Source organism: Mesorhizobium qingshengii (assembly GCF_027563465.1).
Classification (GTDB): Bacteria; Pseudomonadota; Alphaproteobacteria; order Rhizobiales; family Rhizobiaceae; genus Mesorhizobium; species Mesorhizobium qingshengii_A.
The window spans coordinates 283,665-339,914 of the sequence record NZ_JAPFQA010000007.1; the positions used below are offsets into that span (position 1 = coordinate 283,665).

General features: G+C 63.6%; 52 protein-coding genes (2 of these 52 running past the window's edge). 17 read left to right on the plus strand and 35 right to left on the minus strand.

The window, feature by feature from the left end:
• A protein-coding gene (locus OOJ09_RS18240; RefSeq protein WP_269906508.1) for an SDR family oxidoreductase crosses the window boundary here: on the plus strand, positions 1–316 show its end. Its footprint begins 524 nt before the window's first position; only the last 316 of its 840 coding nucleotides appear in the window; its start codon lies beyond the left edge, outside the window; the stop codon is at positions 314–316.
• Between the two features lie 89 nt (positions 317–405).
• Here OOJ09_RS18240 and OOJ09_RS18245 read toward each other — a convergent pair whose 3' ends face one another.
• Both OOJ09_RS18245 and OOJ09_RS18250 read right to left on the minus strand, forming a co-directional pair.
• Positions 406–1,017, minus strand: a complete 612-nt coding sequence (locus OOJ09_RS18245) for an MOSC domain-containing protein (RefSeq protein WP_269906509.1) — start codon at positions 1,015–1,017, stop codon at positions 406–408.
• Positions 992–1,663, minus strand: a complete 672-nt coding sequence (locus tag OOJ09_RS18250) for a TetR/AcrR family transcriptional regulator (RefSeq protein WP_269906510.1) — start codon at positions 1,661–1,663, stop codon at positions 992–994. The genes OOJ09_RS18245 and OOJ09_RS18250 overlap by 26 nt, the downstream gene beginning before the upstream one ends.
• 124 nt (positions 1,664–1,787) lie before the next feature.
• Between OOJ09_RS18250 and OOJ09_RS18255 the strand changes: the two genes are divergently transcribed.
• The 4 genes from OOJ09_RS18255 (at position 1,788) to OOJ09_RS18270 (ending at position 3,946) form a co-directional block, all read left to right on the plus strand.
• Positions 1,788–2,210: a hypothetical protein gene (locus tag OOJ09_RS18255; RefSeq protein WP_269906511.1), complete on the plus strand. Its 423-nt coding sequence runs from the start codon at positions 1,788–1,790 to the stop codon at positions 2,208–2,210.
• Positions 2,211–2,235: 25 nt separating this feature from the next.
• Complete coding sequence (locus OOJ09_RS18260; RefSeq protein WP_269906564.1) at positions 2,236–2,634, plus strand: glyoxalase/bleomycin resistance/extradiol dioxygenase family protein; 399 nt, start codon at positions 2,236–2,238, stop codon at positions 2,632–2,634.
• Positions 2,635–2,726: 92 nt separating this feature from the next.
• Positions 2,727–3,236 (plus strand): hypothetical protein, encoded by a 510-nt coding sequence (locus OOJ09_RS18265; protein ID WP_269906512.1) that lies wholly within the window; start codon positions 2,727–2,729, stop codon positions 3,234–3,236.
• 143 nt (positions 3,237–3,379) lie between these two features.
• Positions 3,380–3,946 carry a methyltransferase family protein gene (locus OOJ09_RS18270; RefSeq protein ID WP_269906513.1) on the plus strand — a complete coding sequence of 189 codons (567 nt, stop codon included), beginning with the start codon at positions 3,380–3,382 and terminating at the stop codon, positions 3,944–3,946.
• Between the two features lie 19 nt (positions 3,947–3,965).
• On the opposite strand, the gene OOJ09_RS18275 is transcribed toward OOJ09_RS18270, so the two are convergent.
• From OOJ09_RS18275 to ettA, 4 genes are all read right to left on the minus strand, one after another.
• Positions 3,966–5,087: a beta-ketoacyl-ACP synthase III gene (locus OOJ09_RS18275; protein WP_269906514.1), complete on the minus strand. Its 1,122-nt coding sequence runs from the start codon at positions 5,085–5,087 to the stop codon at positions 3,966–3,968.
• Positions 5,088–5,193: 106 nt separating this feature from the next.
• The gene (locus OOJ09_RS18280) at positions 5,194–5,529 is read right to left on the minus strand and encodes a hypothetical protein (protein WP_269906515.1); all 336 of its coding nucleotides are present in this window, start codon (positions 5,527–5,529) and stop codon (positions 5,194–5,196) included.
• A gap of 114 nt (positions 5,530–5,643) precedes the next feature.
• Positions 5,644–6,414 carry a trans-aconitate 2-methyltransferase gene (gene tam, locus OOJ09_RS18285; RefSeq protein WP_269906516.1) on the minus strand — a complete coding sequence of 257 codons (771 nt, stop codon included), beginning with the start codon at positions 6,412–6,414 and terminating at the stop codon, positions 5,644–5,646.
• A 65-nt stretch (positions 6,415–6,479) separates the two neighbouring features.
• Positions 6,480–8,129: an energy-dependent translational throttle protein EttA gene (ettA, locus tag OOJ09_RS18290; protein WP_256751071.1), complete on the minus strand. Its 1,650-nt coding sequence runs from the start codon at positions 8,127–8,129 to the stop codon at positions 6,480–6,482.
• 205 nt (positions 8,130–8,334) lie between these two features.
• Between ettA and OOJ09_RS18295 the strand changes: the two genes are divergently transcribed.
• A complete protein-coding gene (locus tag OOJ09_RS18295; protein ID WP_269906517.1) occupies positions 8,335–9,672 on the plus strand; it encodes a sensor domain-containing diguanylate cyclase in 1,338 nt (445 codons plus the stop codon).
• A 135-nt stretch (positions 9,673–9,807) separates the two neighbouring features.
• Here the strand turns inward: OOJ09_RS18295 and OOJ09_RS18300 are convergent, their stop codons facing one another.
• Entirely contained in the window at positions 9,808–10,821 is a 1,014-nt protein-coding gene (locus OOJ09_RS18300; protein WP_269906518.1) for a ribonuclease T2 family protein, read from the minus strand.
• A gap of 189 nt (positions 10,822–11,010) precedes the next feature.
• Here OOJ09_RS18300 and OOJ09_RS18305 point away from each other — a divergent pair, with 189 nt between their 5' ends.
• The 3 genes from OOJ09_RS18305 (at position 11,011) to OOJ09_RS18315 (ending at position 14,898) form a co-directional block, all read left to right on the plus strand.
• Positions 11,011–11,943, plus strand: coding sequence for an alpha/beta fold hydrolase (locus OOJ09_RS18305; RefSeq protein ID WP_269906519.1), 933 nt, complete (start codon positions 11,011–11,013; stop codon positions 11,941–11,943).
• A 133-nt stretch (positions 11,944–12,076) separates the two neighbouring features.
• Entirely contained in the window at positions 12,077–13,252 is a 1,176-nt protein-coding gene (locus OOJ09_RS18310) for a CaiB/BaiF CoA transferase family protein (protein ID WP_269906520.1), read from the plus strand.
• Entirely contained in the window at positions 13,249–14,898 is a 1,650-nt protein-coding gene (locus OOJ09_RS18315) for a thiamine pyrophosphate-binding protein (protein WP_269906521.1), read from the plus strand. Before OOJ09_RS18310 ends, OOJ09_RS18315 begins: the two co-directional genes overlap by 4 nt.
• Before the next feature lie 40 nt (positions 14,899–14,938).
• On the opposite strand, the gene OOJ09_RS18320 is transcribed toward OOJ09_RS18315, so the two are convergent.
• Together OOJ09_RS18320 and OOJ09_RS18325 are read right to left on the minus strand one after the other, a co-directional pair.
• Positions 14,939–15,379, minus strand: coding sequence for a CHRD domain-containing protein (locus OOJ09_RS18320; protein ID WP_269906522.1), 441 nt, complete (start codon positions 15,377–15,379; stop codon positions 14,939–14,941).
• 191 nt (positions 15,380–15,570) lie between these two features.
• Positions 15,571–16,854 carry a cystathionine gamma-synthase family protein gene (locus OOJ09_RS18325; protein WP_269906523.1) on the minus strand — a complete coding sequence of 428 codons (1,284 nt, stop codon included), beginning with the start codon at positions 16,852–16,854 and terminating at the stop codon, positions 15,571–15,573.
• Between the two features lie 121 nt (positions 16,855–16,975).
• On the opposite strand from OOJ09_RS18325, the gene OOJ09_RS18330 reads away from it, so the two are divergent.
• The gene (locus OOJ09_RS18330; protein WP_256751313.1) at positions 16,976–17,434 is read left to right on the plus strand and encodes an Lrp/AsnC family transcriptional regulator; all 459 of its coding nucleotides are present in this window, start codon (positions 16,976–16,978) and stop codon (positions 17,432–17,434) included.
• Positions 17,435–17,483: 49 nt separating this feature from the next.
• Here OOJ09_RS18330 and OOJ09_RS18335 read toward each other — a convergent pair whose 3' ends face one another.
• The 5 genes from OOJ09_RS18335 to OOJ09_RS18355 are packed head-to-tail and all read right to left on the minus strand — an operon-like array spanning position 17,484 to position 21,843.
• Positions 17,484–18,455, minus strand: a complete 972-nt coding sequence (locus OOJ09_RS18335; protein ID WP_269906524.1) for an ABC transporter substrate-binding protein — start codon at positions 18,453–18,455, stop codon at positions 17,484–17,486.
• Positions 18,456–18,496: 41 nt separating this feature from the next.
• On the minus strand, positions 18,497–19,651 hold the full coding sequence (locus tag OOJ09_RS18340) for an ABC transporter permease (RefSeq protein ID WP_269906525.1): 1,155 nt from the start codon (positions 19,649–19,651) through the stop codon (positions 18,497–18,499).
• Entirely contained in the window at positions 19,648–20,526 is an 879-nt protein-coding gene (locus tag OOJ09_RS18345; RefSeq protein WP_269906526.1) for an ABC transporter permease, read from the minus strand. Before OOJ09_RS18345 ends, OOJ09_RS18340 begins: the two co-directional genes overlap by 4 nt.
• Positions 20,526–21,086: an endonuclease domain-containing protein gene (locus OOJ09_RS18350; RefSeq protein ID WP_333474474.1), complete on the minus strand. Its 561-nt coding sequence runs from the start codon at positions 21,084–21,086 to the stop codon at positions 20,526–20,528. Before OOJ09_RS18350 ends, OOJ09_RS18345 begins: the two co-directional genes overlap by 1 nt.
• A complete protein-coding gene (locus tag OOJ09_RS18355) occupies positions 21,052–21,843 on the minus strand; it encodes an ABC transporter ATP-binding protein (RefSeq protein WP_269906528.1) in 792 nt (263 codons plus the stop codon). The genes OOJ09_RS18350 and OOJ09_RS18355 overlap by 35 nt, the downstream gene beginning before the upstream one ends.
• Before the next feature lie 130 nt (positions 21,844–21,973).
• Here OOJ09_RS18355 and OOJ09_RS18360 point away from each other — a divergent pair, with 130 nt between their 5' ends.
• A complete protein-coding gene (locus OOJ09_RS18360) occupies positions 21,974–22,378 on the plus strand; it encodes a cupin domain-containing protein (protein WP_015317160.1) in 405 nt (134 codons plus the stop codon).
• A 23-nt stretch (positions 22,379–22,401) separates the two neighbouring features.
• Here OOJ09_RS18360 and OOJ09_RS18365 read toward each other — a convergent pair whose 3' ends face one another.
• From OOJ09_RS18365 to OOJ09_RS18380, 4 genes are all read right to left on the minus strand, one after another.
• Entirely contained in the window at positions 22,402–22,782 is a 381-nt protein-coding gene (locus OOJ09_RS18365) for a hypothetical protein (protein WP_269906529.1), read from the minus strand.
• Positions 22,782–24,233, minus strand: coding sequence for a dihydropyrimidinase (hydA, locus tag OOJ09_RS18370; protein WP_269906530.1), 1,452 nt, complete (start codon positions 24,231–24,233; stop codon positions 22,782–22,784). Before hydA ends, OOJ09_RS18365 begins: the two co-directional genes overlap by 1 nt.
• A gap of 66 nt (positions 24,234–24,299) precedes the next feature.
• Positions 24,300–25,550: a Zn-dependent hydrolase gene (locus OOJ09_RS18375; protein WP_269906531.1), complete on the minus strand. Its 1,251-nt coding sequence runs from the start codon at positions 25,548–25,550 to the stop codon at positions 24,300–24,302.
• A gap of 70 nt (positions 25,551–25,620) precedes the next feature.
• Positions 25,621–26,949: an aspartate aminotransferase family protein gene (locus OOJ09_RS18380; protein WP_256751060.1), complete on the minus strand. Its 1,329-nt coding sequence runs from the start codon at positions 26,947–26,949 to the stop codon at positions 25,621–25,623.
• A gap of 238 nt (positions 26,950–27,187) precedes the next feature.
• Here OOJ09_RS18380 and OOJ09_RS18385 point away from each other — a divergent pair, with 238 nt between their 5' ends.
• Entirely contained in the window at positions 27,188–27,811 is a 624-nt protein-coding gene (locus OOJ09_RS18385) for a TetR family transcriptional regulator C-terminal domain-containing protein (RefSeq protein WP_091580580.1), read from the plus strand.
• A gap of 15 nt (positions 27,812–27,826) precedes the next feature.
• Here OOJ09_RS18385 and OOJ09_RS18390 read toward each other — a convergent pair whose 3' ends face one another.
• Positions 27,827–28,705, minus strand: coding sequence for a helix-turn-helix transcriptional regulator (locus OOJ09_RS18390; protein ID WP_269906532.1), 879 nt, complete (start codon positions 28,703–28,705; stop codon positions 27,827–27,829).
• Between the two features lie 104 nt (positions 28,706–28,809).
• Here OOJ09_RS18390 and OOJ09_RS18395 point away from each other — a divergent pair, with 104 nt between their 5' ends.
• Entirely contained in the window at positions 28,810–29,655 is an 846-nt protein-coding gene (locus tag OOJ09_RS18395; protein ID WP_269906533.1) for an SDR family oxidoreductase, read from the plus strand.
• The gene (locus OOJ09_RS18400; protein ID WP_269906534.1) at positions 29,652–30,374 is read left to right on the plus strand and encodes an SDR family oxidoreductase; all 723 of its coding nucleotides are present in this window, start codon (positions 29,652–29,654) and stop codon (positions 30,372–30,374) included. The genes OOJ09_RS18395 and OOJ09_RS18400 overlap by 4 nt, the downstream gene beginning before the upstream one ends.
• A 30-nt stretch (positions 30,375–30,404) precedes the next feature.
• On the opposite strand, the gene OOJ09_RS18405 is transcribed toward OOJ09_RS18400, so the two are convergent.
• The 8 genes from OOJ09_RS18405 to OOJ09_RS18440 all read right to left on the minus strand — a co-directional run bounded on the left by OOJ09_RS18405 (position 30,405) and on the right by OOJ09_RS18440 (position 37,562).
• Positions 30,405–31,307 (minus strand): GNAT family N-acetyltransferase, encoded by a 903-nt coding sequence (locus OOJ09_RS18405; protein ID WP_269906535.1) that lies wholly within the window; start codon positions 31,305–31,307, stop codon positions 30,405–30,407.
• Positions 31,308–31,390: 83 nt separating this feature from the next.
• On the minus strand, positions 31,391–31,768 hold the full coding sequence (locus OOJ09_RS18410; RefSeq protein WP_269906536.1) for a DoxX family protein: 378 nt from the start codon (positions 31,766–31,768) through the stop codon (positions 31,391–31,393).
• Between the two features lie 67 nt (positions 31,769–31,835).
• Positions 31,836–32,294, minus strand: a complete 459-nt coding sequence (locus OOJ09_RS18415) for a carboxymuconolactone decarboxylase family protein (RefSeq protein WP_269906537.1) — start codon at positions 32,292–32,294, stop codon at positions 31,836–31,838.
• A gap of 12 nt (positions 32,295–32,306) precedes the next feature.
• On the minus strand, positions 32,307–32,834 hold the full coding sequence (locus OOJ09_RS18420; protein WP_269906538.1) for an RrF2 family transcriptional regulator: 528 nt from the start codon (positions 32,832–32,834) through the stop codon (positions 32,307–32,309).
• 339 nt (positions 32,835–33,173) lie between these two features.
• A complete protein-coding gene (preA, locus tag OOJ09_RS18425; RefSeq protein ID WP_269906539.1) occupies positions 33,174–34,487 on the minus strand; it encodes an NAD-dependent dihydropyrimidine dehydrogenase subunit PreA in 1,314 nt (437 codons plus the stop codon).
• A gap of 12 nt (positions 34,488–34,499) precedes the next feature.
• Complete coding sequence (locus tag OOJ09_RS18430) at positions 34,500–35,342, minus strand: class I SAM-dependent methyltransferase (protein WP_269906540.1); 843 nt, start codon at positions 35,340–35,342, stop codon at positions 34,500–34,502.
• A 5-nt stretch (positions 35,343–35,347) separates the two neighbouring features.
• Entirely contained in the window at positions 35,348–36,703 is a 1,356-nt protein-coding gene (locus OOJ09_RS18435) for an NAD(P)-dependent oxidoreductase (RefSeq protein WP_269906541.1), read from the minus strand.
• Between the two features lie 142 nt (positions 36,704–36,845).
• Positions 36,846–37,562 (minus strand): gamma-glutamylcyclotransferase, encoded by a 717-nt coding sequence (locus tag OOJ09_RS18440; RefSeq protein ID WP_269906542.1) that lies wholly within the window; start codon positions 37,560–37,562, stop codon positions 36,846–36,848.
• A gap of 180 nt (positions 37,563–37,742) precedes the next feature.
• Between OOJ09_RS18440 and OOJ09_RS18445 the strand changes: the two genes are divergently transcribed.
• Entirely contained in the window at positions 37,743–38,519 is a 777-nt protein-coding gene (locus OOJ09_RS18445) for a VOC family protein (protein WP_269906543.1), read from the plus strand.
• An 81-nt stretch (positions 38,520–38,600) separates the two neighbouring features.
• Here OOJ09_RS18445 and OOJ09_RS18450 read toward each other — a convergent pair whose 3' ends face one another.
• Positions 38,601–39,089 (minus strand): hypothetical protein, encoded by a 489-nt coding sequence (locus tag OOJ09_RS18450; protein ID WP_269906565.1) that lies wholly within the window; start codon positions 39,087–39,089, stop codon positions 38,601–38,603.
• A gap of 198 nt (positions 39,090–39,287) precedes the next feature.
• Here OOJ09_RS18450 and OOJ09_RS18455 point away from each other — a divergent pair, with 198 nt between their 5' ends.
• Positions 39,288–39,680, plus strand: coding sequence for a DoxX family protein (locus tag OOJ09_RS18455; RefSeq protein WP_269906544.1), 393 nt, complete (start codon positions 39,288–39,290; stop codon positions 39,678–39,680).
• Between the two features lie 22 nt (positions 39,681–39,702).
• Here the strand turns inward: OOJ09_RS18455 and OOJ09_RS18460 are convergent, their stop codons facing one another.
• Together OOJ09_RS18460 and OOJ09_RS18465 are read right to left on the minus strand one after the other, a co-directional pair.
• On the minus strand, positions 39,703–42,129 hold the full coding sequence (locus OOJ09_RS18460) for a GcvT family protein (protein ID WP_269906545.1): 2,427 nt from the start codon (positions 42,127–42,129) through the stop codon (positions 39,703–39,705).
• A 64-nt stretch (positions 42,130–42,193) separates the two neighbouring features.
• Positions 42,194–43,732, minus strand: a complete 1,539-nt coding sequence (locus OOJ09_RS18465) for a trimethylamine methyltransferase family protein (RefSeq protein WP_269906546.1) — start codon at positions 43,730–43,732, stop codon at positions 42,194–42,196.
• A 217-nt stretch (positions 43,733–43,949) separates the two neighbouring features.
• On the opposite strand from OOJ09_RS18465, the gene OOJ09_RS18470 reads away from it, so the two are divergent.
• Complete coding sequence (locus OOJ09_RS18470; RefSeq protein WP_269906547.1) at positions 43,950–44,540, plus strand: transglycosylase SLT domain-containing protein; 591 nt, start codon at positions 43,950–43,952, stop codon at positions 44,538–44,540.
• A gap of 27 nt (positions 44,541–44,567) precedes the next feature.
• Here the strand turns inward: OOJ09_RS18470 and OOJ09_RS18475 are convergent, their stop codons facing one another.
• From OOJ09_RS18475 to OOJ09_RS18495, 5 genes are all read right to left on the minus strand, one after another.
• The gene (locus OOJ09_RS18475; protein WP_269906548.1) at positions 44,568–46,784 is read right to left on the minus strand and encodes an ABC transporter ATP-binding protein; all 2,217 of its coding nucleotides are present in this window, start codon (positions 46,782–46,784) and stop codon (positions 44,568–44,570) included.
• A 63-nt stretch (positions 46,785–46,847) separates the two neighbouring features.
• Positions 46,848–48,005 (minus strand): ABC transporter permease, encoded by a 1,158-nt coding sequence (locus tag OOJ09_RS18480; RefSeq protein ID WP_269906549.1) that lies wholly within the window; start codon positions 48,003–48,005, stop codon positions 46,848–46,850.
• A 12-nt stretch (positions 48,006–48,017) separates the two neighbouring features.
• Positions 48,018–49,052: an ABC transporter permease gene (locus OOJ09_RS18485; protein WP_269906550.1), complete on the minus strand. Its 1,035-nt coding sequence runs from the start codon at positions 49,050–49,052 to the stop codon at positions 48,018–48,020.
• A gap of 227 nt (positions 49,053–49,279) precedes the next feature.
• Positions 49,280–50,932 (minus strand): ABC transporter substrate-binding protein, encoded by a 1,653-nt coding sequence (locus tag OOJ09_RS18490; RefSeq protein WP_269906551.1) that lies wholly within the window; start codon positions 50,930–50,932, stop codon positions 49,280–49,282.
• A gap of 266 nt (positions 50,933–51,198) precedes the next feature.
• Positions 51,199–56,250, minus strand: partial view of a translocation/assembly module TamB domain-containing protein gene (locus OOJ09_RS18495; protein ID WP_269906552.1) — the 3' portion only. The gene runs 1,002 nt beyond the window's last position; the window shows 5,052 of its 6,054 coding nt (coding positions 1,003–6,054); its start codon lies off the right edge, out of view; its stop codon occupies positions 51,199–51,201.

The window sequence follows — 56,250 nt, forward strand, 5'->3', positions numbered from 1 at the left end:
GCTGGTCGAGCCCGGCGGCTTCTCCACCGACTGGGCCGGCCCGTCGGCCAAGGTCTCCCAACCGATCGAAGCCTACGCCCCCGCGCGCGCCAAGATGGCCGAGCGCCGCGCCAATTCGGTCGCCGGCGATCCCGAGGCCACTGGCCCGGCGATGCTGGCCATTGTCGATGCGGCCGAGCCGCCGCTCAGGGTCTTCTTCGGCGATGGCGGCCTGCCGATGATCAAACAGGAATACGCCAACCGTCTCGCCACCTGGGAAAAATGGGACCACGTGTCCATCATGGCGCAAGGCGCCAGGAAGAACCGCAAGGGTTGAGACGATTCGGGAATATCGCTACGCCGCCCTGGCGGCGTAGCCTCCGCCCAATGCGGCAATGTTCATTCCGCTGAGGGCGGGCGTCTGGATCAGTAGATCCACTGCTCCGGCACGCGCACCGAGATTTCTTCGCCTGCCCTGATTGTACCCGGCTTCTCGACCCAGGCGACGAGGCCGCGAAGCCGCTTGGCGGCCTTCGGGAACAACAGCGCGCCGGCTTCAACGTCGGCCATGCCTGCATTTTCAGCGATCGAACGGCCGGAGATGCGGCAAGGTCCGTTCTGCGCGTCGACCTTGATGGTCACACCGCCCTTGAAGAACAGCAGCGTCCCGGCCGGCAGCATGGACAAATGCGGCACGCCTTCGATCACCAGATTGGCGCCGATCCACTCCGGCTTGATTTCGGCGAGACCCATCCGCTCGGCGACGATGGCCAGTTCATCCGCCGCCACGACAGACAACTGCCGTTCGTTGCGCATTTCCGTGCCGCGCGGATACCAGGGCTCGCGCCCGCCCGAACGCCGCGTCGATCCGGCATGGAAATCGCCTGATATGCCGTCGAAGCCCAGGCGCAACTCGTCCACCGGGCATGTCTCGAAATGATCCGACGGCGCGAGGTAAAGCGCTGCCGCCTTGGCGGCAAGCTTTCGCGCCGGGATGATTTCGACCGGCTTTTCAGCCTCGGGGAAGAGATCCAGCATGGCTTCGTTCCTTGGATGATGCCACCTGGTTTTGCCCCTCGGCCGGCAAGGCCGCAAGGGCGGTTTGGGCCAAAACGCGCAACTCTTCGACCGAAGCGCCATCCCGCGCCTGGATCGACATGCCGTTCATGACACCTGCCAGGTATTTGGCGAAGCCCTCGACCGAGAGGTTTTCCGGCAGGTCGCCCACCGCCTTGCCCTTGGCCAGCCGGCCCGCGATCGCCGCCTCACTTGCCTTGCGATAGGCCTTGAGCTCATCGGCAATGGCCTGCGCCTGCGGCGAGGTTGCCAGCGCACCGCTGACGAACAGGCATCCGCCGGGCTTGCCGGGCCGGGAATAGGCCTCCGCCGCGCCCAGCAGCAACCGCCGGATCGCCTCCCGCGTCGGCACCGGCGCGCTCAATGCATCGAGCGCAAACCCTATCTCGGTCTGGTGGTAGCGCGTCAGCGCCTTGCGAAACAAAGTCTCCTTGTCGGTGAAGGCGTTGTAGATCTGTGGCGGCGTCAGCCCCATCGCCTCGCGCAGCATGGCCAGCGACGTTGCCTCGTAGCCATGCTCCCAGAACAGATGCATCGCCGCGTCCAGCGCCCGATCGGGGTCGAATGCGCGCGGCCGGCCGCCGCGCGGCTTTTCCAATTTATTCATAGCGATCGATACGAAACCCGTTGACTCGCCTTCCCCGCATAACGTAACAATTGCTACGAAACATGGCAAGCAGAATGAAAACCCTGCTGGCGAGGCCGTGCAACCAAAGGCAAAGGAGAGTCAAATGCCAATCACCGTGACCGCGCCGGAAGGCGTACTGACCCCAGCGGGAGAGCGCGAAATCCTGCCGCGTCTTAGCGCCGCCCTCATCGAAGCCTCTGGCGCCACCGGCAATCCGTTCTTCACCGCGATTGTCGGCGGCACGGTCCACGTCCTGCCGCCTCACCACATCTATGCCGGCGGCGCCAATCGGCCGGTCGTCATGGTGGAACTGAAATTGCCCAACATCGGCCTTGGCTCGATCGAAGCCCGCAAGGACTTCATCACCGCTGCTTCCGGTATTGTCGCAGGGCTCTGCGTGCCCGGCCACCGCCCCGAAAACACCTGGATCAACATCGTCAACGCGCCCGACGGCGGCTGGGGTATCGGCAACAGGCAATATACCGGTGACGCGCTTGTCGCTGCCGCCACCGCAGCCTCGCACTGATCTGGCGATGAACGGAAGCGAACCGATGCGGCTCTCCCCTTCGCTGTTCTTCACCACCAATTGCGAGCCGGCGCTGGCCTTCTATGAACAGTGCGGCCTTGGCCGGGGAACGATCCTGCTGCGCTGGGGCGACAACAACATGCCGGTGCGGACCGAAGCCATGCGTGGAAAGGTGTTGCATGCGCGGTTCGAAGGTCCGGGGGTGCTGTTTCATGCTTCCGACAATGATGACGCCGAGCCGATGAAAGGCTCGGCATTGATGCTGGACTTCGACGACCTCACCGCCATGCAGGCTCTTTTCGATCGTATGGCGGCGGGTGGCCGGATCACCGTGCCGTTGGCGCCGCAAAACTGGGGAACCAGCTTCGGCATGATCGTGGACGCATTTGGCGTGCAATGGATGTTCAGCTGTTCTGGCGGCTGATATTGCCAGCCAGTTCCATCAGGAGGGCTTCAGCCATCCAAGTTCCAGTGCGTCGGTTTCGGTGCTAGCTTTCGAAACAGCAGGAGGCGGCAATGGAACAAAGTGAAGTCATAAAACGATCAGCCGGCAACTTCTTGATCTTTGCGGCTTGCGCGTTCCTGCTATGGATATGGGCCGCGCTCATTGATCGGATTGCGCAGATTGTGCGCCTTTCCACTCCCGATCACCTTACCGGCGTTGCCGCCTCGATAGCGAGTTCCGCCACGCTTCAGGCGATCATCAGCATCTGGCTTCTGACAGCTGCCGTCGCGATTGCATTTCCCGTGATCTGGCGACCGCTCTCCATGACCACGACGCTGATGTTCGACGTTGGCTATGGCATTCTTGGCGCCTTGACGGGCTTCGGCTTGGCCATCGGCCTTTTTGGTGGGGGGTGGCACATATTCCTGTGGGCGTTGATCTACAGCATGGCCATCGCCGTCGGCTATGCGCTGGTACGCTGGTGGCTGCCGCTTTCGGAGGTGCAATCTTACGGCAGCAGCAGGTGGATCCTTGCCGGCATTCTGTTCCTGGCCTCCCCGGTGATCCTTATCTGGGGATAGGCGGGCTAATGCCCCGGCCGCGCGAACGCCTCGGGATTCGATCACGACCTTCTTACCCCAAACTGACCTGTTTCCGGACCGCGCCGCATTGCCGCCGCGCCACGCCGGTTTGATGATGCCGCCCAGACAGGAGGGAGCTCATCATGCGTCCGGTGACGGCAATCACACTGCTTTGGCTGTTCTGGGCCGCGTCATGGGCCGCAGCGGCCTTCTGGGCGGATCGGGTCGAGAAGCGCGCCGGCTTTCAGGCCGAGGCGCCTTACCGGGTGGTCCTGGTGCTTGGCACCATCCTGTTCTTCATTCCGGCGCACGGCTATGCCGGACGGCTCAGGCTGTGGTTTCCCAACCTGGCCGAGGCCTGGATCTGCGTCGCGTTGATTGCCGTCGGGCTGGCCTTCTGCTGGTGGGCACGCCTGCATCTTGGCCGATTGTGGTCAGGCACGGTCACCGCCAAGGCCGAGCACCATGTCGTCGACACCGGCCCATACGGCCTCGTCCGCCACCCGATCTACACCGGACTGCTGCTGGCGATTCTCGCCACCATGGCGGCGAAAGGCACTGTCTGGGGTGTTGCCGGCGCCATTCTGCTGACCATCGGCATCGTCATGAAGGCAAGACTGGAAGAGCGCTTCCTGCGCGGCGAGCTGGGCAGCGCCTATGACGACTACGCCAGGCGCGTGCCGATGCTGGTGCCGTTCGCGCCGGCCTGACGCGGCAAGGCGTGCAAGCTCATAGCATTCTCAACAAAGCGCCGCCAATCGAATACCCTGCCCCAAAGGCGCAGATCAGGCCGTGGTCACCTGGCTTCATGTCGGCATGGTTCTGCGACAGCGCGACGATGGCGCCGGCGCCCGCCGTGTTGCCAAGCTTTTCCAGCACCATCGGCGCGCGGTCATGGTCGACCTCGTGGCCGAACGACAGCTTCAGGATCATGGCATTCATGCGGGCATTGGCCTGATGCAACCAGAAGCGCCTGACCGCCTGCGGCGTCAGCCCGTGCTCGGCGAGGAATTCGACAATGAATTTGTGCCCGGCGACGGTGACTTCCTTGAACACCTTGTTGCCGACCTGCTTGATCAGGTTGCCTTCCAGGTTGATCATATAGGGATCATCCTGGGCGGTGCGGGTGTAGTAGCCAAGATTGGTGCGGATGTTGTTCGACATCTGGGTCCAGATCCGCGTGTCGAGCACCTCGAAGCGTCCCGGTCGCCTCTCGCCCAGGGCGAGCCCCTCGACCACCATCGACACCGAGGCATCCCCAAAGATGAAATGCGTCTGCCGGTCGCGGAAATTGAGATGGCCGGTGATGATTTCCGGCGTCGTCACCAGAATGCGCTTGTGCGCGCCCGAGCGCACCAGGTTGACCGCCATGTGAAGTGCTGCCGCCGCTGACGAACAACCAAGCCCCATGTCGAAGCCGGCGCCCTTTGTGCCCAGCGCCTCCTGCATTTCGATGGCGATCGCCGGATAGGGGCGCTGGTGGTGCGAGGCCGAGCAGATGATCAGATCGATGTCGGATGGCTGCAGCCCGGCATGGTCGAGCGCTTTCCTGGCCGAGGCGATGCCGAACTCGGCTTCGAGCGACAGCGCATCGTCGGGACGCGCTGGAATGCGCGGCGTCATGCGGGTCGGATCGAGAATGCCTTCGCGCTCGATCACATGGCGGGTGCGCACGCCCGAGGCGTGGACGATGAAATCGCTGTCCGATTTCTGCAGCGGCGGCTCGTCGGTGCCCTGGCGGCGCGCATTCTCCATGTCGACCCAGGCATTGAAGCTGGCGACCAGTTCTTCATTGGTGATCGAAGGTTCAGGAATTTCAACGCCGATGCCGCTGATGATGACGCGATGCATTTTCCAGTCTGTCCCATCCGCAGCGTTGCGGCTTCATGTGGGCGCCGTAACGCTCCGGCGCAACACTTTTCTCACTGAGGCGGTTTACGCCAACTTAAACGTGACTTCACCAGGTGCAGAGCTTGGTGTTGGTCTGCGGGTTGTTCCAGCAGGCGCCATCGTCGCGGCTGCGCACGAACTGTCCCGGCAGCGGCACGTTGCGGCGGCCGAGATTGACATAGCCGTAGGCGAAGCCTGGCCCGTCGACCTCCAGCACATAGGTCGGATAGCCCGGCGCCGAGATGCGGAAGCTGCCGGCACCGTCGATCGCGCGATAGCTGCACGGAAAATAACCGTCATCGCTGGTGAAGCAGCGCGCCCGCTTGGCCTCGGCCGACACCGACAGGGCCAGAAATGTCGCCGCGCACACGCTGCCGCCGAAAAGCAATTTTCCCAGTGTCATCATCCACCCCTGCCCCGCAAGCTTGACCGAATTCCCACGGCAATGAAATGCGCACGGTGGCGAAACCGGGTCAAGCAGCCGCGATTGGCTGCTGGCGATGTAGATAATTCTTTCCTAGCCGGCCCGCTTGGCGACGATGAAGATACGAGGGAAGCGCAGCAGCACCTTGCCATTCGCCGTCCTCGGGTAGGCCCTGGCGATCTTGGCCGTGTAGCTGTCGAGGAACATCTTGCGCTCGTCGGCTTCCAGCGGATCCAGGAAAGGCTTCAGGCCGGTCGATTTCACCCATTCGACGATCGCCTCGGCACTGGCCAGAGGATGATTGTAGATGGTGTGCCATATGTCCAGCCGACCGCTGAGCGGCGACAGGAGGTCATAGTAGAACGACACTGGCGGCAACGGCGCGCGCGCCGACCCATTCATCTTTGCGGCAAACGGCATTTCGGCGGCGGTCTCCCGCATCAGGCGGTGGGAGTCCTCGCCCATATTGTCGGGCATCTGGATGGCAAGCGCGCCGCCTTGCGCCAGAAAGCCCATCAGCCGCTGGAACACCGCCGGGTGCTCGGGCAGCCACTGGAACACCGCATTGGCGAAGATCACGTTGACCGGCTCCGCCGGCTGCCATCTGGACGCATCGGCGAGGTCGAAGGTGACGCCCGGCAGCCGCGCCCTCGCCTTTTCGATCATGTCGGGAGAGGTGTCGAAGCCGCTCACCTCGGCGTCCGGCCAGCGCTCGACCAGGAGTTCGGTCGAGTTGCCCGGCCCGCAGCCGATGTCGACGACCCTGCGCGGAAAGTCCACCGGCACTTGCGCGACGAGATCACGCGCAGGCCGCGTGCGCTCGTCCTCGAATTTCAGATATTGGGCGGCGGACCAATCAGGCATTTGAACTCCTCATGACGTTGTGAGAATTCGCCGCCCCAATGCCCTTACCGCTTCAGAGTGATCCCCTACCGCGTCAGCCTCTTGTAGGTCATGCGGTGCGGGTTGACGGCATCGGGGCCGAGCCGGCGGATCTTGTCCTGCTCATAGTCCTCGAAATTGCCCTCGAACCATTCGACATGGCTGTCGCCCTCGAAGGCGAGGATGTGCGTCGCCAGACGGTCGAGGAACATGCGATCGTGCGAGATGATGACGGCGCAGCCACCGAAGTTCTCCAGCGCGTCTTCAAGCGCCGCCAGCGTTTCCGTGTCGAGATCGTTGGTCGGCTCGTCGAGCAGCAGCACATTGCCGCCGGTCTTCAGCATCTTGGCCAGATGCACGCGGTTGCGCTGGCCGCCGGAGAGATTGCCGACCTTCTGCTGCTGGTCGCCGCCGCGGAAGTTGAACGACGCGCAATAGGCGCGCGTGTTGGCCTCGAACTTGCCAAGCTTGACCACTTCGGCGCCGCCCGAAATCTCTTCCCACACTGTCTTTGACGGATCGAGCTGGTCGCGGCTCTGGTCGACATAGCCGAGCTTGACCGTTTCGCCGACGCGAATCGTGCCGGCGTCCGGCTTTTCCTGACCGGTGATCATGCGGAACAGCGTCGTCTTGCCGGCGCCGTTCGGGCCGATGACGCCGACGATGCCGCCGGGCGGCAGCTTGAAGGACAGATTGTCGATCAGCAGCGTGTCGCCAAAGCCCTTCGACAGGCCTTCCGCCTCGATCACCACATTGCCGAGCCGCTCGCCATGCGGAATGACGATCTGCGTGTCGCTCGGACGCCGCTTGTCGGCGGCATCGAGCAGATCCTGGAATGCCTGGATACGTGCCTTGGACTTGGTCTGGCGGGCCTTGGGGCTGGACTGGATCCACTCGCGCTCGCGGCCGATCGCGCGCTGGCGGGCGTCGTCCTCGCGGCCTTCCTGCTTGAGGCGCTTGGCCTTGGCTTCGAGGTACTTGGTGTAGTTGCCCTCGTAAGGAATGCCGCGGCCACGGTCGAGCTCGAGGATCCAGCCGGTGACATTGTCGAGGAAGTAGCGATCGTGGGTGATGATCATCACAGCACCCGGATAGGCGCGCAGATGCTTTTCCAGCCACGCGGTCGTCTCGGCGTCGAGATGGTTGGTCGGTTCGTCGAGTAGCAGAAGGTCGGGCTGGCGCAGCAGAAGCTGGCAGAGCGCGACGCGGCGGCGCTCGCCGCCCGACAGCTTGGTCACGTCGGCATCCTTGGGCGGGCAGCCCAGTGCTTCCATCGCCATCTCGACCTGCTGTTCGAGGTCCCACAGGTTCAGCCGGTCCATCTCGTCCTGGAGCTTGGCCGACTCGTCGGCCGTCTCGTCGGAATAGTTCATCATCAATTCATTGTAGCGCTCGATGATGGCGGTCTTGGCGGCGACGCCTTCCATGATGTTCTCGAACACCGTCTTTTTCGGGTCGAGCGCCGGCTCCTGCGCCAGGTAGCCAACGGTGGCGCCTTCCGCCAGCCATGCCTCGCCGTTCCACTCCTTGTCGAGCCCGGCCATGATCTTGAGGATCGTCGACTTGCCCGAGCCGTTGGGGCCGAGAATGCCGATCTTGGCATCTGGATAGAAGGACAGATGGATGTTCTCGAGCACCTTCTTGGTGCCATAGGCCTTGTTCAGGCCGGCCATGTGATAGATGAACTGGCGTGCCACGCGCGCTTTCCCTGAAAAACTGACTGGATTGTCAAATTGAATGGAGGTTGGCCGCTATGTAGGCGATGCAGCGGCGAACGGCAATCGCTTTCGCCGCTTCGGTCCGGTCACACGAGGAAGTGTCCGCCGAACCCAGCAGTTTTCGACCGGTCACCGAACGCGCTGAAAGCTCCGGTTAACCCTTCCGCGTCAAAACAGGGATGGGATGGAATCGCTGGCTGGCCGCGATTTCGAGAGCGAGATCGGATCGACGGCATTGCTGAACAGTTTCCTGCTCCTTGCCGAAGCGGTCGTCTACTTCAGCGTCATGGTGACGCTCTTCCGCTTCAGAAATCGCATCGGCCTCGGCGTGTTCGTCTGCGCACTCGGCGTCATGCACTTCCTCGAGTCCTATCTCGCCAGCGTCTTCTATGTCGCCTTGCCGTTCGGCATGGTGTCACCGGGCTCGGCGGTGCTGTTTTCCGGCAAGCTGGTCATGCTCTTGCTACTCTATATTAAGGAAGACGCCGCGACAGTGCGTCAGCCGATCTATGGCCTGCTGCTCGGCAACGCGCTGATGATCGGGCTGGTGCTGCTGCTACGCCTGCACGCCATCGCCGCGCTTCCCGATGGCAGGCTCCCCGACATCGGCTTCATCGACGAGATGGGCTGGCTGATGGTGTGGGGCACGACGCTGCTCTTCGTCGACGCCATCCTGATCATCCTGCTCTATGAAAAGCTTGGGCGCTACCTGCGCAGGGCACGGTTCGCGCGCATCCTGATTTCGGTCGCTTGCGTGCTCACCTTCGATCAGGTCGGGTTCTTCACCGCGCTGCATTTCGTTGCCGGCGCGCCGATCGCGGTCTTTTTCGGTGGCTGGTTTGCCAAGATGGCGGCGGCGCTGGCCTTCAGCGGCATGCTCGTGGCCTATCTCAGATGGTTCGAAGCCCGGGAGATTTCGGTGCCGCGCGGGCTGACCGACATCTTCGACACGCTGACCTATCGCGAGCGCTACGAAGCCCTGGTCGAACATGTCGGCCGTGACGGCCTCACCGGCCTGCTGCATCGGGGGCGCTTCGACAGCGACGGTGAAGCCGCGGTTCAGGCCAGCCTGCGCACGGCCAGGCCACTCAGCCTGCTGATCATCGATGTCGACCACTTCAAGTCGATCAACGACCGTTTCGGCCATGCCGAAGGCGACAAGGTGCTGAAAGCCGTTGCGGCATTGCTTGGCGAAATGGCTGGTGCCGAGGACCAGGTGTTCCGGATCGGCGGCGAGGAATTCGCCATCCTCTGCTCGCGTCCGCACTCGGTCGCCAGGCTGTTTGGCGAAAGCATCCGCAACGCGATCAAGACGTCAGCCACCACCAGCCGCTTCGAGCTGACCGTCAGTGCCGGCGTTTCCAGCGTCAGCGAAACGACCCGTAGCCTTGCCGATATCTTCGCGCTCGCCGACCAGCGCCTCTACAAGGCCAAGTCGACCGGACGCGATCGCGTGGTCGGCGAACCCGTTGGCCATGAGGCCGATACTGCTGTTGCATGGGCGAAGCCCGCGCGACTGTAAGTGTTGTTCTTGCTACGACTTCATTTGCCGCCGAATGCCTGGCGCCCTCGCCGAATGATGCGCGACGCAGGATAGCACCCCCCTCGCAAGCGAGACGACAGTCCCTGCCGGCTTGCTGGACTCCACGCCCCGTACCTACTGGAACCCGATCGCGTCGACGGTGCCTGTCGGGCAACCGGCCTTGTTGGTCGGCACCGAAGCCAGCAACAGGTCCTTGAGCGAACTGTCGGGGCCGATCGGGCCGGCAAGGCCGAGCGTCAGTTCGCCGATCAGCCGCCGGCCGCTCGACGGATCGATGACGCAGGACACGCGCACGCGGTCGCCTGCCCCAGCGCCGAAGGCAGCGTCAAAGGCACCGCGGATCTGGTCCGCCGTCAGCTTGCCGCCGATGTTCTTGGCAAAGAGGTCACGCACCGGCGAGCTGTTCACCGCACGCATCAGGTTGAGCGCGTCGGAGAAGTATTCCTGCTGGCTCTTGCCGTAGCAGGTGCCGTGCTTGATCCATTCATGCCGCTCGAGCTGGGAAGCCGTACCCGGCATCACCTGGTCGAGTTCCTTGCGGGTGTTGGCATCCAGGTTGACCGGCGGCAGATCCTTCCAGTGGGCGGGATTGTCGTTGGCCTTGTCGCCTGCCGTCACCTGGCAATAGAAATTGCCGCTCGGTTGCGGCCACAGGCCGTGCAGGGTGAAATGCGTCGCGTCGAAATCGTTCGCGCTCTGCGCCCTGCATTCTGTCTTGCTCGACTTGGTCTCGCAAAAGGCCGGTTGCCAGCTCAGGGCGAAGACATAGTCGGGCTTGCCCGAGGCGGATGTCGCCGGCTTGCCCTGCCCGCCCGGCGCGGCCGGCACTGTCGCGGCGCTGCTGCCGGACACATGGCCGCAACTGACCTTCACCCAGCGGCGCTCCGGATTGGCGCCCGGCACCAGGATGAGATAGTGCGTCGGCGCATCCTTGTTGCCGGCGAGCAGCTGATAGCCCTGCCCGGCATCGGTCGAGACATTGCCTGGATTCTTGCCGTTCTTGATGGCTTGCGTTGCCGGACAGGCAGCGTCGGCAACGAAGGTGCCGCTCAGCTTGACGTCGGCATGCGCAGCACTGGCCAGCGATGCCGCCAGCATGGCCAATCCGAAAACAAAACCAATGCGCATATGGAATCCCCGGCTGAAGAAGTGGGCGACAGACTGAAGCTGTCTCCGTGTCAGAATTGCGATATTTCGCCGGTCAAACGCAAGAAACATCGTCGCGCAAAAGCAACCGTGGCGGATTGACGCAAAACCGGCGCCGGCGCAAACAATGCCTGCGCCGCGAAGGTCGGCGGAACCTGGAGACCGAGCGGCATGTCATTCAGCCAGCAGCGCGTGGTTCGCTCGCCGACCGGTGCCGATCTCAATCTTTTCGTCAAGCTGGCCGATGGCCGCCCACGCGCGGTCATCCAGATCAATCACGGATTGGCCGAACACGCCGCGCGCTACGCCCGCTTTGCTGATTTCCTTGGGGAACGCGGCTTCCATGTCTATGCGCACGACCACCGTGGCCATGGCGCTACAAAGGCTCCCGACGCACCGCTCGGCAGGTTCGCCGACAAGGACGGCCCTGCCAAGGTGATCGCCGATGTCGATGCCATTCATGATCTGATCGCCAACGAACAGCCAAACCTGCCGGTCATCCTTTTCGGCCATTCGATGGGTGCGTCCGTGGCGCTGAACTTCCTGTTGCGCCACTCTGCTCGCGTCCACGCCGCCGCCATCTGGAACGGCAATTTCTCGGCCGGCCTGCTCGGACAGGTAGCGCTCGGCATCCTCGCCTGGGAGCGGTTCCGGCTCGGCTCCGACGTCCCGTCGCGCATACTGCCCAGGCTGACCTTTCAGGCCTGGGGCAAGGCGGTGCCCAACCACCGCACATTGTTCGACTGGCTGTCGCGCGACGAGGCCGAAGTGGCGAAATACATCGCCGATCCGCTGTGCGGCTGGGATGCCTCGGTATCGATGTGGCGCGATGTCGTCGGTATGGCGCTCAACGGCGGCAAGGATGCCGGCTTTGCCGGGATGCGGCGCGATCTGCCTGTCGGCATCGTCGGCGGCGAGAAGGACCCCGCTTCGGATTACGGCAAGGCGATCGGCCACCTCGCGAAACGCATGCGCGCGATGGGCTTTTCGAATCTCGTTTCAAAGGTTTACGCCGACACCCGCCACGAAAGCCTGAACGAGGTGAATCGCGACGTCATCATGGCCGATTTCGCCGCCTGGGCCGACGGTGTGCTGAAATCGTGACCCGGTCACGCGGCGCGTCTCTTCTTCGAGCCGGTACGTTGGCCTATCGCAAGGGCCGTGACAGCCACTGCCGGGCTTGATAGAGGCTCTGCTTTCGCAGCAATCACGGTGATTGCGGCAACCACGGTGATTTATGGCCGAACCCCCGCTGAAAGGCGTCCGCGTCGTCGAACTCGCCCGCATCCTTGCCGGGCCGTGGGCCGGGCAATTGCTTGCCGATCTCGGCGCCGACGTCATCAAGGTCGAAAGTCCCGATGGCGGCGACGACACCCGCAAATGGGGGCCACCCTTCGTCATCGGCAAGGACGGCGAGAACCTGTCGGCCGCCTATTACCATTCCTGCAACCGCGGCAAGCGCTCCATCGCCATCGATTTCTCGACGCCGGAGGGCGCCGAGACGGTGCGCCGGCTGGTCGCCACGTCGGATGTGCTGATCGAGAACTTCAAGCTCGGCGGTCTGAAGAAATACGGGCTCGACTACGACAGCCTGCGCAAGATCAACCCGCGCCTCGTCTATTGCTCGATCACCGGCTTCGGCCAGGATGGGCCCTACGCGCCGCGCGCCGGCTACGACTTCATCATCCAGGCCATGGCCGGCATGATGTCGATCACCGGCGAGGTCGGCCGCGAGCCGCAAAAGGCCGGCGTCGCCATTTCGGATATCTTCACCGGTCTTTATTCCGTCATCGCCATCCAGGCCGCGTTGCGCCATGCCGAACGGACCGGCGAGGGTCAGCACATCGACATGGCGCTGTTCGACACCCAGATCTCGGCGCTCGGCAACCAGAACCTGAATTATCTCGTCTCCGGCAAGTCGCCGGTCCAGATGGGCAACGCGCACATGAACATCGCGCCTTACGAGGTGGTGCCGGTCAGGGATGGCCACATCATCCTGGCGGTCGGCAATGACGGCCAGTTCGCCAAATTCTGCGCTGCCGTCGGGTTGGACGATTTGCCGGCCAATCCCGATTTCGCCACCAATCCGGCCCGGGTCGCCAACCGGGTAAAGCTGCGCGAACACGTGATCGAGGCGCTGAAGACTATCGATCGTGATCCGCTGCTGGCAAGACTGGAGGCGGCAGGCGTGCCGGCGAGCCCGATCAACACGATCGGCCAGATGTTCGCCGACCCGCAGACGATCGCGCGCGGCATGCGGCTCGACCTCGACGACGGCCACGGCAATCTCCTGCCTTCGGTGCGCGCGCCGATGGTCATGTCGGGCACGCCGCTGGTCTATGAGCGCCCCTCGCCGCGCCTGGGCGAACACACCGAAGAAATCCTTGCCGAACTGGAGAGGTCCAAGAAATGAAGACCGGCGGACAGCTGATCGTCGACGCACTCGAAGCCAATGGCAGCGACCGTATCTATTGCGTGCCCGGAGAATCCTACCTCGCGGTGCTCGACGCGCTGCACGACTCACCGATCCGCACCATCGTCTGCCGCCAGGAAGGCGGTGCGGCGATGATGGCCGACTGTCATGGCCGCCTGACCGGCAAGCCCGGCATCTGCTTCGTCACGCGCGGCCCCGGCGCGACCAACGCGTCGGCCGGCATCCACATCGCCATGCAGGATTCGATTCCGGTCATCCTGTTCATCGGCCAGGTTGCCAGCCACGCCAAGGAGCGCGAAGCCTTCCAGGAGGTCGACTACAAGCGCTTTTTCGGCGACATCGCGAAATGGGTGGTCGAGATCGACGACGCCTCGCGTATCCCTGAATTCGTCACCCGCGCCTTCGCGGTGGCGACATCGGGCCGTCCCGGTCCCGTGGTCATCTCGCTGCCAGAAGACATGCTGACCAGTGTCGTCGAAGCGCCCGCTGCCCTGCCGCACACGCCGGTCGAAACACGGCCGGGCGAAGCTGAACTCGATGCGCTGGAAAAGCTGCTCGGCAAGGCCAAGCGGCCTTTCGTCATCCTTGGCGGCACGCGCTGGGACGCCGAGGCCGTGGCACGGATGCGAACGATTGCCGAGGCGTGGTCCCTGCCCGTCGGCTGTTCCTTCCGCCGCCAGATGCTGTTCGACCATCTGCATCCGAATTATGCCGGCGATGTCGGCATCGGCATCAATCCGAAACTGGCGACGGCGATCAAGCAGGCCGATCTCGTGCTGCTCATCGGTGGCCGCATGGGCGAGATGCCGTCCTCCGACTACACGCTCCTGAAGAGCCCCTACCCCGACCAGGCGCTGGTCCATATCCATGCCGACGCCGGCGAGCTCGGCCGTGTCTATCGGCCGGCACTGGCGATCAACGCCTCGCCCGCCGCTTTCGTCGAAGCCTTCGCCAGGCGCAAGCCGGCCTCGGCACCCGTCTGGGCGGCCGAGACGCCAAGGCTGCATGCCGCCTATCTCGACTGGTCGACGCCGCCGGAAAGCGGTCCAGGTTCAGTCCAGATGGGGCCGATCATGAACTATCTGGAAAAGATGCTGCCCGACGACGCCATCCTCACCAATGGCGCCGGCAACTACGCCACCTGGGTCCATCGTTTCCATCGCTTCCGCCGCTTCGCCACCCAAGGAGCGCCGACCTCGGGCTCGATGGGCTATGGCACCCCTGCCGCGGTCGCCGCGAAAGGACTGTTTCCGGACCGGACCGTGGTCGCCTTCGCCGGCGACGGTTGCTTCCTGATGAACGGGCAGGAATTCGCCACCGCCGTGCAATATGACCTGCCGATCATCGTTGTCGTCGTCAACAACGGCATCTACGGCACTATCCGCATGCACCAGGAGCGCGAGTATCCCGGCCGCGTCGTCGCCACCGATCTCAAGAACCCCGACTTCGCGGCCTTGGCCCGCGCCTATGGCGGCCATGGCGAAACGGTCGAGAAGACGGCGGACTTCGCTCCGGCCTTCGAGCGCGCCCGCGCCAGTGGCAAGCCTGCGATCGTCGAGATCAGGCTCGACCCGGAGGCGATCACGCCAACCCGGACGATGACGCAGATTCGCGACAAAGCGTAAGAAAAAGGGGCGGTTGCCCGCCCCTTGCGTTGTGGCTTCCCTACATCGCCTTTTCGATCTGGCCGCGGATCTCGCCGTCCTTGTTGGCGGCGGTGTGAACGTTGACGTAATATTTGCCGGCCTCCAGGTCAGCCGCCTGCGCATCGGTCAAGACAGCCGAACCCTTGATCGGGCTCTTGATCTTCTTGAACGGGATTACCGGTCCGGCGTTCTCACCCACCGCCGCCGGGCCGTGAATGTGCCCAGCCACCGCCGGCCCGCTTAGACCGGAATATTTGACGTTCCAGCTGAGCTTCTTCTTGGCGGTGTCGAACGTGAATGTGGCTGTTCCCTTGCCTTTCGTGGTGACGGGCGGGTTTTGCTGGCTCCCGTCGAGCGTCGCCTTGAATTTTTCCATGTCGGCCAAGGCCGGCGAGGCAAGGAAGATGGCAGCAGAGACGGCAAGTGCCGAAACGATCGGCGAAAAGGAATGCATGCGCATTTTAGAAACCTCCGTTGGATGTGACACCCTTGCGGCCCCCCAGCCGCAAGGATGTATCAGCACAACGGGCGGCTGGCCAAAAGTATCCGTGGGCGCACGCATATGTGATGACCAATGGAATAAAGAGACGGTCGCCCGCCTCTCCCGAGATCATCCATCAACGCCTCGACTTGACTAGCGAAAGGCCGTGGTCAGACGGCGGCCAGCGCCTGCGTGAGATCAGCGATCAGGTCGTCGGGGTGTTCGACGCCGATGGACAGCCTGACCGTGGTCTCAAGCACGCCGATGCGCTGGCGCACGTCGAAGGGAATGCCCGAATGGGTCATGGCCGCCGGGTGACTGGCCAGCGATTCCGTTCCGCCGAGGCTCACCGCCAGCTTGAAGATCTGCAATCCGTTGAGAAAGGCGAAAGCCGCCTTCTGCCCGCCCCTGATATCGAAAGAGAATGTCGAGCCGGCGCCGCTGCATTGCATCCGGTAAACGCGACCCGCCGGTGTATCCGCGCCCAGGAACGGCAGATAATGCACCTTCTCGACCTTGGCATGATCGCGCAGGAATTCGGCGACGAGGCGCGCATTGTCGTTGGCCCGCTCCATGCGGATCGACAACGTCTCCAGCGAGCGGCCGAGCATCCAGCAGGAATGCGGGTCGAGTTGCGTCCCGATCGCGCCGCGCAGCGCCTTGATCGGCTTGGTGACCGCCTTGCTTCCCATGGCGGCGCCGGCGATCAGGTCGGAATGACCGCCGACATATTTGGTCAGCGAATAGACGGAGACATCGGCGCCGTGCTCGATGGGCCGCTGGAATACCGGGCCGAGCAGCGTGTTGTCGCAGACGACAATCGGCGTCGAACCTTGGCCCGCGCCGATCTCGTCGGCGATCCTGCGCATCAGCGCGATATCGACCAGGCTGTTGGTCGGATTTGACGGCGTCTCGATCAGGATGACCGAAACGCGGCCCTTCGCGATGGCGGCGTCGGCGGCCGCGCGCACCGCCGTCTCATCGACACCGTCCGCGAAGCCGGCAGCGCCGATGCCGAAGCCGGAAAGCGTGCGCGTCAAAAGCGTCTCGGTGCCGCCATAAAGCGGCTGCGAATGCAGGATGACGTCGCCCGGGCGAGCATAGGCGAGCAGCGTCGTCGCGATCGCCGACATGCCGGATGAAAACAGGATGCAGGCATCCGTCCCCTCGTAGATCGCCAGCCGGTCCTCGACGATCTCGCTGTTGGGATGGTTGAAGCGCGAATAGACCAGACCGGAGGCGGTGCCAGTTGGAGGCTCCTTGCGGCCGGACGTGTAGTCGAAGAAGTCGCGTCCCTCTTCGGCCGATTTGAACACGAAGGTCGAGGTCAGGAACACCGGCGGCTTGACCGCGCCCTCCGAAAGCTGCGGATCGAAGCCATAGCTCAGCATCAGCGTCTCCGGATGGAGCTTGTGGTTGCCGATATGGGTTTTCGACGGGCGTGGCGCGGTCATGGTTTTCCTGCCTTTCGAGGAGTGTCGCGTGGCAATTTATGCGATCCCGATCAGCCAGTCCTTGCTATTCTTGGGCTCGCATGGCTGCATTCTCGCAACAAATTGCCTGGAGAGACCGAAAGTGCAGCAGAAGATAGCCGACGATTTCGACCGCAAGATCCTGCGTGAACTGCAGGCCGACGCCCGCATCACCAACAACGAGCTTGCCGAGCGCATCGGCCTGTCGCCGTCGCCCTGCCTGAGGCGCGTGCGGCGGCTGGAGGAGACGGGCGTGATCAGGGGCTACACCACGCTGGTCGATCCGGCCGCCTTCGGCTGGAGCATGGTCGCCATCGCCACCATCCGGCTCGGTCGCCAGAACGAGGACGAGATCGTCATGTTCGAGGACGCGATCCGCGGCTGGGAAGAAGTGCTGGAATGCCACCTCGTCACCGGTTCGCGCGACTATGTGCTGAAAGTGGTGACAGGCAGCCTCGAACAATACGAGCGCTTCATCAAGGAAAAGATCGCGCGCCTGAAATGCGTCGCCTCGATCGAAACCAGCTTCGTCATGAACACCATAAAGGAACGGCGCCTCTGACACTTGGCCAGAGGCGCCGTTCTCAAGATCGAGATGTTGCCTGTCAGGCTTACTTGACTGCCTTGTCGGTGATGGCGGTGGTATAAGCGCCCTTCGGCTCCTTGGTGATGATCTTCTGGTCGAGCAACGCCTTGGCGGTGCGCTCGTAGGTCACCGGGTCGAGCTTGCCGTCGGCATTGTCGATCAGCTTGGCGACTTCGCTCATCATGCGCTTCTGATGGTTCTCGTCCTGGCCGCCACCGTCCATGACGATGCCTGCTGCCTCGTCATTGTTGTCGATGGCGTATTTCCAGCCCTTCATCGAGGCACGTACGAAACGCACCATCTTGTCCTCGAAGGCCGGATCCTTGAGCTTGTCTTCCGACGCATAGAGCCCGTCCTCGAGCAGGTCGTTGCCCATCGCCGAATAGTTGAACACGGTCAGCTGTTCCGGCTTGTAGCCGGCATCGATCAGCTGCCAGTACTCGTTGTAGGTCATGACCGAGATGCAATCCGCCTGCTTCTGGATCAGCGGCTGCACGTCGAAGCTCTGCTTGAGAACGGTGACGCCATCCGGGCCGCCATCGGTCTTGAGGCCAAGCTTGTTCATCCAGGCGTAGAACGGATATTCGTTGCCGAAGAACCAGACACCGAGTGTGTGGCCCTTGAAGTCGGCTTCGGTCTTGATCGGGCCGTCCTTCGGGCAGACCAGCTCCATGCCGGCCTTCTTGAACGGCTGGGCGATGTTGACCAGCGGCACGCCCTTTTCGCGCGCGGCCAGCGCGCCGCCCATCCAGTCGACGATGACATCGGCGCCGCCGCCGGCGATCACCTGCTCGGGCGCGATATCGGGGCCGCCCGGCTTGATGTCGACGTCGAGACCCTCGGCCTCATAGAAACCCTTGGCCTTGGCGACGTAGTAGCCGGCAAACTGGGCCTGCGTGACCCATTTCAGCTGCAACGTCACCTTGTCGGCGGCCATCGCCTGGAACGCGGCAAGCGACATCGCGCCGGCCAGAACAGGAATAACAAGTCTTTTCATGTTTTTACCCTCTGAAGTTAGCACCCTTAAACCCACCGCCCCTATCCACCACGGACAGAGGGATGCCAAAACGTGACGGCTCTTTCGACGAGAGCGACCACGCCATAAAAGACCGAACCCGCAAGTGCTGCAACTGCGATTTCGGCCCAGACCATGTCGATGTTCATCCGCCCGACCTCGGTCGAGATGCGGAAGCCCATGCCGACGACAGGCGTGCCGAAGAACTCGGCGACGATGGCGCCGATCAGCGCCAGCGTCGAGTTGATCTTCAGCGCGTTGAAGATGAAAGGGGCGGCGGCCGGCAGCCTGAGCTTCAGCAGCGTCTGCCAGTAGCCCGACGCATAGGTGCGCATCAGGTCGCGCTCCATATGGCCGGAAGCGGCAAGCCCGGCGACCGTGTTCACCAGCATCGGGAAGAAGGTCATGATGATGACCACCGCCGCCTTGGACTGCCAGTCGAAGCCGAACCACATGACCATGATGGGCGCCACGCCGATGATCGGCAGCGCCGAGACCATGTTGCCGATCGGCAAAAGCCCCCGCCGCAGGAACGGCACGCGGTCGGCGAGCACGGCTGTGATGAAGCCGGCGCCGCTGCCGACGATGTAGCCGAAGATCACAGCCTTGAAGATGGTCTGCCGGACATCGGCGCCGAGCACCGGCAGCGAACTGGCGATGCGCGCGCCGATGGCGCTTGGCGGCGGCAACAGGATGAAGGGGATGCCAGCGCCGCGCGTCATCGCTTCCCAGAGGATCAGGATCCAGGCGCCGAAGATGGTCGGGATGACCAGGCGCAGCGCGCTCCGGGCCCAGCTCGCCATCGGCCGAAGCCCCGACAGCACGGCCACGCAGCGCCAGCCAAGCAGCCAGGCAGCCGTAAGCAGCAGGAAATACGGTGCCCGCGCCAGACCTTCGAAGCCGGTGATGCCACCAATCAGCAGCCAGGCTACCAGATGCGCGCCGATGAAAAGCACGACAGCTTCGACGACGGACGGTATTCTGGCCATCGAGATCAAGGCCGCGAGAAGCAGTGCGCCGAAGATCAGCCAGTTCGTCGCCGCATAAGGATATATCAACGTCCCCGCGGGCTGCGCCAGCGGATCCACCTTTGGCGCCGCGATCGCGCCAAGCGCTAGTCCGGCCACGCACAGCACGATTGCCAACACCGCTTGCCAGGAGGGTTTCAACCAGCTCATGCCGGCCTCCCGCCCATGGCGCGATCGACGATGCGGCCGGCAATGCCGACCACCATGACCAGAAGTGCCGCCACCACCGAGCCTGCAACCAGAGCCGACCAGATGTCGATGGACTGGCTGTAATAGGCGCCGGCCAGCAGCTTGGCGCCGATGCCGGCGACCGCGCCGGTCGGCAGTTCGCCGACAATGGCGCCGACGAGGCTCGCCGCCACCGCCACCTTCATCGAGGTGAACAGGAATGGCACCGAGGCCGGCACGCGCAACTTCCAGAAGGTCTGCGCGCCGCTGGCATTGTAGGTATGCATCAGGTCGAGATGCATGATCTCGGGCGAGCGCAGGCCCTTCACCATGCCCACCGTCACCGGGAAGAACGACAGATAGGTCGAGATCATCGCTTTCGGGATCAGGCCGGTGATGCCGATCGCCGCCAGCACGACGATGATCATCGGCGCCACCGCCAGGATGGGAATGGTCTGCGAGGCGATGATCCACGGCATCAGGCTGCGGTCGAGCGTCGCAACATGCACGATGCCCACTGCAATGATGATGCCCAGCGCCGTGCCGAAAGCAAAGCCGAGCAGCGTCGACGACAGCGTCACCCAGGCGTTGTAGACGAGGCTGCGGTTCGAGGTGACGCTGCGCAGGAAGGTGTTTTCGAAGAAGTTCACCGCCACCTGGTGAGGCGCCGGCAGCGTCGGCTTCGGCTGCGACAGCGTCTTGCCGATGAATTCGCTCAAGGCAGGCGTTTCATTGGCGCGACGGTCGAGATCGCGTTGGAACGGCGTGTTGAGAATGACGGCGAAAACGTACCAGAGGACGACCACGCCAGCGAGAATCGAGGTAACGGGAATGAGCTTGTCGCGGAAGGAGTCCATCAGCAGGCCTCGCCGGCGAGGCGCCCTCCTCTCCCCAACGGGGAGAGGGTGGCCGGAGCGAAGCGGAGGTCGGGTGAGGGGGTAGAAATCTTTCCGTCGAGGCAAGCCAACATCGTATCCAGGACCGCTCGACGTTCGGCCAAAACCTCATGGTTCCAGAACTGGAGAACCGAATAACCTTGTCCGTTCAGCCAAGCTGTCCTGGCAGGGTCGGTAGGAGAATCTGTGTGCTGACTGCCATCAAGTTCGACAATCAGGCCCTTCTCGCGACAAACGAAATCCGCGATGAAAGATCCGAGCGGCACTTGCCTCACAAATTTGTAGCCGTTGAGATGACGTCCTCTCAGTTCCCCCCAAAGCCGATACTCAGCTTCGGTCTCGTCAAACCCCAGTTTTCGGGCGCGAGCGGTTGCCCCGACATTTCTTTTGGTCGGATCTGTCGGCGCCGCCCCCTCACCCGACCTCCGCTTCGCTCCGGCCACCCTCTCCCCGTTGGGGAGAGGAGGAACTTCGTCCTTCCATCCCTCAATCATCGTAGCTGTGCCCTGCCCTGAGGCCATCACGCACCCGCGCCGCGATCGCCAGGAACTCCGGCGTCTCGCGGATGTCGAGCGGCCGCTCCTTCGGCAGCGTCGATTCGATGATGTCGCTGACCCGGCCCGGCCGCGGTGACATGACGACGATCCGCGTCGAGAGATAGACGGCTTCGGGAATGGAGTGGGTAACGAAGCAGATCGTCTTGTTCGTTCGTCCCCACAGTTCCAGCAATTGCTCGTTGAGATGGTCGCGCACGATCTCGTCCAAGGCGCCGAACGGCTCGTCCATCAGCAGGAGGTCGGCGTCGAAGGCCAGCGCGCGGGCGATCGAGGCGCGCTGCTGCATGCCGCCCGACAGCTGCCAGGGATATTTCTTCTCGAAGCCGGACAGGTTCACGAGGTCGAGCGTGCGTTTGATGCGCTCCGCCCGCTCGGCCTTGGACAGGCCCATGATCTCGAGCGGCAGCCCGACATTGCGTTCGATGGTGCGCCAGGGAAACAGGGCCGCGGCCTGGAAGACATAGCCATAGGCGCGCTTCTCGCGCGCCTGTTCGGGTGTCATGCCGTTGACCGAAATCGTCCCCGAGGTCGGCTTCTCCAGATCCGCGATGACGCGCAGCAAGGTGGTCTTGCCGCAGCCCGAAGGCCCGATGAAGGAGACGAACTCACCCTTGCCGATGGTCAGATCGACATTGGACAGCGCCTGTACCGGCCCGTCATTGGTCTGGAAGGTGAGGCCAAGTCTGCTTGCCGCGACGACGGCTGGCGAAATTCCAGTCATCGGCTGCCGCCTGCCCGTTCCCGCCCCTGCGGCGCCGTCCGGATTCCGATTGCTTTTATAGCGATGTTGTTTTCCACTCGCCCAGTCCCATTGGTCTTGTCCCACTCGAATCGACGCCCGGAGTTCCCCGATGTCGCCCAAACCCACTTGTCATCTTATCCGCCCTGAAAGCACTTATGAAGGCAAACAGGGTTTGACCTATTTCGCCGGCATCGCCACGGAATCGGTCGGCTCCTCCGGCATCTGCATGCACGTGCTCACCATGCCGCCCGGCGCCCGCGCCAAGGCGCATCTGCACGAGAACCATGAAACGGCGATCTATGTGCTCTCCGGCGAGGTCCATACCTGGTATGGCGACCGGCTCGAGCACCACATCGTCGTCAAGGCCGGTGACCTCTTCTACATTCCTGCCGGCGTCCCGCATTTGCCGGCCAATCTGAGCAACGCCCCGTCTTCGGCCGTCATTGCCCGCACCGATCCCAACGAACAGGAAAGCGTCGTCCTGCTGCCGGAACTGGATGCGCTGGTCGCCTGAGGTCGACGCAAAGGCTCGAGCCGTCATTTGCACCGAGAGACTTCGCCCATGACGTTGCCGTCCTCATCGGCGATCACCAATCTCTTGGCGTTCTTGGCGCTCTTCCTGATGGTGAACTGGCCGGGCGTCTCACCCTCCTCGCCCTCCGCCTGGCAACTGGCCTTCACCACCAGCGACCCGTCGGCCTGGACCTTCTTTTCGGTGAAGGTGCAAGCGCTCGCCACCGTGACGAATGCCTCGCTGGTCAGAAGCAGCATGTCCTCGGCATAGACCTGCTGGCCGTTCTTGTTGATGCAGCCGGACTTGTTGCCATAGGGCTTGGACAGATCGATGCCGGCAGCCGACGCATGGCCGGCGGCCAGGACAAGAAGAGCTGTTGATAAGAGCCCCGCGCGCCTCATCATCAAACCCCGGTCGCCGGAATGCCGGTGCGTTCCACCTTGCGCGGCGCGGTGATGTCCTTCCACGTCGACAGCGCCCGGTTGACCGCCGCATTGGGTTCGCGGCCGACGAATTCGCCATGACCGGGCTTGGCCTTGACCTCGGCTTCCTGGATCGACAGTTCGCCGCGCGAGAAGACGAAGCGCGGCAGGCCGGTGACCTCGAACCCTTCGAAGACATTGTAGTCGATCACCGACTGCTGCTTCTTGGCCGAGATCTTCTTCTTGCGCTTCGGATCCCAGACGATGATGTCGGCATCGGCACCTTCGACGATGGCGCCCTTCTTCGGATACATGTTGAGGATCTTGGCGATGTTGGTCGAGGTCACCGCGACGAACTCGTTCATCGTCAGCCGGCCGGTGTTGACGCCCGTGGTCCACAGCACCGGCAAACGGTCTTCCAGGCCGCCTGTGCCGTTGGGGATCTTGGTGAAATCGCCGACACCGTTGCGCTTCTGGCTGGTGGTGAAGGCGCAATGGTCGGTCGCCACCACTTGCAGCGACCCCGCCTGCAGGCCCGCCCACAGCGAATCCTGATGCAATTTGTTGCGGAAGGGCGGGCTCATCACGCGGCGCGCCGCATGGTCCCAATCCTTGTTGAAATATTCGCTCTCATCCAGCGTCAGGTGCTGGATCAGCGGTTCGCCGAACACCCGCATGCCCTTCTGGCGCGCCCGGCGGATGGCCTCATGGCTCTGCTCGCACGAAACATGCACGACATAGAGCGGCACGCCGGCCATGTCGGCGATCATGATGGCGCGATTGGTCGCCTCGCCTTCCACCTCCGGCGGACGCGAATAGGCGTGCCCCTCCGGACCGTTGTTGCCGGCGGCGAGCAGTTTCTGCGACAGGGCTGCGACCACGTCGCCATTCTCGGCATGCACCAAGGGAAGCGCGCCAAGGTCGGCGCAGCGCTGGAACGACGCATACATCTCGTCGTCGTCGACCATCAGCGCACCCTTGTAGGCCATGAAGTGCTTGAACGAGGTGATGCCCTTGTCGACGACGGTGGCCATCTCGTCGAACACCTGCTTGCCCCACCAGGTGATCGCCATGTGGAAGGAGTAGTCACAGGACGCCTTCGAGGTCTTGTTGTCCCACATCTGCAAGGCCTCTAACAGCGATTGCTGCGGCGCCGGCAGGCAGAAATCGACGACCATCGTCGTGCCGCCGGCAAGCGCCGCACGCGTGCCGGATTCGAAATCATCGGCCGAATAGGTGCCCATGAACGGCATTTCGAGATGGGTGTGCGGGTCGATGCCGCCCGGCATGATGTAACAGCCAGTGGCATCGAACTCGTGGTCACCGTGCAGATCCGAACCGATGGCGACGATCTTGCCGTGGCTGAACAGCACGTCGGCCTTCCAGGTGCGATCGGCGGTGACGATGGTGCCGTTCTTGATGACTTTGGTCATTTTTCTTGTTCCCTTGTTCTCTTCGCGCTTCTTTGTGAGCGGCGTTTGGAATGCAGATTTCTAGGCTCACTCCACGATGACAGCTGTCTCCACCACCGCGTGGAACAGCACGTCGGCACCCGCCGAGGCCCACTCCTTGGAGATCTCCTCGGCCTCGTTGTGAGACAGGCCGTCGACGCAGGGGCACATCACCATCGCGGTCGGCGCGACGCGGCTGATCCAGCAGGCATCATGGCCGGCGCCGGAGACGATGTTGCGGTGCGTGTAACCGAGCCGTTCGGCGGCATCGCGAATGGCCTTGACGCAGCCCTTGTCGAAGGTCACCGGATCGAAATGGCCGACCTGCTCGATCTTGTACTGGATGTCCAGCGCCTCGCAGATCGTGTCGATGCCTTCGCGGATGCGGCCATCCATCGCATCCAGCACTTCCTTCTCTGGCGAGCGGATGTCGATGGTAAAGACGGTGCGGCCGGCGATGATGTTGCGCGAGTTCGGATAGACCTCCATGTGGCCAACCGCGCCGACGGCGTCGGGCTGGTAGTCCATGGCGATCTCGTGCACCAGCTCGATCACCCGCGCCATGCCAAGCCCGGCATTGCGGCGCTTGGGCATCGGTGTCGAACCTGTGTGCGCCTCCTTGCCGGTCAGCGTCACCTGCAGCCATTTCAGCCCCTGGCCATGGGTGACGACGCCGATGTCGATGCCTTCGTCCTCGAGGATCGGCCCCTGCTCGATATGCAGTTCGAAGAAGGCGTGGATTTGGCGCGCGCCCACCTTCTCGGTGCCCTTCCAGCCAATGCGCTCCAGTTCCTCGCCGAATTTCTTGCCGTCCTTGTCGACATGTTCGTAGACATCGGCCTGGTCGAGCACGCCGGCGAACACGCCGGACGCCATCATCGCCGGCGCAAAGCGCGCGCCCTCCTCGTTGGTCCAGTTGGTGACGACGATCGGATGCTTGGTCTTGATGCCGAGATCGTTGAGCGAGCGCACCACTTCCAGCCCGCCGAGCACGCCGAGCACGCCGTCATACTTGCCGCCGGTCGGCTGCGTATCGAGATGGCTGCCGACATAGACAGGTGGCAGGCTGGGGTCGGTGCCTTCGCGGCGGGCAAACATGGTGCCCATTTCGTCGACGCCCATTTCGAGCCCGGCCACATCGCACCAGCGCTTGAACAGATGCCGGCCCTCGCCGTCCTCGTCGGTCACGGTCTGGCGATTGTTGCCGCCGGCAATGCCGGGGCCAATCTTCGCCATCTCCATTATCGAATCCCACAAACGGTCTGAATTGATTCGCAGATTCTCGCCGGGCGCGGCCATTCAAGGTCCTTCCATTTCATATCCTGGGCGGGCGGCGGTTCCCGCCGCCACCCGTCCAGGTAAGCCAGATCTAGTCTATCGAGCGCAGAACATCCCGCACATGGTCGATCAATTCGTTGATCTGGCCCTTGGTGATGATCAACGGCGGCGACAGCGCGATAATGTCGCCGGTGGTGCGGATCAGCGCACCGCGCTCGAACGCCTTGACGAAGGCCGAGAAGGCACGCTTGGTCGGCTGGCCGGCGATCGGCGCCAGCTCGATCGCGCCGATCAGGCCGATATTCCTGATATCGATGACGTTCGGCTCGCCCTTCAGCGAATGCAGCGCGTCTTCCCAATAGGGCGCCAGTTCCTCGCCACGGGTCAACAGACCCTCTTCCTTGTAGGTGTCGAGCGTGCCGAGTGCGGCCGCGCAGGCGATCGGGTTGCCCGAATAGGTGTAGCCGTGGAAGAACTCGATCATGTGCTCGGGGCCGGTCATGAAGGCGTCGTGGATTTCCTTCTTCACGAAAACCGCGCCCATCGGGATGACGCCGTTGGAGACGCCCTTGGCGGTGGTCATGATGTCGGGCGTGACGCCAAAATAGTCGGCGGCGAACGGCGTACCGAGGCGGCCAAAACCGGTGATGACCTCATCGAAGATCAACAGGATGCCATGCTTGGTGCAGATTTCGCGCAGCTTCTGCAGGTAACCCTTGGGCGGCAAGATGACGCCGGTGGAGCCGGCGACCGGTTCGACGATGACGGCGGCGATGGTCGAGGCGTCATGCAGGGCGACGATGCGCTCCAGCTCGTTGGCCAGTTCCGCGCCATGTTCCGGCACACCCTTGGTGAACGCGTTCTTCTCCGGCAGGTGCGTGTGCGGCATGTGATCGACGCCGCCCAGCAAGGTGCCGAACATCTTGCGGTTGGTGACGATGCCGCCCACCGAGATGCCGCCGAAATTGACGCCGTGATAGCCGCGCTCACGGCCGATCAGGCGGGTGCGCGAGCCCTCGCCCCTGGCGCGATGATAGGCGATCGCCATCTTCAACGCGGTCTCGACCGATTCCGAGCCGGAATTGGTGAAGAACACGTGGTCCATGCCCTTCGGCGCGAGATCGACCAGGCGGTTGGCCAGTTCGAAGACGATCGGATGGCCCATCTGGAAGGCCGGCGCATAGTCGAGCTCGGCGGCCTGATGCTGGATCGCCTCGGTGATCTTGGGCCGGCAGTGGCCGGCGTTGACGCACCACAGGCCAGCGGTACCGTCCAGCACCTTGCGGCCATCGCTCGTCGTGTAGTGCATGTCCTTGGCGGACACCATCATGCGCGGCGCCTGCTTGAACTGCCGGTTTGCCGTGAACGGCATCCAGAATGCGCTGAGATCGTTCGGCGTGACTTTCAGCCGGTTGGACATGACCAAGACTTCCCCTTGTAACTGTTTCGGTGCGTCCAACGCTTGGTCTTGGTTGCGTTTTCATGCTACGCAAATTTTTGACCGATTGGACAAACGTTAGCACCGCCCTGTCGGCGGTCAAGGGATTACTAGCGGAAATGCGGCATCGGAAGCGCGCTCCACAGCCTAAGGAAAAACTGGTCCAGAGAATTGGTCCAGATGACCGTCAACGCGAGGGCTCGCAACGGTGAACACCAGCATGGACGCCCCCCGCCGCACCCGCATCCAGCAGGAAAAGCGTGAACTCATACTCGAAGCCGCGCTCGAGGTGTTCTCCACCCATGGCTTTCGCGGCTCGACCATCGACCAGATCGCCGAAGCCGCCGGCATGTCGAAGCCGAACCTGCTCTACTACTTCCGCCGCAAGGAGGACATTCACGAGGCGCTGATGCAGCGGCTGCTCGATACCTGGCTGGCGCCGCTGCGCGAACTGGACGACATTGGCGATCCCCTGACCGAATTGCGCAGCTACATCAGGCGCAAGCTGGAAATGGCACGCGATTTTCCACGCGAGAGCCGGTTGTTCGCCAATGAGATCCTGCAAGGGGCGCCGCGCATCATGCCGCTGCTGGCCGGCGAGCTGAAAACGCTGGTCGACGAGAAGGCAGCCGTCATCAAGGGCTGGATGCGCGCCGGCAAGATCGCCAGGACCGACCCCTGGCACCTGATCTTCTCGATCTGGGCAACGACCCAGCACTATGCCGATTTCGACGTCCAGGTCCGCGCCGTGCTTGGGCCGAACCGTGGCGGCGACGGCCGTTTCGAGGACGCCGCCCGCTTCCTGGAGCAATTGTTCCTCGAGGGGCTGAAGCCGAAAAGCTGACCCCGTCCGAGGGGCTCACGCGCTGCGCCGCTCGGCCGGCAATGCATCCAGCAATGTCTGCAGCTTGGCGACCGAGTTCTGCTCGGCAAGCGGCATATAGGCGATCAGCTTCATGTCGGAGCCGTCGTCGATCGAAAAGCTCATATGCTCGAACGTCATCGCGCCAGCGATCGGATGCCTGACATGCTTCACCCCCGACAATCGGCGCGCGACGTCGCGCTGCGGCCACCAACTGCGGAACTCCGGGCTTGATCGCGTCATCAACTCGATCAGCCGCTCGAAATCCGGATCGCCGACATATCTGGCGCTTGCGGCCCGGAACGAGGCCAGCACGGTGCGCGCCAGCTGCTCCCAGTCGACCAGCAGGCGCCGGTGATGCGGACTGGTGAAGACCATGTGGACGATGTTGCGGGCGTCCCCCTCCAGCAGACCATAATCGCCGAACACCGCCACCGCCGCCGGGTTCCAGGCCAGAACATCCCAGCGCCGGCCGATCACATAGGCCGGCTGCAGGACCAGGCTTTGCAGCATGTGCAGCAAGGGGCCGTCGACCTTTTCCGGCGCCACGGCACGACGCTCCGGCTGCTGGCGGCCGGCGAGGATGAACAGATGCTGTTTTTCGGCGATGTCGAGGCGCAACGCCTCGCCGAGGGCCGTCAGAACTTCCACGGAGGGCCTAACGTCCCGCCCCTGCTCCAGCCAGGTGTACCAGGTGGTGCCGACGCCGGCGATCATCGCCACCTCCTCGCGCCGAAGCCCGGGCGTGCGCCGCCTGAGGCCGGTCGCGATGCCGGTTGCCGAGGGCGTCAGCCTTTCACGGCGCGAACGCAGGAAAGCGCCGAGCTCACGTCGGCGGCTGTCTTCAGCGGACTGATTGGGGGATCGGGAGTCCATGGGGCTTATTATAGCAGTATTGATACCAGGATAAAGTTTGAACTGTTTGGCCTGCGCCAGCTGTCCCATCTTTGGTTCGGAGCGACGAAATGGAGGCTCCGAACATGGAACTGAAAGACAAGACAATCCTCATCACCGGCTCGACCGACGGCGTCGGTCGCGTCGTGGCGCAAAGGCTGGGTGCCGCCGGAGCCCGTATCCTGGTGCACGGCCGCGATGCGGCGCGCGGCAAGGCAGCGGTTGCCGAGATCGAAGCCGCCGGCGGCAAGGCCGAGTTTCTGGTCGCCGACCTCGCCTCGCTGGCCGAGGTTCGCCGCCTCGCCGAGGCCGTGCGCGCCAGGACCGACCGGCTCGACATCCTCATCAACAATGCCGGCATCGGCACGGCAGGCCAAGGCGCCAGACGACAGGTCAGCGCCGACGGCTACGAACTGCGCTTCGCCGTCAACTATCTCGCCGGCTTCCTGCTCACCTCGGAGCTTCTGCCGTTGCTGAAGGCAAGCACACCGGCGCGCGTCGTCAACGTCGCCTCGGCTGGACAGCAGGCGATCGATTTCAGCGACGTCATGCTGACCCGTTCCTATGACGGCGTGCGCGCCTACTGCCAGAGCAAGCTGGCGCAGATCCTGTTCACCGTCGATCTGGCGGAGCAGCTGAAAGGCAGCGGCGTCACCGTCAACGCGCTGCATCCGGCCAGCTACATGAACACCACCATGGTCCGGCAGGCCGGCGTGACGCCATGGAGTTCGGTCGAGACTGGCGCCGACGCCATCGTCAATCTGGCGACCTCCCCGACCCTCGAAGGGCGCAGCGGCCTCTATTTCGACGGCTTGCGCGAATCCCGCGCCGACGCGCAGGCCTACGACGCCAGGGCAAGACAGCAATTGCGAGCCTTGAGCCTCGACCTCGTCGGCCCGGCCTCCCCGAAATCCAAGGAACAGCATTCATGACCGAGACAATCCAACACACAGTCATCATCGGCGGTTCTTCCGGCATTGGCCTCGCGACCGCGCGCAAGCTGCTTGGGCCAGGCATGAAGGTGACGATCACCGGGCGCAACCAGGACAAGCTCAACACCGCGTGGAAGAGCCTTGGCGGCGCCGCCGAGAAGTCGGCATTCGACGCTTCAAAGCCGGATGAGGTCCGCCAGTTCTTCGACAGCCTCGGTCCGTTCGATCACCTCGTGCTGGCGGCGAGCGGCGGCAAGGGCCTCGGTCCGTTCGAGACACTCGACCTTGCCGACATCGGCAGCGGCGTCGACGAGAAGGTGCGGCCGCAACTGTCCTGCCTGCAGGCCGCCTTGCCGACGCTGAACAAATCGGGATCCGTGACCTTCATATCGGCAGTGTCGGCCCAGGTCGCCATGCCTGGCGTCGCCGGCATAGGCGCCATCAACGGCATGTTGCTGACCGTGGTGCCGATCCTGGCTGTCGAGCTGAAGCCGCTGCGCGTTAACGTCGTGGCGCCGGGCGTCATCGACACACCTTGGTGGGACTTTCTGGCCGACGAGCAGCGGCAGGTGGTCTTTGCCGACTATGCCGGCAAGACCCCGGTCGGCCGCATCGGCCGCGCCGAGGACGTCGCCTCGGCGATAGCCTTCCTCGTCTCCAACGGCTTCATGACCGGCCAGGTCTTGACCTGTGACGGTGGTCTGCGGTTCGCGGCATAGGCGGCAGGTCAAATGCCGGCACGGCAGCAATCACATGAAACCGGGATTCCGGGGCAGATACTGGGACCAGTCGCCCAGATCTCGCGTTGACATCAGGACCATGGGGAGTGTGATGCGCATCCCATGGTAGACAGCGGTGCTTAGAACCCTGTCCACCGTGCCAGGGAGGAAAGCCGACACCGACGAAGACTGTGTCTCCGCCGCAAGGCTCAGTGCGGTCCTGAAGGCCGCATCAAGAATGTCAGGTTCCATGACGGCAAGCGGTCCGATGTGACCGTTGGTACCGATATAGGCGTAGCCGACGCAATCACCCCCATCGTAGAGACCGACACCTGCCGTTGCATCGTCATTGATCAGATATCGGTGATGTTTCTCACGAGAGACGCGCAGGGCCCGGCGGTCGATCCGGACAAGATCGCGCAAATGCGAGGCTGTTTCCTTGAGCGGCAGGCATCGAAGCGGCGCATACCGCAATCGACCTGTCAGGACATCCCTGGCGACGCCAAGATTGTAGATCGGAAATCGCGGGAACAATCCGTGCCGGATATAGAGACCCTGCGATACGGTATTGAAACTGAAGGTGATCAAGGCCTTGCTGGTAGCACCGGACTGCCGGGCATGGTCGAGCGTTCGTTTCAGCAGTTCATTGCCTATCCCGCTGCCCTGACGACCAGGGGATACGAACAGCTGGGCAAGAAACCACAGATCGCCGCAAACCCAACTCCAGGCAAAGCCAAGGATTTCGTCGGCGTCTTGCGCCACCCACAAACCACCGGCATCGTCCTTCAGCGAAAACGATTGGAAATTGGTGGGGCGCGAAACAGCCATGGGTCCAAAGCCATGGCGCTCGGTAAGCTCGTTGATGCTGGCAACGACAAGCTCATCAGCCCGTTCCAGATCTTGCGCGCGGGCAGGTCGATAGACGACTGACATGGGCCACCTCTAGGAAAGAAGCCGCCGGTACAGGTTAGAATGTCCGGTGCCGAAGTCAAACAGCGCCCGGCCCGCCACTGTCCCTAAAGCGACTGCGCGATCAGTGTCAGGAAACCTCCGCCCAGCGCGACATTGCCGACAAAGCCATTGATGCGGGACGCACGGTCCAGACCCTGATGGTCCCAGAAATTGTGGAACATCGGCGTCGCGACGATCAGGAACAGCACCAGCACCGCGCAGGCAATCGCGGTCCAGAGACCCGCCATCACCAACACGCTGGCAACGATCTGCAAGACGATGCCTGCCCACAGCGCCAGCCGCGCCTGCGGCACACCACGAGCGGCCATAAGCCCCGTCAGGAAGGCTGCGTTCTGGATGTTGCGCAGGCCGGCAAAAACAAAGGCGCCGCCAAGCAACAGGCGGCCAAGAAACAACACGGTCAAAGGCAAATCGGCGGGCATCAAACGCTCCCTTTGAAAACAGTTGGAGCGCCGCCTCCTCGACGGCGCTCCCACGACGATGGAAAAATCAGGCCGCCTTGGCGGCCGGCATCGGATGAATGGCCTGGAACGGGATGCACAGCCGGTTCCAGGTGTTGATCATGCCGAGCGCCACCGACAGCTTGACCAGTTCCTCTTCCGAGAAATGCTCGAGTGTACGTGCATAGAGTTCGTCCGGCACGCCATTGTTGGCGATCAGGGTCACCGCTTCGGTCCAAGCGAAGGCTGCGCGCTCACGCGGGGAAAACAGCGGCGATTCCTTCCAGGCCGCGACGAGATAGAGCCGCTGTTCGCTTTCGCCATCGCGCCGCGCCTCGCGGCTGTGCATCTCGACACAAAAGGAGCAGCCATTGATCTGCGAAGCCCTGAGCTTAATCAGGTGCAGCAGGCTCACTTCCAGGCCGCATTCGTCGACCGCCTTGTTGAGCGCCGACACCGCCTTCATGATCTCGGGCGCCTTGGCGAAAAATTGCATCCTCTGTTTCATCTTGATGTCCTTTCACATCTTTGGATTTTGTGGGGTGGAACTGGATTTCTGCGGCCGTTGATGACGCGCGACGAAGGCGCAGCTGGCGGCGAAGGACCTCGGATCGCCCTCCGCCGCGTAATCCGCCACGATGTCGGACAGCTTTGTTTCGGCGAGCGCTGCGCGATAGGCGCGCTCGGCTTTCAGCATCGCGGCATTGATGCCGCAGGGTTTGACGTAGGCTGAAGGGTCGATCTTGACCGGACCGTTGCGACGGATTTCGCCGCAGCGAAACGCCGGCTCGCGCCCTTCAACCGCCAGCACGATGTCGAGCAGCGTGATGCGCTCGGCCGGTTGTGCAAGCCGGTAACCGCCCGCCGGTCCCGAGACCGATTCCAGGATGCCCGACGCGGTCAGCATGTTGAGATGCTTCAGCAGATAGCTCGGCGATAGGCCGAAGGCCTCGGCGAGCGCCGCGCCCGGCATGGTGCTGTTGCCGTCGACGCTTGCCAGCGTGGCCGCGCAGTGGATGGCCGCTTCAACGCCCTCACCCAGCTTCATGGTGTCGATCTCCAATTCATGGATAGTTTTTATCGTGGATAATTTTCATCCGCAATAGGGAAATGCGGAAATCCACATGTTCGCGATGGCCTCACAGGGTTTGGGTTCCTCGCACCCCGCGAAGCGGGGGAGAGGTGGCCCGGCTAAGCCGGGACGGAGAGGGGGACGACCTCTACGAAGTCGGAACCGGTGATACAGGAAGCGCAGGCAAGATAAAAGGCGATCAGGAGCCTGGTGCAGGCTCCCAGTCGTCCCGAAGGCCCCCTCTCCGTCCCGGCTTCGCCGGGCCACCGCTCCCCATTGCGTGGGGAGAGGAACCCAAATTCCGCGAAGGCAGCCCTACTCCGCGGCCACCTTGGCCATCGGGTTGTTCGGATGCGTCGTCCAGTTGGCGTAGATCGGCGACACCGGCTTGCCGGTGCGCTGGTCCATCACGCCCGCCGCCAGCGGCTCCATGGTGATGCAGTTCTCGACCGGGCAGACATTGACGCACAGATTGCAGCCGACGCATTCGGCCTCGATCACCTCGAAGTGCCTGACGCCGTCGACCATGCTGGTGATCGCCTGGTGCGAGGTGTCCTCGCAGGCGATGTGGCAGCGGCCGCACTTGATGCAGGCGTCCTGGTCGATATGCGCCTTGGCGACATAGTTGAGGTTGAGATACTGCCAGTCGGTGACGTTTGGCGTGGCGCGGCCGACAATGTCGTCGAGCGAGGCATGGCCCTTCTCGTCCATCCAGTTTTCCAGGCCGGCGATCATCTCCTGCACGATCTTGAAGCCGTAGGTCATCGCCGCCGTGCACACCTGCACATTGCCGGCGCCGAGCGCCATGAATTCGGCCGCGTCACGCCAGGTGGTGATGCCGCCGATGCCGGAGATCGGCAGCCCATGCGTTTCGGGATCGCGCGCGATCTCGGCCACCATGTTCATGGCGATCGGCTTCACCGCCGGGCCGCAATAGCCGCCATGCGAGCCCTTGCCGTCGATGGTCGGCTGTGGTGCGAAACTGTCGAGGTCGACGCCAGTGATCGAATTGATGGTGTTGATCAGCGACACCGCGTCGGTGCCGCCGGCAAGTGCAGCCCTCGCCGGCTTGCGCACATCGGTGATGTTGGGCGTCAGCTTGGTGATGACCGGCATGCGGGTGTTCTGCTTGCACCAGCGCACCACCATTTCGATGTATTCCGGCACCTGGCCGACGGCGGCGCCCATGCCGCGTTCCGACATGCCGTGCGGGCAGCCGAAATTGAGCTCGATGCCGTCGGCCTCCGTCTCCTCGACCACCGGCAGGATCGCATTCCAGGCCTCCTCGACGCAAGGCACCATCAGCGAGACAACGATGGCGCGGTCGGGCCAGTCCTTCTTGACCTGCTTGATCTCGCGAAGATTGACCTGCAGGTCGCGGTCGGTGATCAGCTCGATGTTGTTGAGGCCGAGAAGGCGGCGGTCGGCGCCCCAGATCGCGCCGTAGCGCGGGCCGTTGACATTGACCACCGGAGGGCCTTCCTCGCCCAGCGTCTTCCACACCACGCCGCCCCAGCCGGCCTTGAAGGCGCGGATGACGTTGTAGGCCTTGTCGGTCGGCGGCGCCGAGGCCAGCCAGAACGGATTTGGCGACTTGATGCCGACGAAATTGTTGCGGATGTCTGCCATGACAGGTCCCTTTCAGCCGAGACGAAGGATCAATTCGACGGGCGCGAGAATGCCGCCTTCAAGCGCGGCGGTAAGGTTGGCGATCTTGGTGCGGGCGTTCTCGCCCATGACGAGGCCGACGCCCGGCGGCGGCTTCCTGCCCTCCGCTTGCGCGGCGGCCATCCGGGCACGCATCGTGGCGAAGAATTCGACGGCGAAAGCGCCACGTGGCCGCTCGGCGATCACCGAGAAACCCGCCGCGGCGGCAGCCGCGCGATAGTCTTCGGGCGTGGCGACGAAGGACATCGTTTCATCGGATGCCCAGGGCAATGGATAGGATAGCGCTCCGCTCTTCAGGCGCATCACGTCGTAGACGGCAAACACGCCGCCCGGCTTGAGCACGCGGGCAGTCTCGCTCATCAGCCTCGGCTTGTCGGGAAGGTTCATGCCGACATGCAGGATGACAGCCGCATCGAAGCTGTCGTCTGCGAATGGCATGTCCAGCGCGCTGCCCTGCACGAAGCGCGTCTTGCCGGCCATTCCGGTTCGCTTCGACAGGCTTGTCGCGATATCGACATAGTTCTGCGTCAGGTCGATGCCGGTGACTTCGGCGCCGGCGCTGTTCGCGACGAAGCGGGCCGGACCGCCGATGCCGGATCCGATGTCGAGAAGCTTGGCCGCGGGCTTGAGGTCCATCTGATCGACGAGTTCTTTGGTGGCGGCCACGCCGCCGATGTGGAATTCGTCAGCCGCTTCGAGATCGCCGGCGCGCAGATGGGCAACGTCCACGCCAGTATCGGCGAGCGCGGCGAGGATCCGTTCCTCCAGGCCCGATATGTCGTAGTGACGGGCAATGCCCGGTTCCACCGTGGCCATGATCCCTATCCCTGCATGAGGCTCCTGTGCATGCTCTCCGCCGCGTCACGGCCTTGCGCCACCGCCGAGACGGTGAGGTCGTCGCCCCCGAAGATGCAGTCGCCGCCGGCCCAGACATTGGCCAGCGAAGTACGACCTTCCGCATCGACCTTGATGCGGCCGGCTTCGAGCTCGATCGCCGCACTGCTGCCGTTGAGCGCAGCCGGCACAAAGCTCTGGCCGATCGCCTTGAACACTTGGTCGGCGGTAAGCGTCAGCGTCTCGCCGGTGCCGGCAAGCTTGTCGCCGGTGAGCGCGGTGTATTCGAGCTCGATGCCCGACACCTTGCCGCCTTCGGCAATGACCCGCTTCGGCTGCAGCCAGTGGCGGATGGTGACGCCGTTGGCGGCGGCCAGATCCTGTTCGAATTCGGAAGCGTTCATGTGCTCCTGGCCACGCCGGTAGCAGATCGTCACCTCCTCGGCGCCAAGCAGTTTCGACTGCACGGCGGCGTCGATCGCCGTCATGCCGCCGCCGATGACAACGACGCGGCGGCCAACCGGCAGGCTGGCGAGATCGCTTGCCTGGCGCAGTTCGGCAATGAACTCCACCGCATTGGTGACGCCGTCGGCGTCCTCGCCATCGGCGCGCAGCGCGTTGACGCCGCCAAGCCCCATGCCGAGAAACACCGCGTCGTAATTGCGGATCAGATCGGACAGCTGGTAGTCGCGGCCGAGCGCCTTGCCGTTCTGGATGTCGATGCCGCCGATGGCGGTCACGTATTCGACTTCGGCCTGGGCGAAATTGTCGACGCTTTTGTAGGCTGCGATGCCGTATTCGTTGAGGCCGCCGGCCTTTGGCCGCGCTTCCAGGATGGTGACGTCATGGCCATGGCGGGCCAGCCTGTGCGCGGCGGCAAGGCCGGCCGGCCCCGCGCCGACCACGGCCACAGTCTTGCCGGTCGGCGTGGCGCGCGGATAAAACTGCTTGTTCTCGGCCATGGCGATATCGGTGGCGTAGCGCTGCAGACGGCCGATCTGCACCGGCTTGCCCTCCGCCACCTCGCGCACACAGACCTCCTCGCAGAGAGTCTCGGTCGGGCAGACCCGGGCGCACATGCCGCCCAGGATGTTCTGGTCGAAGATCGTCTTGGCCGAACCGATCGGATTGCCCGTCGAGATCTGGCGGATGAACAGAGGAATGTCGATCGAGGTCGGGCACGCATTCATGCACGGCGCGTCGTAGCAGAAATAGCAGCGGTCGGATTCGACCAGCGCCTCGTGGTGATCGAGCGGCGGGTGCAGGTCGGAAAAATTGTCCGCGTACTGGTCGGCCGAGAGCCTGCCGCCTGCAATGCCTTCCCTGAACTGGCCTTCTGGCATTCTCAGTTCCCCATGTTTTCGTTTTGGGAAAGGCTAGCACGTTTTATTTTTTTATCAATTGGTCAATTTTCGGCGCAAGGTACTGAAAAGACTATGCAATAACATGATACATTTACTCATGTTATTGCTCGATCGGTTGGTTTTACAGCGCCGGCGGGCGACCGAAATCGAGCGCGTGGCCATGAATGGCCCGGACCTCGTCGGCAACCAGTTCCTGCAGCCGCCACAGATTGCGGTCGTGGATGCCGAACGCTTCGAGATGACTGACCGTGTTGTAGAGATATTCGGCGCCGGATCCGATATGCCCGCAGGCCCTGGCCAGCACGCCGGCCACCCGCTCCAGCGGCTGGCTCAGGGACGTTCCCCTGCCCTTGACGCCGACCCAGAAGCCAAGCGCTCGCAGCGCGCCCTGGCCCGCATGCACCGGCAGCCACCTGACCGAGTCGATGCTTTCGTGGTCGCTGATCTCGCGCCGCAGCAGCCTTTCGATCTGGGCCGGTTTTTCGCCCTCCGGCAAGCGGTAGATCACGCCGTTGCAGCGTCCGCCCCGTTCGAGTGCCATCATCAGCCCCGGCTGCTCGGCGCTGCCGCGCCAACGCACCATGTCGAGACAGAAGGAGCGGTGCCAGCCGAAGGCGGTGGCGAGCTGTTGCTCGACCGACTCGAATTCCGGCTTCCAGATCAGCGACCCGTAGGCGAACACCCATAGCGGCCCCGCGTCGGCTTCATCGGACAGCCGCGAGGCAAGGGTCCGGAAATCCTCGTCGTCCAAAGCCGTCCAGCTCGGGTCCGGGCCGGGGTCGGCCTCCTCCCGATGGCACAGTGCGACAAGCTCGGGCGTGAGCGACATCCGGCGCATGAAACGACAATCCCCTTTGTTTTTATCGCAGAGAAATCGAAAACCACGGCGCGCGCAAGCCTGGGAACATTTGCTCCAGGTCGACCACTATTGTCCGGGCGGGTGTCGGATTTCCGTCGTGAAGATCGTCCTAGGATCGATCGGACGACGATCGATGCATAAAAGGTGAGGAGACCGACAATGCCAAAATCCCCGATGCCCTTCTTCTGGTACGAATTGATGACATCAGACATTGACGCCGCCGAGGCGTTCTACACCAAGGTTGTCGGCTGGACGGCTCAGCCTTTCGACAAGGCCCCCGGAATGCCGCGCTATATCGTCATAAATGTCGGCGAGCGTGGCGTTGGCGGCCTGATGACGATGCCCGAGGAGGCCGCCAGGATGGGCATGCCGCCCGCCTGGCTCGGCTATATCCACACCAGGGATGTCGATGCCTCGACCAAGGCACTGAAGGCTGCCGGCGGAGCTGTCCACCGCGAGCCCGACGACATCCCCGGTGTCGGCCGCTTTGCCGTCGTCGCCGATCCGCAAGGCGCGACCTTCATGTTCCTGCAGCCCAACGGCCCCGACCAGGCCGTCGTGCCGGCCAGCACGCCTGGCCATATTGGCTGGCACGAGCTTTACACCAGCGATTGGAAGGCCGCGTTCGACTTCTATTCCGACCAGTTCGGCTGGGCCAATGCGGGTGACTTCGACATGGGGCCGATGGGCATCTACCAGACCTTTACGGCCGGCCCGGAATCCGGCGGCGGCATCATGAACAAGCCCGAACAGATCCCGGTGCCGGTCTGGCAGTTCTATTTCAACGTCCCGGCCATCGACGCCGCCGCAAAACGCGTCACCGACAATGGCGGCAATATCCTGATGGGACCAATGGAAGTTCCCGGCGGCAGCTGGATCGTGCAATGCCAGGACCCGCAAGGCGCGCATTTCGCGCTGATGGCGCCGGTGCGCTGACGGCAACAAACACCGCTGGCACGAAGCGACGGCCTTTCACCGCACCACGGATGAAAGGCCGCATTGCTCTGCCTGCCCGACTTATTCCGGCGTCAGCACCGCGACCTTCAGCTCAACCTTTTTCGCGCCGCTGAACTGGACAGTGGCCGGGCCGGCCGCGAGCTTGAAGCGCACGCTCTTGCGGATGCCGGGGCAGGTTTTCACACCGCTATAGCCCGCCGACTTGATGGCCTTGCCGTCCTGGATGACATCGATCCAGGCCTCGTCCGACAGGCTGATCTGAATGGCTCCCTCGGCCGGCACGTCCACGCTGGCGACGGCACCGAACGTGCCCTCCGCCGGCGCGCGCTCGGGCGACAGCGCAAAACCGGCTTTCTCCGCTGGAACCAGTGCCAGATCCGCGGCAGCACCCACCGCCAGCTCCGCTCCAGCCGGCGTCGCGGGCGCCGCGGCAAACAGCGCCTGTTCCCGCGTCACAGGCCATTTGAAGGCCTCACAGCCGGCGTCCTCGGCCATGGCCAAGCTGGTGCCCGCAAGGAGGGCGAATAGGCTGATGATGACTTTATTCATGGCGAAGGGACCCAGATGTTGAAAGTGTCCATATCCATACAACCATAGCGATACGAATGCAACCATGGCGAGAAAATTATGAAGGTCATACCTCGGACAATTCCACTCACCGAGTGTTGATGGCACGCGGTGGGAAGTGAATGGTCCATGGCCGGGCGATACGCTATGGCCGGTGCGGGAGAGGCAATTGGAGTTCAAATGAAGCTTTTCGAAAACCTCGCCAGATATCAGCCGCAAGCACTCGGCGTGCTGCGCATCATGACCGCGCTGCAGTTCATCGAACATGGCAGCCAGAAACTGTTCAATTTCCCCGTAAGTGCCGACCCCCACGCCCTCTCCGGGCTGACGCTCACCGCCGCCATCCTCGAATTCGCCGGCGGCATCCTGCTGGCGCTTGGCCTGTTCACCCGGCCGGTGGCGTTCCTTCTGGCTGGTGAAATGGCGATCGCCTATTTCATGGCGCACTACCCGCGCGATTTCTTCCCCGTCAACAACAGCGGCGATGCGGCAATCTCGTTCTGCTTCATCTTCCTCTATCTGGTCTTCGCCGGCGCCGGCGCCTTCGCGCTGGACAACCGCGGCAAGGCCTGATGTCGCAAGCGGGGGTGAACCTTCACCCCCGCATCCGTTCGAAATTCGCATCGAACAGCGGCGCTGCCTGGATGCGCGCCGCATGGCGCTTGCCGAGCAATTCGATTTCGAAGCCGTCGCTCTCCTCGGCGATCTCCTTCGGCACATAGCCGACGGCGACGGACTTTTTCGAATGATGCGCGTAGCCGCCCGAGGTGACCCAGCCGCGCACGGCGCCGCCGAACCAGATCGGCTCGTCGCCGATGACATCGGCGTCGTCGGCATCGACGATGAAGGCACGCAGGCGCAGCTTGCCGCCTTGTTTGCGCTCGGCCAGCGCTCCCGCCTTGCCGATGAAATCGGCCTCCTTGCCATAGGCGACGAAGCGGTCGAGCCCGGCTTCCAGCGGCCCGTAAATCGGCCGGTATTCGCGCGCCCATGAGCCGTAATTCTTCTCCAGCCTGAGTGCGTTGAGCGCGCGCGAACCGAACAGGCCGATGCCGAATTCCTCGCCGGCCGCCATCAGGGTCTGGAATGCGGCGCGCTGATATTCCGGCGCCACCCACATCTCGTAACCGAGATCGCCAGTGTAGCTGACGCGGCCGACCAGGCACGGCGCCATGCCCATATCCATCCTGGCGATGGCCATGAATGGAAACGCCGCATTCGACACGTCCCAGCGCGTGGCTTTTGCCAGCACGTCGCGCGCCTTCGGCCCCGCGATCGAAAGGCCTGTGAGCTTCTGGCCCAGCGCCTCGATCCGGACAGAGCCTTCGTCAGGCAGGTGCTTTTCGAACCAGCGCATGTGGTATTGCTCGGCAACACCCGAGCCGGCGAGGAACCAGCCGTCGCCGCCGAGATTGGCCAGCGTGAAGTCGCCGATCAGCCTGCCATCTTCCTTCAGCATCGGCGCCAGCGTCATGCGGCCGGGCTTCGGCAGTTTGCAGGCAAGCAGGCGGTCGAGCCACGCCGCTGCCCCCTCACCCGTCACCCTGTATTTGGCGAAGCTCGAAATCTCCGACAGGCCGACACCGGTGCGAACGGTCTTCACCTCGTTGGCCACATGCGTGAAATCGCTCGAGCGGCGCCAGGAGAACTCGTCCTCGACGCCTGCCGGTGCGTACCAGAGCGGCACCTCCAACCCATAGGCGACCCCCCACTGCGCGCCCTTGGCCGACAACAGATCATAGACCGGTGTCGTCTTCAGCGGCCGACCGGCGGGCAGTTCCTCGTTGGGGAAGCGGATCGAGAAACGGCGCGAATAATTCTCGCGCACTTTGGCGTTGGTGTAGGCCATCGTCGCCCAGTCGCCATAGCGCGCGACATCCATCGCCCAGATGTCGGCGCCGGGATCGCCCTCGATCATCCAGTTGGACAGCGCCAGGCCAACGCCGCCCCCTTGTGAAAAGCCGGCCATGACACCGCAGGCGACCCAGAAGCCCGGCAGCCCCCGCACCGGCCCAACCAGCGGATTGCCGTCCGGCGCGAAGGTGAACGGGCCGTTGATGATCTGCTTGATGCCGGTCTTCTCAAAGGCCGGGAAGTGCCGGAAGCCGACCTCCAGCGACGGCGCGATGCGGTCGATGTCGGGCGCCAGCAGTTCATGGCCGAAATTCCATGGCGTCTGGAATTCGGACCACGGCTTGTTGGCCTTCTCATAGGTGCCCATCAGCATGCCGCCGCGCTCCTGGCGCAGATAGAGCTCGCCGTCGAAGTCGACCGCATGCATGATCTCGGTGCCGGTCCTGGCGTTCCAGGCGGCGACCTCGGGCATGTCCTCGGTGATCAGGTACATGTGCTCCATCGCCAGCACCGGCAGTTCGAGGCCAACCATGCGGCCGACCTCGCGCGCCCACAGGCCGCCGGCATTGACGACATGCTCGGCCACCACCTCGCCCTTGTTGGTGATGACGCGCCACATCCCGTCGGCACGCCGCACGATGTCCTCGACCTTGGTGAAGCGCTCGACCTCGGCGCCGAGCTTGCGCGCGGCCTTGGCATAGGCATGGGTGACGCCGGAGGGGTCGAGATGGCCGTCCTCCTTGTTGCGGACGGCGCCGACGAACTGCCTGGGATCAAGCAGCGGCATCAGCTCGGCTGCTTCTTTCGGCGAGATCACCTCCAGGTCGATGCCGAGATAGCGGCCTTTGGCGACGACACCGCGCAGCCAGTCCAGCCGCGCCTCGGTCGCCGCCAGAAGCACGCCGCCGGTCAGGTGGACGCCGGTTGCCTGGCCGGAAAGCTCCTCGATCTCCTTGTAGAGGCTGATCGTGTATTTCTGCAGCTTGGCAACGTTGGGGTCGCCATTGATCGTGTGCATGCCGCCGGCCGCGTGCCAGGTCGAGCCGGAGGTCAACTCATCGCGCTCCAGCAACACGACGTCGGTCCAGCCGTGGCGGGCGAGATGGAACAGCACGGAGCACCCGACGACGCCACCGCCAATGACCACGACCTTTGCATGCGATTTCATGGATTTTCTCGTTATTTCACGGAGTTGGATGAATGAAGTGAATCAAGGCAGGAAGACTGGCGCATCACGGCTCGCCCTGCCCGATCGCTTCCTTGCGCCTGGCCATATAGGCCTCAAGCGCCTCGCGCACAGCGACATCCATCACCGGCTCGGCGTACTCTTCCAGCGCCTTCTTCCACAGCCGCGTCGCGCGCGCCGTGGCGTCGAGCCCGCCGGCCTCCTGCCAGGCTTCGTAATTCTGCCAGTTGGAGAGCATCGGCTGGTAGAAGGCGGTGGCATAGCGCTCCAGCGTATGCGGCTCGCCGAAGAAATGGCCGCCGGTCGGCACCGCGCCCAGCGCCTCGACGGCAAGCTCGGCCTCGTTGACCTCGATCGGGCGCAAGAACTCCATCATGTGCTGGATCATCTCGACATCGATGATGAACTTCTCGAACGATGCCGTCAGCCCGCCCTCCTGCCATCCGGCGGCGTGATAGACGAGGTTGCCGTGGCCGAGCACCGCGCCCCACAGCGCCATCAGCGTCTCATAGGCGCCTTGCGCGTCGGCGGCGTTGGAGGCCGAGCCCGGCGTCGTGCGGTAGGGCAGCCCGTAGCGCCGCGCCAGCTGCCCCGACGCGATGTTGGCCTTGGTGTTCTCCGGCGTGCCGAAGGCCGGCGCGCCGGACTTCATGTCGACATTGGAGGTGAAGGCGCCATACATGACAGGCGCACCGGGACGCACCAGCTGCGTCAGCACCACGCCGAACAACGCCTCGGCATTCTGCTGCGCCAGCGCGCCGGCCAGTGTCACCGGGCTCATCGCCCCCATCAGCGTGAACGGCGTCACCGCCACCGACTGGCCGAACTCGGCCATCGTCATCAGCCCCTCCGCCATCATCTCGTCGAAACGGCGCGGCGAGTTGACCGAGATGATGGTGGTGATGCCGGGATCGTCGCGCATCTGGTCCAGAGTCAGCCCGCGTGCGATCGCCATCATCTCGATGCCGTCCAGCGCCCTGCCCCGGCCGATCGCCGAGACATGGAAGCTCTTGTCGGTCAGCGTCAGATTGGTGAAATAGGTGTCGAGATGACGGGAATTCGCCGGCAGTTCCACCGGCGCGCAGACCTGGTTGCCGAGCATGTGGATGCAGTTGAAATGCTGCGCCAGACGGGTGAGGTCCGAGTAGTCGCGCAGATTGCCGGCGCGGCGGCCGCGCTCCATGTCGTGCACATTGGGCGGCCCGGCAACGAGCGTGAAGTTGATGGTGTTGCCGCCGAGATGAATGGCATGCGCCGGGTTGCGCGGCGTCAACACATAGCTGGACCGCGTCGTCTTCAGCGCCTCGGCGACCATGCCCCTGTCGATGCGCACATTCGCAGCCGCATGATCGACTGTGGCCCCTGCCTTCTCGAACAGCGACAGCGCGCGCGGGCTCATCACCTCGATGCCGAAATTCTCCAATATATGCATCGACGCCTGGTGGATCTGCTCGATCTGGTCGGGCGACAGCAGGGCCATCGGCGGATAGGGATTGGTTACCCGCCGCAACGGCAATTGCGGAATGGGCGATGGGCCCCTGTTGCTGGTGCGCTCGGCGCCGCGTTTGCGTCTTGGCTCGTTCATGCCCGGCATCAAAGCCCCGGCAAACCAGCCAAGCTGTCAGAAATACGCCGTTTGCGGGCGCGATTTTAGCCAAGGCGGCATTTATGCAATATCTGTTTAGAAAAAACGACGAAATGCGTCGGATTGTCGATACGGTATCTTCCCGGGCAAATGCGCTGGCGAGCGGTTAACGACGGCGGCAAGATTTCGTTTATGATTTCGGCCTATTGCTCTGCCAATGCGTAGGTCGAGTTTTAGTAAAATTGTAGCGGTTGGCGCGCTGCTGGCACTTTCGGCCTGCGCCACGGCACCCAGCCACATCAACAATGTCTGCGCCGTCTTCGATCAGAACGACGGCTGGTTCGACAACTGGCAGTCGGCGGCTGAGCGCACGCAGCAGAAATACGGCGTGCCGGTTCCCGTTCTCATGGCGACGGTGCGCAAGGAATCCGGCTTCAAGAGCAATGCCCGGCCGCCGCGCACCAAGCTGCTCGGCTTCATTCCGTGGACACATGTCTCGTCGGCCACCGGCTTCTCGCAGGCGCTGGACGGCACCTGGTCGCAATATCAGAGCGAAACCGGCAACTGGGCGGCGCGGCGGACGAAATTCGCCGATGCCGTCGACTTCGTCGGCTGGTACCATTCCAAGACCGCCGACACGTACGGTGTCGCCCGCAACGACACCTACAATCTCTATCTCGCCTACTATCTCGGCTGGACCGCCTATGGCCGCGGCAACCGCGGCGACGCCGGCGTCCAGGGCTATGCCCGGGCCACCGAAAAGATGGCGCGGGACTATGCTCAGCAGCTAAGCCAGTGCGGCAACTGAACGCGCCGCGCCGCTGACCTCGATCGGTCAGTTCGGCTTCTTGCCGCGCGGGCGCTTGGGCGCGGCGGCCGTCGGGCCCGTATCCGTCACATGCGGCGCGTCCTCTGGAACACCCTCACGCGCGGCGTGCTCCTTGTCGAACTTGATCACCGGCTCCATCTTGGCCAGCACGTCGTCGGCCAGCCAGCACAGGCTCATATGGCCGTTGCCGAGATGCTTGACCGGCGGCACCTTGGTTTCGCACAGATTGTCCGGCACCAGCTTCTTGTAGCCGCAGCGTGTCTGGAACGGGCAGCCGGATGGCGGGTTCATCGCCGAGGGAATGTCGCCCTCCAGCACGATGTGCCGCTTCACCACGCTGGTGTCGGCGATCGGGATCGCCGAAAGCAGTGCCTCGGTATAGGGGTGATAGGGCGGCGCGAAGATCTGGTCGGTCGTGCCCTGCTCGACGATATAGCCGAGATACATGACAACGACGCGGTCGGCGATGTAGCGCACGACGGACAGATCGTGGCTGATGAACAGCATCGTCGTCTTGTTCTTGCGCTGGATGTCCATCAGCAATTCGGTCACGGCGGCCTGCACCGACACGTCGAGCGCCGAGACCGGCTCGTCGGCCACCACCACCTTGGCGTCGCCGGCAAAGGCGCGCGCCACGCCGATGCGCTGCTTCTGGCCGCCCGAAAGCTGGCGCGGCTTGCGGGTCTCGAAGGCCCGCGGCAGCTTCACCAGGTCGAGCAGTTCCAGCATCCGCTTGCGGCGGTCGGCAACCGTCTTGCCGACCTTGAATTTCTCCAGCGTGCGGATGATCTGCGAGCCGACCGAATGGCTGGGGTTGAGCGTGTCGAACGGGTTCTGGAACACCATCTGGATCGACGACACGGTGTCGACGCTGCGGCTCTCGATGCCGGTCGACTGGATTTCCTTGTTGCCCAGCGTGACAGTGCCCGAGCTTGCCGTCTCCAGTCCCAGCAGCACCTTGGCCAGCGTCGACTTTCCGCAACCGGATTCGCCGACGATGGCGACGGTCTCGGATTCGCGCGCCATGAACGAGATCGTCTCGTTGGCCTTGACGACACGCCCCTCGCTCGAGCCGAACACCTCGTTACCGCCGACCTTGTAGTACTTCCGGAGGTCCTCGATCTTCAGCACCGGCGCGCCGGGCACGACGCGCTCATTGACCTTCTTGGCGCCGGGCGGCAGCGCTTCCCAGTCGATCTCGTTGAAGCGCACGCAGCGCGAGAAATGGCCCTCATGGCCCGCGACCTCGATCATCGGAATTTCGGCGGCGTTGCAGACGCCCTCGACGAAATGGTGGCAGCGCGGGCCGAAATTGCAGCCCTTCGGCCGTTCGTGCGGCAGCGGCAATTGCCCGGGGATGGAGATCAGCGGCCGCGAATTCTTGTCGGCGCCGGGCAGCGGGATCGAGCGGAACAGCCCTTGCGTGTAGGGATGGCGCATCCGGTCGAACACGTCCTTGATCTTGCCGGTTTCCACCGCCTCGCCCGAATACATCACCGTGATGCGGTCGCAGGTCTCCAGGATGAGACCCAGATTGTGCGACACGAAGATCATCGAGGTGCCGAACTTTTCGCCCAGCCCCTTGACCAGATCGACGATGCCCGCCTCCACCGTCACGTCGAGAGCCGTCGTCGGTTCGTCGAGCAGCAACAGCGCCGGCTTCGAGAGCAGCGCCATGGCGATGACGATGCGCTGCTGCTGACCGCCCGAAAGCTGATGCGGATAGGAACGCATCATGCGCTCGGGGTCGGGAAGCTTGACCGAGCGCACCATTTCGAGCGCCCGTTTGTAGGCCTCTTCCTTCGACACCTTGTCGTGGATCAGCGGCACTTCCATCAGTTGCTGGCCGACCTTCATCGCCGGATTGAGGCTCGCCATCGGTTCCTGGTAGATCATCGCGATCTTGTTGCCGCGGATGGCGCGCAGCTCCTCGTCGGAGAGCTCGCCCATGTCCTTGCCCTGGAACTTGATCTTGCCGCCGACGATCTTGCCGATGTTGGAGAGGTCGCGCATGATGCCGAGCGACACGGTTGACTTGCCGCAGCCGGATTCGCCGACGATGCCCATCGCCTCGCCCGGCATGACGGTGCAGGAAAAATCCATGACCGCCGGTATCTCGCCCTTGCGGGTGAAGAAGGAGATCGACAGGTTCTCGATCTCGATGATCGGCCCATTGGTCGGCCCAGGGGTCGGCTTGGCGGGATTTCGAACTGCCTCATTCATGGGTCGCTCCAATCCTTGGTTCTCAGGCCGGGCTCTTCTCACTTGGGGTCGAAGGCCCGTCCATCAGTCTTTCATCGATTGTTCACGCAATGAGTCCGCGAGCAGGTTGAGGCCCAGCACGAACGACATCAGCGCGATCGTCGGCGGCAGCGCCGGGTGGATGAAGGAGCGCAGCAGACGGCTGGCGTCCTTGATCGCGGTGCCCCAGTCCGGACTTTCCGGCGCCAGGCCGAGGCCGAAATAGCCGAGTGTGCCGAGCAGGATGGTGGTGTAGCCGATGCGCAGGCAGGCATCGACGATCAGCGGCCCGCGCGCATTGGGCAGGATCTCCCACAGCATGATGTACCAGGGCGATTCACCGCGCGTCTGCGCCGCCGCCACGTAGTCGCGCGTCTTGATGTCCATGGTCAGGCCGCGCACGATGCGGAACACGCCGGGGCTGGAGGCGAACACCACCGCCACGAATATGTTGAGCTGGTTGGGATCGATGTGGACGATGTGCAGCGGATCCTTGTCGAACACGAGGCCGAGATATATCCAGCCGCCGATCACCAGGGTCAGGCCGAGCAGGATGTAGATCCGGTCAGGCCGGTTCTTGTAGCGCGTCCAGAACAGCACGCTGAAGAAGATGATCGGGAACAGGAAGAAGACGCCAGCCAGCGCATAAGGGATCGGCGTGTCCATGATGCCCGGGGTCACCAGCAGGTAGAACAAAAGGATGACCGGGAAGGCGAGCACGAGGTTGGCCAGGAACGACAGCACGGTATCGATCTTGCCGCCATAGTAGCCGGCAGGCAGGCCGAGCGTGATGCCCACCATCAGCGCGAAACCGGTCGCGGCGGGGGCGATGATCAGCACGATCTGGCTGCCATAGACCATGCGCGAAAACACGTCGCGCGCCAGCTTGTCACCGCCGAAGAGATAGACCAGCCCCGACTGCGGCTCGATCCCGCCCGGCAACACGTCCTTCATGATCGGCACCTGGGCGAGCGGATCGAAGGGCGAGATGGTTGACGCGAAGATGGCCGTGAACAGCCAGAACAGGCAGATGCCGACGCCGACGATGCCGACGCCGCTGTCGAACAGCTGCCCGTAGAGCGCCAGCTTCTTCTTGTAGGCGAAGCTTGCCCCCATGACGATGACGAGCGCGATCCAGACCGGCCAGAAGCGCGACAGCACTCCCAGTACGACATTGACGGCGCTGATATATTCGACCTGCATCCGCCCGTTCTCCTACTGGACTCTGATACGCGGATTGAGAAACGCGTAGCCGACATCGGAAATGAGCTGCGTGATCAGGACGATGAACACCGAGACCAGCGAGCAGCCGAGCAGCAGATCGATATCGTTGTTGCCGGCCGCCTCGACCAGCGTGTAGCCGAAGCCCTGGTAGCGGAACATCACCTCGACGATGACGACGCCGGTGAGCAGCCACGGAAACTGCAGCATGATGACGGTGAAGGGCGCGATCAACGCATTGCGCAACGCATGTTTCACCACCACGCTGCCAAAGGAAAGACCCTTCAATCGGGCCGTGCGGATATATTGCTGCGTCATCACTTCGACCATCGAAGCGCGCGTCATGCGGGCGATATAGCCGATGCCGTAGATCGCCAGCGTCATGACGGGCAGCGTGAAATTATAGAAGGTGATGCCCTGGCTGGCCGAAGCGGCCGAACCGTTCAGCCAGCCGAGCCATGAGGCGAAGATGACGGTGAAGATGACGCCCGACACATATTCAGGTGTCGCCGTCGAGGCGATCGAGGCCACCGAAAGCACACGGTCGGTTCGCGAGCCCTCGCGCATGCCGGCCAGGATGCCGATCAGGAGCGAGATCGGCACCATTACCGCCAGCACCCAGAACATCAGGATGCCGGTGGCGCCAAGAGCGGGGAACAGCTTCGAGGCGACCGTCGCCTTGAACTTGGTCGAGCAGCCGAAATCGCCTTCGATAACGCCGGAGAAGGTCGGCACCACCGGATCGTTGCAGAAGGTGAAACGCTGCGCCGGCTTGCCTGTCGTCGGATCGGTCACCGGCTGCTTGGGCAGGACGCCCAGCCACTGCCCGTAGCGGACAAAGAAGTTCTGCCGGTAGCCGTGGTTGGCCAGCCATCCTTCGAGTTGCTCGGCCGACGTATGCATTTCCGTCTGGCTGATCGCCAGCTTCTTCAGATTGGGCTCGAGATTGATCAGGAAGAAGACGATCATCGTCAGGCACAGCATCGTCAATGCCATGGTGCCGAGACGCCTGATAACGAAAGAAAGCATGGCGGCCCCCTGCCGATGGGGTTGGGGTTTGAGCCGGCTCCAAAGCCCTGCCTGCCGTTACCGGCGGGGCGGCTGTCAAACAGGCCCTCGGATGCGATCAGCTCTTGATTTATTGCACGGCCTTGTCCGGGGAGTCCGCAATTTTTTGCAGTGCACACTCACGGCTTCAGATCGCTGCTAAAGAGTGAGGGGAAAGGGGCAACGCCCCCTTCCCCCTTCGATCCGGATCAGGCCTGGTCGAGCCAGACCTTGCCGTAGTCATGCTCGTAGGTCGGGTGCATCTTGTAGTTCTGCACCGCCTTGACCGAGTGGCTGAAGAGCTTGCGCCAGTACGGCTGGATGATGATGCCGGAATCCTGCAGCACCTGCTCGATATCCTTCATCATCTCCTTGCGCTTGGCAGCGTCGGCGACCGAAAGCGCGGCGTTGAGCTTGGCATCCCAGTCGGGATTCGACCAGGCCGCCTCGTTCCAGGCTTCGCCGGTCCGGTAGGCGATGGCCAGAACCTGGACGCCGAGCGGGCGCATGTTCCAGTTGGTCATCGACAGCGGATACTTCGTCCAGTCGTTCCAGAACGTGGAACCCGGGAGCACGGTGCGCTTTACCTTGATGCCGGCGTCGCGCAGCTGGGCGGCGATCGCGTCGCCGGTGTTCTTGTGCCAGTCCTCGTCCACGGTGATCAGCTCGTGCTCGAAATCGGCCTGGCCGGCTTCCGCCATCAGGGCCTTCGCCTTGGCCGGGTCACGCTTGATCTTCGGCAGTTCGAAATATTCCGGATGGATCGCGCAGACATGGTGGTTCTCGGCGACGGTGCCGGCATTGCCGTAACCAAGCTGGAGGACGACATTGTTGTCGACACCGAGCTGCAACGCGTTGCGCACCTTCTGGTCGTCATAGGGCTTGTTCTTGACGTTGGTGCGGCACACGATGGTCGCCGCGGTCACCACTTCCGACTTCACCAGGTTCATGCCGTCGAGGATCGACACATAATCGGCCGAGGTTTCGAAGTTGGTGTGCACTTCGCCGGCTTCGAAGGCGCTGACCATGGCCGCCGGATCGGTGCCGTAGTCGATGAACTCGATGCCGTCGAGGAACACCTCGCCATCCCACCACTTGTCGTCGGCGCGGCGCTTGTAGACCACCTTCTGGCCGACATCGTAGGAGACGAGCTCGAACGGCCCGGTTCCGATCGGGCAGGATTTGAAGTCGCCACCCTTCTCGTCGAAGCTCTTGTGGACGATGAGGCCGGGATAGTCGCACATGTTCGGGATGAGCGCGATGTCAGGCTTGGTGAGCTTCAGCACGACCGTGTGATCGTCCTTCTTGGTCACTGCGCTTTCGTCGAGCTTGTCGTCCTTGACCAGCGAGCCGAGACGGCCGGGCATGGAATTGCCTTCGGCTTTCTTGTCGCCCCAGCGCTTCAGGTTGAAGATGACGTCGTCGGCGGTGAATGCATCGCCGTTCGACCACGTCACGCCCTTGCGCACATGCAGCGTGTATTCGGTGGCGTCGTCGTTCACGTCCCAGCTTTCCAGCAGATAGGGGCGGAACGTGTATTCGGTGGTGTACTTGACCAGCGGCTCGAGCGCCTGGCGCTCGGCATTGGCGATTTCCGACCAGTCGGACTTGCGCGGGTCCTTCGGATCCTTGATCCACTGCGCGACCTTGAGCGTGCCGCCCTTCTTGCCTTTTACCTCCTCGGCCTTGGCCGGCGTCGGGTCGGCGAGGCCGAGCAGGCCGTACGCCATTGCCGTCGATGCACCGAAGACGCTGGCCATGGCCAGGAATTCGCGGCGATCGACCTTGCCTGCCTTGGCTTCTTCGGCCATGGCCAGGATGTGATCCGGAACGCGATCGCCATTACTCTTGTAGATCGTCATGACTTAACTCCCATTGTTGGCTTTCCGCCTTTTAACATTCCGCATCCAGGCCCCGATGTCAAAGACGACATGGATTGGGAACATGTCCAGGAATGTGCAACTTTTGGAAGGGGGGCGGTTCGCGTGATAACGACAGTCTTGACGCAAAATTGCTACTGCCCGACGGATTCCGCTGGAATCTCGATAGTTGATTAAACTGAGGCATTTACCCAGGCCCGGACAGCACCAGTCTCAAGCCGCGATAAGGCCAAAACCCGGCCGAAACATCAATATTCCTTCTCGTAGAAGATGCCGCCCTTGGCTTCGCCGGCGTCGTTGGCCTCGCCGCGCAGCTTGACGCCGCGCCCGACATTGAGGTCGATGGTCGCCTTGCCCGAACCCGGCTTGTCGCCTTTCTGGATCGTCACGTAGGTGCGGTCGTTCAGATACTTGCCGGCCGAAACGGCGGTGCCGCCCTTGTCGTCGGTGGTAACGTCGAGATCGTCGACGCCGATGGCGCTGCGCAGGTTTTCGAGCAGCGACGTCGAGCCGCCGACGCCGGCCAACTGCCCGGCCGCTTCGGCGAGCTGGGCGATCTGCAGCGGCGACAGGTTCGACATCGAGCGACCGAAGATCAATTGCGCCAGCACCTCGTCCTCCGGCAATGCCGGCACCGAGGAGAAAGTGAATTTCGGATTGGTCGCCTCACCCGAAACGACAATGGTGACGGTGGCGCTGGTCGTCGTGGTTGTCGCCGTCAGGTTGAGATAAGGCACCAGCGAGCCGGAAAAGCCGACCGTGCCTTCAGTGAAGGTCAGCCGCTTGCCGAGGATCGAAAGCCGGCCGCGCTGCAGGGTGAAGGTGCCGACCGCTTGCGGCGACGAGGCCGGGCCGGTCAGCCTGAGCGAGCCGCCGAGCTCGGCATCGACGCCCCTGCCCTGAATGAAGATCTGGTTCGGCGCGTTGACCGTGACATCAAGGGCGAGACCGCTGCCGCCGCCACCGCCGCTGGTCGTCGCCGGGCGCAACGCCTTGTCCTGCGCCCGCACGGCACCCGGCGCGTTCTTGTGCTTGACGTCAAGCGCCGCCAGCGAGCCCGGCAGCTTGTCTGGAACCGTGATCACGGTTTTGGCGAGATTGATGGTTCCGGCAATCAGCGGCGCCGACGTCAGCGGTCCCTTGATCGTCAGGTCCCCACCGAGATTGGCTGTCACCACCCGGCCGTCCGTATAGCGGCCGTCGACCAGCTTGATCGACAGGTCGGCCGGGAAACCCTGCGCCGGATTGATGCCGACCGTGCCGCTGGCCGACAGGCTGCCGCGCGTCGACAGCGTTCCGGTCAGCCGGTTGATCCTGGCGACGCCGCCGCCGATCGACACGTCGGCGGCGATGTTGTTGACGGCAAGCCCCGAGCGCGCATCGATCAGGCGCGCGCCGGACGTGCTGACGCTGCCGCCGATGACAGGCGATGTCGCTGGACCGCGCACCTGCACGTTGACATTGGCCGTCCCGCTCAGCGACAGGCCCTGTGCCGCGAGCTTCTGGCTCAGGATGCCGAACGGCACGCCGCCATTGAAGTCGAGCACCAGCGCCGGCGTGCCCGACGTCGTCACCGTGCCGCCGCCCTTGAGGCCAAGGCCGGCGCCGTCGCCTATATTGGCATTGAAGGTCAGCTTGTTGGCGGCAAAGGTACCGGAAGAGGAAACGCTCAGCGCGGCGAGGCCCGCGGCGCGGGTCTGCGACGTCTGCACGCCGGCCGCGTCGATATTGAAGGCAACGGAGGGGCTTGCCGGTGGGCCCGTCACCTTTACCGTGCCCGAAATCGAACCGGCGGCATAGAGCCCCGGCGAGAAACTGTTGGCGAGCGACATCGGCACGCGCGCCAGCGTCGCGTTGATGTCGAGCGCCTGACCGACCTTGCCGGTCACCGTCGCCGTACCGCCCCCGAGGTTGAGCACCAGCCTGTCCAGGGTCGTCGTGCCATTGACGATGCTGATCGTCGAGGCCTGGGCGATGGCCGCCTTGATGCCCTGGACGGTGGCCTGGCCAGATGCAAGCTCGATGGTGGTGGTGCCGTTGACAACCTTCACCCGGCCCGTGGCCCTGGCCGGAATGCCCTTGACGGTGGCGCCGCCGGAAAAGCCGGTCCAGTCGCCGTCCCGCTTCAGATCGACGTCGATGCCGCTGATCACGGTGCCGCCCGAGATGACGGTGTCGGCGCGGATCTTTCCGGAGATCACCGGTGCCGCCAGATAGTTGGCGATCAGCGCATCGACCGAGACGGCTTTCGCCTGGAGGTCGCCGCGCGTGATCGAGGCCGCCGCCGCCTTGATCGCGACTTGGGGTGCTGTGCCATTCTTCGAGAAGGCGATCGTGCCGCGCACGTCGCCTTCGGCCTTTTCCAGCGCCAGTGCCGCAAGCGGTCCGATATCGGGCAGATCGAGCGAGACGGTGCCGACGGGCACGAACTTCTCATCCAGCGCCAGATCGCCGGAAATCCTGTTCTTGCCGAGCGACAGCAGCAGGCCGTTGATGGCGCTCTTGCCGTCCGCCGTCGCCAGCACCGCGCTGCCCTGCAGCGCCTGGCCGGCAACATTGCCGGTCAGCTGCACGTTCGCCGCCGGGTTGGCCGCATCGGCCTTGCCGGTGGCGGTGAGCTTCAGCCCGGTGATTTCGCGCTCCGCCACCAGCAGCCGATCGCTGTTGACCGTCAGCGACAAATCCGGTGCGATGGCCGGCCCCTGGGCGTTCAGCGCAAAGGCAATGGCGCCCTTGGCGTCTTTGGACAGCAACGAGATATCGGCAAGAGAGCCGGTGATATCAGCGGCCAGCTTGTTGTCGGCAAGGCTCGCCTGCCCCTGTGCGGTCAGTGCGCCCGAGACCAGCTTCAGCCCATCGACATTGATGCCGCCGTTCGGGTCGCGCTTCAGCGTGGCGCTGATCTGCGCGCGTTCGCCAAGCATACCCCGCGCCGCCGCCGGCAAGGCCGATGACGGGGCATCCGCGCTCAGCTGGAGGTCGATGGCGCCGTCGCTGAGGGATACCTGGCCGGCGACCTGGCTGTTGAGCGCATCGCTCTTGAGCGAACCGCTGTCGATGGCGACGGCGTCCGATGTCAGCCGGGCGTTGAGCGCTGCCGTGACCTTGCCGGCGATCAGCGGCGCGATGGCGGCGTTGTCGAGACCAACCTTGTCCACAGACACCGTGCCGGAAACCGGTCCGGCGCGGCTCTTGAGATCGAACGCGTCCGAATGCAATGCCAGGACAAGCCCGTCCACCTTGGCCGGGCTGGTGGTGACTGACGGCAGGATTGCGGAGACATCCAGGCGGGCCTTCGTGCTTTCGCCCGCAACCTTTGCCGACAGGGACTGGATCTCGATCTTCACCGGGCTCGCGGCACTGCCGAACGTCAGCGGCAGGCTGGGACCGGACGAGGTAAGATCGACGGCGAAATCGCTGGTGCCGTTCGGATTGATGGTACCGGCTGCCTTGCCTGAAATCTTGTCGCCGGAGAGCGTCGCATGGTCGAGAACGACGCCGCCGGCCATGGTGTAGCTGCCGGCCGCGTCGACCGCGAGCGGCCCGAGCCCGGCCTGGCGGGTCTGGCTGGTCTCGACACCAGCCACTTGCGCGTTGAACCGAACCTCGGGAGCGGACGGCGAACCGGTAACCTGTGCGGTGCCGCCGAGTGTGCCCACGGCATCGAGGCCGGGCGAAAAATCATTGGCAAGCGCTGCCGGCAGCGCGGAGAATTCCACTGCCAGATCGAGCGTCTGGCCGGCGGTGCCGGACAAGGCCACCGAGCCGCCGCCGACGTCGAGCGCCAGTTTTTCGACGCTGGTCGTGCCGTTGGCGATGGTCAGCCTCGACGGTGCCGCGATTGCCGCCTTGATGCCGCGAACCGTGGCCTCGCCCGAGACGATCTCGACACTGGTGGTGCCCTGGGCGATCTTGACCCGGCCGGCCACGGTCGCTGGAATGCCTGATATGGTGGCGCCGCCGGCGAAATTGGTCCAGTAGCCATCGCGTTTCAGGTCGACGCCGATGCCGCCGATTTCGGTGGTGCCCGAAGTGACGGTGTCGGCCTTGATGGTGCCGGAGATCGCCGGCGCCTTGAGATAGTTGGCAATCAGCGCGTTGACGGTGATGGCCTTGGCCGTCACCTCGCCGCGCGCGATCGACGTGCTCTTCGCATCGATGGCGACGGAGGGCGCGTCGCCCTCCTTGGCAAAGCGGATGGTGCCATTGATGTCGCCCGTCACCGCCTGGCCGGCAAGTGCCGCCAACTGGTCGATGGCTGGCGCGTCGAGCGTCAGCGTGCCCAATGGCGTGAACTTGTCGTCCAGCGCCAGGTCGCCCGAAACCTTGTTGTCGCCCAGCGAAACCAGGAAGCCATTGATCGAACGCCTGCCCTCGCTGGTCACCAGCGCAGCCTTGACGTCGAGCGGCTGGTTGTTGACGGAGCCGGTCAGCGAGACGTTGGCGGAAGGGCTTGATATGTCGGCCTTGCCGCTCGCGGTGAGCTTGATCGCCTTCAACGTTCGTCCGGACGCCGTCAGGCTGTCGCTGTCGGCGGAAACCGTGAAATCCGGCGCCGTCCTGGGTCCGCTGGCCGACAGTGCGAAATCGACGCCGCCGGCAACCGGCACGCCGACCATCGGCGACAGCACCGAGACGTCGCCCAGCCTGCCTTTGATATCGGCCTGGATGTCGGTGCCTTGCACGCTGGCAGTGCCGCTGGCGCTGAGCGAACCGGAGGTGAATGAGATCGAATTGGCGGCAAAAGCCCCCTGCGGATCGCGCGTCGCGGCGGCCGAGAACTTCACCCGCTCGCCGAGCACCGAGCTGATCTGCGGTGGCAAGGCCGTCGACACGGCGTCGGCATTCATCTTGAGCTGCATCGACAGATCGGCAAGCGCGACCGTCATGGTGAGCGAGGCGTTGAGCGCGTCGGAGCGCAACGTGCCCTGGTCGATGGCGATGGCGTCCTTGCTGACCGATCCGGCCAGGTCGACATCGACCTTGCCGGTAACCAGCGGCGCCAGCGTCGCGACATCGGTCTTCAGGCCGCCCGCCTGCAGCCTGACGGCAACCGGCCCGGCACGGTTCTGGATATCGAAGCCGTCGGAGTGTATCTGCGCCGCCAGGTCGTTCAGCTGGGTGCCACCCGCCACCACCGAAGCCAGCGAGGCACTGATATCGACGATCGGCGCCTTGCCGTCGCCGAACGCACGGGCGGTGGCATTCCTGATCGCCAGCCCGATCGGCTGCGCGGCGCTTCCCACGGTGATCTGCACGGGCGCGCCCTTGGCGGCGAGTTCAACCGAGAGATCGCTGGC

Coding starts and splice junctions, on each gene's coding strand:
- OOJ09_RS18245 (WP_269906509.1), bottom strand. CDS start 1,017: ATGCTGGATCTCTTCCCCGAGGCTGAAAAGCCGGTCGAAATCATCCCG.
- OOJ09_RS18250 (WP_269906510.1), bottom strand. CDS start 1,663: ATGAATAAATTGGAAAAGCCGCGCGGCGGCCGGCCGCGCGCATTCGAC.
- OOJ09_RS18255 (WP_269906511.1), top strand. CDS start 1,788: ATGCCAATCACCGTGACCGCGCCGGAAGGCGTACTGACCCCAGCGGGA.
- OOJ09_RS18260 (WP_269906564.1), top strand. CDS start 2,236: ATGCGGCTCTCCCCTTCGCTGTTCTTCACCACCAATTGCGAGCCGGCG.
- OOJ09_RS18265 (WP_269906512.1), top strand. CDS start 2,727: ATGGAACAAAGTGAAGTCATAAAACGATCAGCCGGCAACTTCTTGATC.
- OOJ09_RS18270 (WP_269906513.1), top strand. CDS start 3,380: ATGCGTCCGGTGACGGCAATCACACTGCTTTGGCTGTTCTGGGCCGCG.
- OOJ09_RS18275 (WP_269906514.1), bottom strand. CDS start 5,087: ATGCATCGCGTCATCATCAGCGGCATCGGCGTTGAAATTCCTGAACCT.
- OOJ09_RS18280 (WP_269906515.1), bottom strand. CDS start 5,529: ATGACACTGGGAAAATTGCTTTTCGGCGGCAGCGTGTGCGCGGCGACA.
- tam (WP_269906516.1), bottom strand. CDS start 6,414: ATGCCTGATTGGTCCGCCGCCCAATATCTGAAATTCGAGGACGAGCGC.
- OOJ09_RS18295 (WP_269906517.1), top strand. CDS start 8,335: ATGGAATCGCTGGCTGGCCGCGATTTCGAGAGCGAGATCGGATCGACG.
- OOJ09_RS18300 (WP_269906518.1), bottom strand. CDS start 10,821: ATGCGCATTGGTTTTGTTTTCGGATTGGCCATGCTGGCGGCATCGCTG.
- OOJ09_RS18305 (WP_269906519.1), top strand. CDS start 11,011: ATGTCATTCAGCCAGCAGCGCGTGGTTCGCTCGCCGACCGGTGCCGAT.
- OOJ09_RS18310 (WP_269906520.1), top strand. CDS start 12,077: ATGGCCGAACCCCCGCTGAAAGGCGTCCGCGTCGTCGAACTCGCCCGC.
- OOJ09_RS18315 (WP_269906521.1), top strand. CDS start 13,249: ATGAAGACCGGCGGACAGCTGATCGTCGACGCACTCGAAGCCAATGGC.
- OOJ09_RS18320 (WP_269906522.1), bottom strand. CDS start 15,379: ATGCGCATGCATTCCTTTTCGCCGATCGTTTCGGCACTTGCCGTCTCT.
- OOJ09_RS18325 (WP_269906523.1), bottom strand. CDS start 16,854: ATGACCGCGCCACGCCCGTCGAAAACCCATATCGGCAACCACAAGCTC.
- OOJ09_RS18335 (WP_269906524.1), bottom strand. CDS start 18,455: ATGAAAAGACTTGTTATTCCTGTTCTGGCCGGCGCGATGTCGCTTGCC.
- OOJ09_RS18340 (WP_269906525.1), bottom strand. CDS start 19,651: ATGAGCTGGTTGAAACCCTCCTGGCAAGCGGTGTTGGCAATCGTGCTG.
- OOJ09_RS18345 (WP_269906526.1), bottom strand. CDS start 20,526: ATGGACTCCTTCCGCGACAAGCTCATTCCCGTTACCTCGATTCTCGCT.
- OOJ09_RS18350 (WP_333474474.1), bottom strand. CDS start 21,086: ATGGCCTCAGGGCAGGGCACAGCTACGATGATTGAGGGATGGAAGGAC.
- OOJ09_RS18355 (WP_269906528.1), bottom strand. CDS start 21,843: ATGACTGGAATTTCGCCAGCCGTCGTCGCGGCAAGCAGACTTGGCCTC.
- OOJ09_RS18360 (WP_015317160.1), top strand. CDS start 21,974: ATGTCGCCCAAACCCACTTGTCATCTTATCCGCCCTGAAAGCACTTAT.
- OOJ09_RS18365 (WP_269906529.1), bottom strand. CDS start 22,782: ATGATGAGGCGCGCGGGGCTCTTATCAACAGCTCTTCTTGTCCTGGCC.
- hydA (WP_269906530.1), bottom strand. CDS start 24,233: ATGACCAAAGTCATCAAGAACGGCACCATCGTCACCGCCGATCGCACC.
- OOJ09_RS18375 (WP_269906531.1), bottom strand. CDS start 25,550: ATGGCCGCGCCCGGCGAGAATCTGCGAATCAATTCAGACCGTTTGTGG.
- OOJ09_RS18380 (WP_256751060.1), bottom strand. CDS start 26,949: ATGTCCAACCGGCTGAAAGTCACGCCGAACGATCTCAGCGCATTCTGG.
- OOJ09_RS18385 (WP_091580580.1), top strand. CDS start 27,188: ATGGACGCCCCCCGCCGCACCCGCATCCAGCAGGAAAAGCGTGAACTC.
- OOJ09_RS18390 (WP_269906532.1), bottom strand. CDS start 28,705: ATGGACTCCCGATCCCCCAATCAGTCCGCTGAAGACAGCCGCCGACGT.
- OOJ09_RS18395 (WP_269906533.1), top strand. CDS start 28,810: ATGGAACTGAAAGACAAGACAATCCTCATCACCGGCTCGACCGACGGC.
- OOJ09_RS18400 (WP_269906534.1), top strand. CDS start 29,652: ATGACCGAGACAATCCAACACACAGTCATCATCGGCGGTTCTTCCGGC.
- OOJ09_RS18405 (WP_269906535.1), bottom strand. CDS start 31,307: ATGTCAGTCGTCTATCGACCTGCCCGCGCGCAAGATCTGGAACGGGCT.
- OOJ09_RS18410 (WP_269906536.1), bottom strand. CDS start 31,768: ATGCCCGCCGATTTGCCTTTGACCGTGTTGTTTCTTGGCCGCCTGTTG.
- OOJ09_RS18415 (WP_269906537.1), bottom strand. CDS start 32,294: ATGAAACAGAGGATGCAATTTTTCGCCAAGGCGCCCGAGATCATGAAG.
- OOJ09_RS18420 (WP_269906538.1), bottom strand. CDS start 32,834: ATGAAGCTGGGTGAGGGCGTTGAAGCGGCCATCCACTGCGCGGCCACG.
- preA (WP_269906539.1), bottom strand. CDS start 34,487: ATGGCAGACATCCGCAACAATTTCGTCGGCATCAAGTCGCCAAATCCG.
- OOJ09_RS18430 (WP_269906540.1), bottom strand. CDS start 35,342: ATGGCCACGGTGGAACCGGGCATTGCCCGTCACTACGACATATCGGGC.
- OOJ09_RS18435 (WP_269906541.1), bottom strand. CDS start 36,703: ATGCCAGAAGGCCAGTTCAGGGAAGGCATTGCAGGCGGCAGGCTCTCG.
- OOJ09_RS18440 (WP_269906542.1), bottom strand. CDS start 37,562: ATGCGCCGGATGTCGCTCACGCCCGAGCTTGTCGCACTGTGCCATCGG.
- OOJ09_RS18445 (WP_269906543.1), top strand. CDS start 37,743: ATGCCAAAATCCCCGATGCCCTTCTTCTGGTACGAATTGATGACATCA.
- OOJ09_RS18450 (WP_269906565.1), bottom strand. CDS start 39,089: ATGAATAAAGTCATCATCAGCCTATTCGCCCTCCTTGCGGGCACCAGC.
- OOJ09_RS18455 (WP_269906544.1), top strand. CDS start 39,288: ATGAAGCTTTTCGAAAACCTCGCCAGATATCAGCCGCAAGCACTCGGC.
- OOJ09_RS18460 (WP_269906545.1), bottom strand. CDS start 42,129: ATGAAATCGCATGCAAAGGTCGTGGTCATTGGCGGTGGCGTCGTCGGG.
- OOJ09_RS18465 (WP_269906546.1), bottom strand. CDS start 43,732: ATGAACGAGCCAAGACGCAAACGCGGCGCCGAGCGCACCAGCAACAGG.
- OOJ09_RS18470 (WP_269906547.1), top strand. CDS start 43,950: ATGCGTAGGTCGAGTTTTAGTAAAATTGTAGCGGTTGGCGCGCTGCTG.
- OOJ09_RS18475 (WP_269906548.1), bottom strand. CDS start 46,784: ATGAATGAGGCAGTTCGAAATCCCGCCAAGCCGACCCCTGGGCCGACC.
- OOJ09_RS18480 (WP_269906549.1), bottom strand. CDS start 48,005: ATGCAGGTCGAATATATCAGCGCCGTCAATGTCGTACTGGGAGTGCTG.
- OOJ09_RS18485 (WP_269906550.1), bottom strand. CDS start 49,052: ATGCTTTCTTTCGTTATCAGGCGTCTCGGCACCATGGCATTGACGATG.
- OOJ09_RS18490 (WP_269906551.1), bottom strand. CDS start 50,932: ATGACGATCTACAAGAGTAATGGCGATCGCGTTCCGGATCACATCCTG.